Raw genomic sequence first — 57,671 nt, forward strand, 5'->3', positions numbered from 1 at the left:
TAAGCGCGAAACCCACCACAAGATGAGATTTCTTTTAAGGATCGTGGAAGATGACCACGTTGATAGGCTATAGATGTAAAGGCAGTAATGTCATAGTCGAGTAGTACTAATAATCCGTAAGCTTATGTACACCCTTTTCCCCACACTTCGGTGTGGGGAAGAAACTTTCTCCCTTCGACTCATGTCAAGGACTTTTTTATATTCTTTATCTCAGTATGTTAAGATATTGTTGCAATTATTTAATTATTAATATTAAATTTTTAATTAATTGTACGTTACCTCAAGTAACAACGACCTTAAGGTGGTTATTGCGGCGGGGCTCACCTCTTCCCATCCCGAACAGAGTAGTTAAGCCCGCCTGCGCAGATGGTACTGCAGTTATGTGGGAGAGTATGTCGTCGCCTTTCTTTTTAAAAACCCTATCCAAATCGGATGGGGTTTTTTGTTTTATAGACTTTTTGGTTGTTGGCTTTTTTAAACCATATAAGTGATGTAAGTCCAGATTAGACTTATCTTCGCGTTCTTTACGTAAACCCCTAACGAGCTTTGCGGTTAAAAAAAATCTACAGATAAGAATTTTAGAAGTTTTGAACCTAACTTTTGTTTAGTGAACCAAAGAGGTTTTAAAAATGAGATTTTTGCTTCAAAAAAAATCTGTTTTCCTAAATAGAACTGCAAAAATAATAGAATACCACGAACTTTTGATCCAAAATAAAGTAGAGGGAAGTTTCTTGTCAGAAAAATAAGTTAAATTTAAATTTGGGTGAAGATTTATTTTTAGTTTTGGGTACTCAAATCGGCCTATTTTAAATTAGGTTCCCAAAATTTAGATAACAAATACGTATGAGAATACTGGTAATCGCTTTTTTATTGCTTTCATCATATGGTTTTTCTCAGCAGAGAATAGTAGTAAAAGGGTTTGTTGTTGTAGATGGTGTTCCGTATGGTAATGTCAATGTTATAAATGAGTCTTCGTCGGATAAGTTTGATGTGAATTCAGGAGTTACAGACAAATTTGGGGCTTTTTTAATCAAAGTTAGAGAAGGGGATATCCTTTTATTCTCTTCAATTGATTTAGAGGTTTTGAGGCTTTCAGTTAAAGCTGAGGATATTTTAATGTCGGAAGTGAAGGTTCAAATGAACAAAAGAGCATATCAACTAAAAGAGGTTACAATAGATAAAAGCAGTGAAATCAATGCTGTTTCGTTAGGGATCATACCCAAAGCGATAAAAAGAAAAACTCAGGTTGAACGACAACTGTATACTGCCGGTGATTTTAAACCCATACACTTATTGGGGCTTTTGGCGGGGTCAATGGAAGTGGATCCTATACTTAATGCAATTAATGGTAGAACTAAGAAATTGAAAAATTTGATTTTGATTGAGAGTAAGGAAACAAACATTAAGTTTTTTAACGATAATCATCGAGAGTATATTTTAAGAAATTTAAAAATTCCGGAAGAGGAATTGTCTAAGTTTTGTTATTTCCTTGTGGATCAAAAAGAGGTTCAGGAAATTATAAACAGTAAGGATGATTTGAAAATCAAGTTTTTTTTATGCGATCAGCTTGTCAATTATAAGAGTGTCTATTCAAAAGAAATTAAATGATTGTAGTTTCAGGGCTTTTTGTTTAATGAATTTCTATTCTTATTTGTTCTAATGCCGCAAGAGATATAGTGGTTAATGGGATAGAAGCAACTTTTTGAAATAAGCAGACAGTTGCAGTAATCAGGATTGTGCCCAAAAACAGCTGGTGATGAATAATTTTTAGTCTTTTTTAAGTTAAAATTATTAAATAAAATAGTATATATTTGCCCACTTTTGTTACCTAAATAACTTTAATGGATTTACCTCCTTATTCGCCAGGATTGCATAAACTGGTTACTTTACATGTTGATGAAACTCATAAACTTACTGATAGTAATGGTTTTGTTGCTGTTACCCATTTGATTTTAGAAAAATATTCCTTGGAAAAAGTAGGCGTTGTTGTTCACAATTTCGAAAACGACAGTTTTACGATTTCATTTTGTTTAAAAGAATCTCATATTTGTATACATACCTGGCCGGAGTACAATCAGTTAACCCTTGATGTTTATTTGTGTAATTACCTGCAGGATAATTCACAAAAGGTAAAAGATGTTATGGCAGATTATGTTGCCTATTTTGAAGGAACAATTATAAAAGATTTTGAAATTAACCGTTAATATATGAAAGTTCCTTGTTACGATTGTAATACCGTTACCGAATTAGGGGTTGGTTTTGAAGTGGTTAATTTTGTCTGCCCGGCATGCTGTAGTTTGTATGTAAAACAGGATGACGGACAATTTAAACGAAAATCTAAGTATAAGCCTAACAAAGATGGTTTTGCTTTTGCTGTTGGAAATAAAGGATTTCTGAAAGGAAAAGAGTATACTGTTACAGGTATGATGGTCAAAGTAGTAGGCCGAGTACATTTATGGCGAGAATATATTCTAACCAGTGCAACAAACGAGTTTGTTTATCTTTCTGAAGTAAACGGTCATTGGATATTTTTAAAGGAAATTGAGGATAAATATGATGTAAAGAGCCATCCACGTTCGTTGGAATATAAAGAAGATAATTTTAATCTGTACGAATATTGCGATGTCGCAATTGAAACAGCTCAGGGTTTTTTCGATTTTTCATTGCGTAATACGTGGATTCATATGGTAGAGTATATCAGACCTCCATTTATGGTTTCTATTGAAAAAATGGATAACGTTGAAACCACTTATTTAGGGGAGTATATTAGTAAAGATGAGATTAGGAAAGCATTTCCTAGCAGTTTATTAAGATATCAGACCGGTGTAAATGTGGTGCAGCCTTTTTATTTTAACCTGAGTAATACAGCTATTATATTTTGTCTTTTTGCTTTATTGATTATTTCCTCAAACTGGTACATTTATAAAGATCAGGTAGAACAAAACGTATTTTCTAAAGAGATTACTTTTGATCGTTATAATAACAAAGAACTTCTAAGCGACTCGTTTGAGTTAAAAGGAGGTTCTGCTCCATTGACTATTTGGGTTTCGACTGAGGTTGATAATTCCTGGGCGAATGTTGACATTGCTCTGGTCGATGAAAAAACAAATGAAGAAACTCATGCCAATAAGGATATCGAATATTATTCCGGTTATGAAGACGGTTCAAGTTGGACAGAAGGTAAGCAATCCGAAGAATTTAATATCTGCGGGGTAAAAGGAGGGAAATACCACCTTTTGATTAAACCTCAGAAAGCACCCGAGGATGTTCGTAATAATGTGATGAAGTTTAAAGTAGTCTGGAACGAGCCTTCAAATCGAAATGTCTGGCTGGTTATTATCTTTATGATTGTTATTCTTGTTATTATCGGGTTTGCCAGATTTAATTTTGAAAAAAGAAGATGGGCAGACAGTAGTTATTCCCCTTATAGCGAATAAACAATATGAAAAATACATTTGATTTTATAAAAAATAATTTAGTAGCAATAGCTATAGGATTGCTTTGCTTTGGGGTCTATTTGCATTTTGCGTATTCGGGAAACCGAATCTGTGATTGCGAATCAACAGAAAGTTACAGTTCGTCAGGAAATAGAAGTTCAATAAACCGTTTTTATCATAAATAAGTCTTTAAACTATGGATTTAATACACTACCAACCCATTATCAATTCGATTCTTTTTTCTTTTTTAGGAATCATTATTTTGTTAGTTGCCTATTTTATAATCGAGAAAATTACTCCGGAAAATACCTGGAAAGAAGTCGTTGAAAAAAACAATGTTGCTGTTGCAATTGTGCTTGCATCATTTATCATTGGGATTTCAATGATTATTAGTGCCGCAATACATGGGTAAAAAGTTTATCAAGTTTGAATTTTTGCTTCTTTTTGCCGTTTTTATAATTGCAACCTGTGGACTTGTTTACGAACTTGTTGCAGGAACACTCGCAAGTTATTTATTAGGCGATTCTGTAAAGCAATTTTCATTTATCATTGGTGTATATCTGTTTTCGATGGGTATAGGCTCTTTTTTTTCTAAGTTTTTCAATAAAAACCTACTGAATACTTTCGTCGAAATCGAAATATTAGTGGGGTTAATTGGAGGATTGAGTTCGGTTGTCTTGTTTTTACTGTTTGAAAGTGTAGCTTCCTTTCAATTCATTTTATACCTGCTTGTTTTTGTAACCGGTTTTTTAGTCGGACTGGAAATTCCGTTACTGATGAACATACTAAAAGATAAAGTCGAGTTTAAAGATTTGGTTTCGAATGTTTTTACTTTTGATTATATTGGAGCTTTATTGGCCTCTATTCTTTTTCCTTTAATTTTAGTTCCGAAGTTAGGAATTATGGGGACTTCCTTGTTTTTTGGAATGATTAATGTCAGTATTGCAATCGCACTGTGTTTTGTTTTAGATTCGGAATTAAAAAAGAGCTATTTTTTAAAAGCAAAAGCTATTTTTTCATTCTTGGTATTACTGACTGTTTTTATATTCTCAGAGAATATCTTGTCGTACTCAGAAGGGAAATTGTACGGAGAAAATATCATTTATACCAATTCAACTCCTTATCAACGGATTGTCCTGACGCATAATAAGAGCGATTACAGGTTGTATCTTAATAATAACTTACAGTTTAGTTCTGCTGATGAATATCGTTACCACGAAGCACTTGTACATCCTGTAATGTCAATTGCCAAAAAGGCAGATCATGTTTTGGTATTAGGTGGGGGAGACGGCCTGGCAGTGCGCGAAATTCTGAAATACAAAAACGTAAAAACAATTACTTTGGTTGATTTAGATGAGGGAATGACCAAATTGTTTAAAACCAATAAAGTATTGACAGATCTGAATCAGAATTCGTTAAACAATCCTAAAGTTACCGTAATCAATACGGATGCTTATATTTGGGCAAAAAGTTCAAAAGTAAAATATGATGTTGCAATTATCGATTTTCCTGATCCGTCTAATTATAGTCTGGGGAAGTTATATTCATTAAACTTTTATCAGACCATTCAGAGTATTCTCCAACCAGATGCTGCGATAGTGGTACAAACAACTTCGCCTTATTTTGCACCAAAATCATTTTGGTGTATCAATAAAACAGTAATGGCAGTTTTCCCTCAGACAGATGCTTATCATGCGTATGTTCCGTCGTTTGGAGAATGGGGGTTTACCATTGCAATAAATGGTTTTAACACCACTTTTAATACGGTAAACAGAAAAGCATCGGGACTGAAGTTTTATAATTATCAGTTTGACCGATTTAACTACTTTACTAAAGATATGATCTCAAATGAAATTGAGATCAATCGTTTAGATAACCAAATTTTAGTGCGCTATTTTGATGAAGAATGGGGAAAATTATAGTAGTTCCAGACGAAGTTTTGTAAAAGGAATTACAGCTTCTCTGCTTCTTGTTCCGTTTTTGCAGTTTTGTACAGATAAAATTGCCGTTTTCATGATTCGTTTATCAGGAACCAAACATCTTTTGGGGCATCGATTGTGGATCAAAGATTTTCCTGAACCAACTTCTCAGATTCAAACACCTTATCTTATTGTTGGAGGTGGAATTTCTGGTTTAAGCGCAGCACGCCAATTGACAAAAAGAGGCATTTCTGATTTTATTCTTGTGGAATTGGAAGGGCACTTAGGCGGAAATTCTTCAAATGGCGAGAATCAACATTCTAAATTTCCACTTGGGGCACATTATCTGCCCTTGCCTAACTTTAAGGACAAAGAACTATTGAATTTTCTGGAAGAAGAAAAAATAATACAAGGTTACGATTCAAACGGACTTCCTGTTTTTGATGAGTTGCAACTTACTTTTGCACCAGATGAGAGATTGTTTTATAAAAATAATTGGCAGGAAGGTGTAGTTCCAAAAGAAGGAAATTCTCCGGCGGAAGACGCAGAATTGAAAGTTTTTTTTGAACAGATGGATACTTTTAGAACAAAAAAAGGAGCAGACGGGAAATACTTGTTTGATATTCCGCTTCACCTTTCTTCTGCAGATGAAAATACCAGAGCTTTAGATAAAATAACGATGAAAGAGTGGTTTGAAAAAAACAATTTCAAATCAGAACCTTTATTTAAGTATATCGATTATTGTTGTAAAGACGATTTTGGATTGGGAATAGAATACGTTTCGGCCTGGGCGGGAATTCATTATTTTGCCGGTAGAAAGCAGGATGCAACATCAGATAAAAGAGATAGTGTGTTAACCTGGCCCGAAGGGAATGCCAGATTAGCAAGTCATTTAAAGAAATATTCTAAAGATAAAGCACTTAAAAATCATTTGGTTTACGAACTTAAAATCGAGAATAATAAAGTTATCGTTAAAACATTTGATGACCATAAAAAAACTGCTGTTACTATTGTTGCTGATAAAGTGATAATGGCAACGCCTCAATTTGTGAATCAATATATTCTAAAAGACAGAAAGGAGTTTACAAAACATTTTCATTATACACCCTGGCTTCTCGCAACACTTGTAGTTTCTGACTTGGAGGATGATTTCAGCTTTCCGTTATCTTGGGATAATGTGATTTACGGATCAAAAGGATTGGGATATGTATACGATCAACATCAGTCTTTAAATCAGGTTCAGACTAAGAAAGTGATTACCTATTATTATAGTTTCTCAAGTGCGGATCTTAAAAAGACGAGAAAAGAAATTTATAAAAAGAAAACGGAACATTGGAAACAAATGGTGTTTGATGACCTGAAAATTGCACATCCCGATATTGAAAATGTTACAGAAGAAATGGAAGTTTTTGTATTGGGACACGGTATGATAAGTCCAGTTCCGGGTTTCATATTTGGAGAGGCCAAAAAACAAGCTAAAAAAAATATAGTTAATCGAGTATTTTTTGCCCATACCGATTTGTCTGGAATTTCTATTTTTGAAGAAGCTTTTCACTGCGGAATTAATACCGTAAATCAGATTTTAGATGAGACAACCCTGGATTCATAAAGCTAAAACAGATTTTCTTTTTATAATTGGCCCGTCCTTTTTTGTGTTGGCCATCATTTTTCTGTTTCAGGATTTTATCAGTAAGATCGAAGAGCAGTACTCATTTTATACTTGGCTTTTTTTAATTGTTTTTATTGATGTTGCACATGTTTATGCTACTTTATTTAAAACCTATTTTGTAAAAGACGAGTTCGAAAAAAGAAAAAAACTGCTGACGATTTTACCAGTAATTTGTTTTTCTATTGGATTTATTCTCTTTGCTTTTGGAGGAATTGTGTTTTGGTCTTTTCTGGCTTATGTGGCTGTTTATCATTTTATCAGACAGCAATATGGTTTTATGCGATTGTATGCGCGAAATGAAAATAAAGCAAAATTGTCGGTTTGGATAGACAATCTCACGATTTATTCCTCAACAGGATATCCGATGTTGTATTGGTTTTTGTCGTCTCCGCGAAAGTTCAACTGGTTCGTCGAAAACGAATTTTTTCGTTTCCATAACCAAACGATTCTAACAATTGCATTTTGGATTTACATTGCAATTTTAACCACATATCTGATTTATACGTTTTACGCTTCGGTAAAAAACAGATTTTTTAATATCCCTAAAAACAGCATTATTTTAGGGACAGCACTTTCTTGGTACTTCGGAATTGTTTATTTTAATGATGATTTGATTTTTACATTGCTGAATGTTATTTCTCATGGAATCCCTTATATGGCGCTGGTTTATTTTAGAGAAATCGATGGTAAAACAGATTCGGAGTTAGGGAAACTACGTTATTTGAAAAAGTACAAAGGCATTTTTATTTATGCAATAATCTTATTATGCATTGCTTTTGCAGAAGAATTTCTTTGGGAAGTTTTTGTCTGGAATGAAAATATTTCTTTTGAAGCAATAAATTTTTCAGGATGGGAGTTTTTGGCAGTGCCATTGCTGAGTGTACCACAATTTACACATTATATTCTCGATGGATTTATATGGAAATCTAAGAAAGGGTAAGGCCGTCGTAAATTTATCTTTATAAAGTTTCTTTGATTTTGAAAATCATAAAATAAAGCTCCTCAGAGAATTTATAAACAGAACAAACCCCCTTCGAAGTTATCGTAAGGGGCTTTCTATTCTTTTAAACCATTTTCTTAAAGTTTAATTTCAAACAAACTAAAAGATCCTTCTTTATAATGTTCCGGTAGTTCTGATGTCCATTCGATAGTACTGATACCTTTGTAATCAAAACCACAACTTGTGTAATACTTATTTATTCTTTCATTTCCGCTGTGAGTGTCAAGTCTGATATAGTTTTTATCATTTTGAACGGCATATATTTTTACCCATTCTATGATTTTTTTAACATAAGAACGACCTCGGAATTTTGGATTCGTAGCAATACGATGAATGTATACCGCAGGATCTGCAGCGGCTTCTTTCCATATGATTAAGTCATTAAAAGTAAGAACAAAAGTGCAGGCTATTTCATCATCTTCTTTTATTATAAAATGCCGGTCTTCTTTAATTTCAGTTTCTATTAGTGATTTTTCAAAGCCTCTCCAGCTTTTTATGTTGACCGTTTTTTGGTAAGAGGTTGCCTCATTATATATATCGAAAACGGCATCGATATCTTTGTTTGTAGTTTTAAGAAATTCCATTATTGTGTTTATGCTGTAAATTAATCTCTATCAAAGATAGATTTTTGAGAGGTGAAAGACTTTGAAATTTTTAGTTTTAACTTTTCTTATTTTCTGTAGTTAGCCATGCTACATTTTGTTCGGATTGATGGTCCTGGCCAATAATATCTCGATATAAATCAGGTCTTCGGGCTTTTAGGTAGCGATTCCCTCCTGCCTGAATGCATTTTTCAGGGGTAATGAGTGCAGTTGCAAAGGAGTCTTCAAAAGAACGGCATTCGGAGATGATATCCCCAAAAGGATCAATGATCATGGAACAACCATTCTTCAATTGATCATCATCCATACCAATTGGGTTGGAGAAAACTGCGTATATGGCATTGTCGTAGGCTCTTGCCGGCAGCCATTTCATTAACCAGTCACGGCCTTTCATTCCGTCAAATTCTATTCGTAAAGAAGTCGGGTCGGCTTCGCGATTTTTCCAGAGCTCGGGAGCGACAAAACCGGCGCCAGGTCGGGTAGAAGGGGTGCACATGGTGACATGAGGCATAAAAATAATCTGAGCTCCCAATAGCGTTGTTGCCCGTACATTTTCGATAATGTTATTGTCATAACAAATTAAGATGCCACATTTCCATCCCTTGATTTCAAAGATGCAATATTCGTTTCCGGGAGTGAGATAGGGGTTTATAAAAGGGTGAAGTTTGCGGTATTTGGCAACTAAACCATTTTTATCGACGCAGACATAAGCTTTAAATAAAGCGTCATTTTCGTCTTTTTCAAAAAGGCCTGCCAGTATAACAATGTTATATGTTTTGGCTATTTCGATAAGTTTTAAAATACTACCCCCGGTTGGAATTACTTCAGCAACTTCCAGCAATTGCTCTTTCGATAAATGTCTGGCGAAAGTATATCCGGTAATGGAACATTCGTGAAATGCAATCACATCGCAACCTTCTCCTGAAGCTTTTTTTGTAAGTTCTTCAATTACAGTTAAATTGTAGTTTTTGTCACCGCTTTTGTTTTCAAACTGAGCAGTAGCTATTTTTAGATTTTTCATTTGATGGACTATTTAAGAATAGTCCAAAAGTAAGAGTAGCGTGAATCGATAAATTGTATAAAACCGACATTTAAAGCGCATTCTTTGTAAAGGTCTCGATAAAATTGTTTGTCAGTTTCCCCGTATTAAGCAGATATTCACTGGGTGTCATGCCTGTATGCTTCTTAAATTCTTTTATGAGATGCGATTGATCAGAAAATCCTGTTTCATAAGAAATGGATGTAAGAGAGGTGTTTTCCGTTTTGTTTTTAAGAAGTTTCAGAAAATGATGCAGTTTTATAATATTGCCAAACTTTTTTGGATTTAATCCAACACCTTCCGTAAATTTTCTTTCTATATGTCTTTCCGTGTAACCGGTGTAAGCAACTAATTGTTTTAGAGAAAACTGTCCTTTATTTTTGATGATAAAAGCTAAGGAGGCATCCGCTATTAATTGGTTTGTCCGTGGTTTTTTCGCTTCAAGCGTTTTAAAAAAATGATTCAGGAGTTGTAAGCGATCCGGAATTGTTAGTAATGCGCCTAATTTTTCCTCGAGATCCCTGCCCATTTGACCAAATATAGCATCAACCGTGATAATGGAATCGCGAAATTCGCCGCTGTCAACTCCCAAAAGCTGATGTAAGCCGTTTGGTTGAAAAACTACAATTACAATCGACATTTCACTGCCGGAATAAACATCTTTAAAATTATTTAGCTGTCCATATAAAAAAGAAGTAGGCAGATAATTTTGTGTTTTGTAATTATCAAATCCCGATATAAGTTTGCTTTTCAACGAGAATACGATACCGGTATTACCATCAGAAAATAAGCGAAGTTTTTGAATGTCATTGCCTTTTCTTTCTAAAAAAAGATAATGTTTTATATAAGGTGATAATTCTTTTGGAGGTACAACTTGCATCGTTTATTGTTCTTTTAACCTGTGTTGTCGGTAGCAGAATGAAGTAAAATTAAATATATTTTTCGAGTTTTTTCTGATTTTGCAGTAGTTCTTGAAGAAAATATATTCTTTTGAGGGTTTCTCTTTATGAATTGATATTTGTCTTAATCTGGTATATTAATGGCCTTTATAGACTTTCTGTTTTTTGATTGCACTATAATTTTGTCAATTATAAGTTGTATTATGAAAGATGTGAATAAAATTGAAATTATACGCGACAATCGGGTTTCGAGATTGCTATGGTTTATGCTTGGTGCCATTTCTTCTTTTCTGATGAGTATGTTATGGCGATGATAAAGAGATAGTTATGCTAAAATATCAATCCTGAAGCGTTATTATTATTTTAGGCAGTATTCTTTCATTGAATAACTTATAAGCGCTCTCCGATGGATGTAGGCCGTCTGAGGCGACTAAGGAGGTATTCTTGAGTCCCTGTCTTGTAATATCTGTTATGGATACGAAGACAATATCGTTATTTTTGCAATAATTCTCTGCAAAACTATTGTATTGGTCTATTTCTGAGCTTATTATTTCACCCTGACCCCCCATTTGAATTTGCCCAAAACGAGTATAGGCATAATCGGGAATCGAAATTACAATAACATTCTTTTTATCACCTTTCGCCAGAGTGATTGCTTTGGTAACTAATTCGGGGAATTCTTTTTCATAGATCGAAAAACTTTTTCCTTGATATTGGTTGTTTACGCCAATTAGTAAAGTGACAAAATCATAATTTGGCTCTGGCTTCTCTACGTTTATTGCCGAAAGTAAATTTGAGGTTGTCCAGCCTGTTGTGGCAATTATTTTTAATGCGGTACTGCTTTGTGGATAAATGGCTCGCAAGGTTGCCTGAAGTTGCGTGGGAAAATTACAGGTTTCACATACACTCTGACCTATCGTATAGCTGTCTCCCAAAGCTAAATACTTTATTGCATTTGGAACAGGCTTTGCGGGAGGCACGATAGTATTCTCTGTAGCGCCTTCATCAGAACTGCAACTAATAAGGAAAATGGAAAGAAAAACAATAACTATTTGTTTGAACGCTGTTGTCATAATTTAGCTAAATTAAATTTAGGTCATTCTAAACAAATAGTTACGTTAAATAGGGAGCTTTGGTTTTTACACCATTTCTGCTTTCATGACAATTTCTTCTTCGATTGCATTCCAAAGACCGATTCTTTTTTCTAGTGCTAAAATAGAAACTTCTTCAACTTCTTTCCATTTTTGTGCATCATCACCGCATAAATCAGTAATCATTTGCATCGCCATTGGTCCATGTTCGTCAGCATCAAGTTCGATATGTCTTTCAAAATAATAAAGCAGTTTGCTTAAATTAATTTCAGGCAAGTTCTTTTGGAAATTTTTCAGAATTTCGGTAAACATACCCGGAATTAAATCTTCTCTTCCAAAGGTAAAGGCAGCAGCGATTTCGTGTGGTTTTCCTTGTTCGATTACCCTGAAAGTAAAATCCAAAAATGCTTTTACCTCAATAGGTAAAGAACTTTGTTTGATAGCAACAAAGATGTTATGAAGTGAATGTACTTCAGATAAAAAAGCATTAATTCCGGTTGTATCAGCGCCACAGTCTTCCATAGCTTCCAGATACATTTCGTAATGGCTTTGTCTTCTTCCGTCAAGAGTTAAATCAGTTTCTTCCGCCAGAACAATTTCGTTGATTAAATATCTTGTCTCAGGGTTTTTTGTTGCAAACCATGGTGTTGTAGTGCAGGTAAGTTTCGTTTGTAGTGCTTTTAGCAATGACATAAAATCCCAAACAGCAAAAACATGGTTTTCCAGAAAGCTATGAAGATCATCAATATTCTGGATTTTATTGTACAAAGAATGTTGTAAAAGCTTGTCTTTTTGAGGTTGAATGCTATTGTTTATAGTTTCAATATTCATTTCTGTAAATTTTGGTACAAAGATAAAAAGCTTCTTGGTAAGAAGAAGCTTTTAATATTGATTTTGTGTATATTTTAATAGTTATTTACGATTTAAACGCTGGAATTCCAGTTACATCCATTCCTGTAATCAGTAAATGAATATCATGCGTTCCTTCGTAAGTAATGACACTTTCCAGGTTCATCATATGGCGCATAATCGAATATTCGCCGGTGATTCCCATTCCGCCTAACATTTGTCTGGCTTCACGTGCAATATGAATGGCCATGTCTACATTGTTTCTTTTTGCCATCGAGATTTGAGAGGTTGTTGCCTTTCCTTCATTTCTCAAAACACCTAAACGCCAAGTTAACAATTGCGCTTTTGTGATTTCGGTAATCATTTCAGCTAATTTCTTTTGCTGTAATTGAGTTCCTGCAATTGGTTTTCCAAATTGAATTCTTTCTTTGGCATAACGTAAAGCCGTATCATAACAATCCATCGCAGCTCCGATAGCTCCCCAGGCAATTCCGTATCTGGCTGAATCTAAGCATCCTAGAGGTGCACCTAAACCTGATTTATTTGGTAGAAGGTTTTCTTTTGGGACTTTTACATTATCAAAGATTAATTCTCCGGTTGATGACGCACGAAGGGACCATTTATTATGGGTTTCAGGAGTAGAAAAACCTTCCATTCCACGCTCTACAATTAAACCGTGAATTCTTCCCTCTTCATTTTTAGCCCAAACTACAGCAATATCTGCAAAAGGGGCGTTTGAAATCCACATTTTGGCACCATTTAAAAGATAATGATCTCCCATATCCTTAAAATTGGTAATCATACTTCCCGGATCCGAACCATGATCAGGTTCTGTTAGACCAAAACAACCTATGAATTCACCGGTTGCTAATTTTGGAAGGTATTTCACTCTTTGCTCTTCATTACCATATTTCCAGATTGGGTACATTACCAAAGAGGACTGAACAGAAGAAGTCGATCGTACACCGGAGTCACCGCGTTCGATTTCTTGCATGATCAAACCATAAGAAATCTGGTCTAATCCTGCTCCGCCATATTCTACCGGAATGTAAGGACCAAAACCACCAATTTCTCCAAGACCTTTGATAATCTGTTTTGGAAATTCTGCTTTTTGAGCGTATTCTTCTATAATAGGAGAAACTTCTCTTTTTACCCATGCTCGTGCTGAGTCGCGAACCAATTTGTGTTCGTCTGTCAATAAATCGTCAAGATTGTAATAATCCGGGGCCTGAAATAAGTCTGGTTTCATTTTTTGTTAGTTTTACAAAACAAATTTACGTAATAAAAATATAACAAAATACAGTTAATTTGTTATATTTTTATATCGTTGAATAAAAAAAAATAAGAATAAGAGAAACTAATACTAGTTTATTGGTTATTTATAAACTAATTTTGAGTTTCAAATTCAATTTAAATGAGGCTGATCATCTCTTTTTTACTTCTTTTTGTTCTGAATATTACTTTTGCCCTGCAAAAGAAAGAATTAACGGAGCAGGAATATTTACTTTTACAGGATAAAATACGAATAAGCGGGAATACAGACAGAGACCTGGCTATTACGTACGCCTATGAGATGCTCAAATCTAATAATGACAAACATTTGGCTTTTGCAAATGGTGCATTGGCGTATTTGTTTCAATTAAAATCTGAGACGGTAAAATCAAAAGAAAAGTATGTACTAGCATTTAATTATTTGAATAAAATGCCGGATTCAAGAGATAAAACGCAACTTAAATCGTATCTCTATAATTATGGTGGACTAATCGAATGGAAAAGAGGTAATTTTGGCGAGGCTCTCGAAAACTATCAGACGGGAATAAAACTTTCGATACAATTAGGTGATATTATTCAGATAATAAAGTTTAAAAGTAATATTGCTATTATAAATGAAGAAGTTGGTAACTATCAGTTGGCCATAAAAAACTTAAGGTATCTTAATGACTTTATAGACAAAAATGAAAGTTATTATTCCAAAGAACAATACAATATTATAAAGAGTAATAACAATCTTCATTTAGCAGGATCTTATGAAGGCTGGTACATGAAAAATCGTACAAAGTTGTTTCTGCTGGATTCTGCCGCATACTTTTACAAAAAAACAGTATCTTTTTCTCATGACTTTCCAATTAATAATATTGGAGCTAAGATCAGTCTGGGGAATGTTTATTACATGAAGAATGATTTTAAGAATGCAGAAAAAGCTTATTATGATATTATATTTTTTGCGAAACAGAACAATTACAAATCAGAATTTAAAGTAGCCAACTATAATTTGGGTAATTTATATTATGAAGTAAAAAAGTACGACAAAGCCTTAGTTTTCTTTAAAAAAGTAGATTCAGTCTCCTTAATAGACAATTCAAAAGATGAAAGTTTTTTAAAGTCAAATTATTATCAGGCAAAAATCTATAATATATTTAAGGAACCCGAATTGGCTTTTAAATATTCAAAAAACTATTTGGATAATTATGAAAAAACGGAAGCCAAACTAAATAATGAAGCCCTGGAAGTTAATTATAAACTGGGAGTCGGAGATTTGAGTGAGGAGATGGTTACCATTCAGAAAAAATACGAATTTGAAGTTTTCTTTAATAAAGCATTAAAGGTGTTCTATGTTTTACTTGTCGTTGGAATTGTTTTCTTACTGATAAAAAACATAAGAGATAAAAATAAGGCCCATAAGAAAATGAATGCCCTGATTGAAGAATTTAAAGCCAATCTGGAGAAAAAAGAGAATTCCGAAACCGAGACCATACTAATCGACCAGGAAGAGGATCCGCTTATTAAGAAAGAAAACGTCAATCTGAGTATCGACGAGGATAAAGAGAATAAAATTGTCGAAAAACTGCTGGCTTTAGAAAATAAATTAGAGTATCTGAATGCCGATTTTACGTTGTCTTATGTTGCAAAAAAGATAAAAACAAATACCACTTATCTGTCCTATATCGTAAACAAGCGATTTGGTAAATCTTTTGGGGAATATTCTAACGAGTTAAAAATCAATTATGTAATCAATCAAATGATTACAAATCACATGTATCGGAAATATTCTACTCAGGCCATTGCTGAAAGCGTCGGATTTAAGAATGCAGTATCCTTTGCGAAATCATTTCGCAAAAGAACTGGAGTGTCTCCAGCTCAGTTTGCGAATAATATTTAATGAAGAATTTGTATTAAGTAATACATTTTTAGGGAGTTATCCGTTTCCGCCTGTGCTACCGGTGTGACCAGTACCTCTTATAGGATCTTTTCCATCGACCCACTCGTCTCCGCCTCGAACTGTTTTTAGTTGATTTTTAGGTAGTTTTTCTGTTCCAAAGTCTTCAAGGTTAAATGTTCTAATTTTCATGGTTTTCTAAATTATTGGTTTGTTTGAGTTAATTTTTTATAGTTAGTTATCCGTTTCCACCTGTATTTCCACCGCCTTTTATAGGATCTTTTACATCTATTGGACCATCCCCGCCACGGACCGCTTTTTGTTGTTTTTTAGATAATTTATCTGCTTTAAAATCTTCGAATTTTATCTTTTTAGTTTTCATGATGTTGTAAATTAATGATTTATATTTTTAGTGTCAATTTTTTTTGTAGTTTTTTATCCATTTCCTCCTGTATTACCACCACCTTTTATAGGATCTTTTCCATCTATCGGCGCATCTCCGCCATGAATCATTTTTTGTTGTTTTTTGGATAATTTTGCTGTTTCAAAATCTTCTAATTTTACTATTTTAGTTTTCATAACTTGAGTATTTAGAATTTGTATAATTTTATTTTTAAGAATTTTTAGCCGTTTCCGGCGTTACCTCCACCACCCCGAATTGGGTCTTTGTCTTCCTCCAGAGATGCTCCTCCAAGTACTTTTTTTTGATGATTTTCAGGTAATTTTTCTACTTGAAAATCTTTGATTGTTGCCTTTTTTTTTGTCATGTTTTATTGTGTTAGCGTTTAACTTTTTCAAAACTAGGCAAAAAGCAAAACCCTTAATCGAGAATAGCCTTTTTGAGGTTTTTAAGAGACTTGTTTTTGCGTAACTACTTGTTTGTCAGTGTATTGAATAGTGCATTCGTACTGGTATAATTTATAAATTGTATGTGCTATTATTAATAAAAAGTATACATAAAGGCGTTTTTTTAAAATAAAAACCACAATATTTGCATCGTAGTTATGATTTAAACGACACAAAAAGATGTTAAAACTGGTTCAGAAATTTCTTCTAATTAACAAGTACTCGGAAGTGAAAAATGAGTTCAAAGATTTGTTTCTTTCTCATCCAAATTATCCAAGCTTGTTTGCGATAACAGATTCGTTGGATTTGTTGTCAGTAGAGAATGCTGCCGTAAGAGTTTCGAAAGAGCAGATTGAAAATTTGCCTTCTAATTTTTTAGCTTATTTTAAAGAGGAGCTTATTTTGGTTGAAAGAGCAAAAGACTTTGTTCGCATCAACACAATTAAAAAAGGAAGTCAAAAAATATCGTACGATAGCTTTCTTTTAGATTGGAATGGAGTTATTGTAGCAATTGAGCCAAATAATGTTGTTGGAAGAGATAGTTTCAGAGATGAGTATAAAACTTTAAAGTATTATGTTCCCTTATTTCTTTTAGTTGGATTATCATTTTTTTACAACGCCTATAATTTATTCAGTAGCTTATTTTTAATTACATCGCTTTTAGGATTAATAGTTAGTGTTTTTATAGTACAGGAAAAATTAGGTTTGAAAAGCAGTATCATTTCAAAGTTTTGTAACCTGACTCCAAATACGTCTTGTAACTCTGTTCTTAATTTTGACGGTTCAGGTAGAAAATGGGTTAGTTTCTCAGATTTGCCTTTGATGTTTTTTGGTGCAAGCTTTTTAGCGATTTTGATAGAGCCTTCAGATTCGTCAATTTTTATCGGATTTTTAAGCTTATTGGCTATTCCGGTGGTGGTAACATCAGTTTGGATACAGAAATTTGAGATTCAAAAGTGGTGTGTAATGTGTCTGTCAGTTTCATTTCTGATTTTAGTGCAAAGTATTATTTGGTTTGCGTCAGATTTTTTTACTCTAAGTTTTAGTATTGATAGTGTTTTTCCTTTTGTGTTCTCATTGGGGTTCTTAGGAGCCTTTTGGTTGGCTTTAAAACCGATCATTAAAAACATGTTGAATGTTAATTCGGATTTAAAAGAGTTGAAGAAATTTAAGAGAAACTTTTCATTATTAAATTTCTTATCGCAAAAAGTACCTTACACTTCAGATTTTGAGGATTTAAGAGGATTGAATTTTGGAAATAGAAATGCAGCAATAAAATTAGCGATTATAATTAGTCCAAGTTGTGGACATTGCCATAAATCATTTCAGGATGCATTTGATCTGGTTTTAAGATTTCCGGAGAAAATATTTTTAAATGTATTATTTAATGTTAACCCTGATAATGTAGATAACCCGTATAAGATTGTTGTAGAAAGATTGCTGACTATAAACAGATCAACACCCGGGAAAACGGTTGAAGCCATTTCAGATTGGCATATTAAAAAAATGGGTCTCAAAAAGTGGTTGAAAAAATGGAATGCTGAGCCCGTAGGATTAATAATAAATCAGGAGATACAAAAACAGTACGATTGGTGTTCTAAAAATAATTTTAATTATACACCAGTTAAGATTGTCAATGAGAAAATATTTCCAAATGAGTATGAATTAAATGAACTAAAATACTTTTTAAATGATTTTGTGGAAGAGAAAGAGATTGAAGTTTTAGAAAAAATAGCCTAAGACAAAAATCATTTGAAGAAAGAGAGATACAAATTTCTAAATGAATTGAAACAATAACAAAAAAACCAAATAATCATGTTAAAAAACATTCTACAATTAGAAGGAGCTCAAGAGCTTACTAAAAACGAGAAAAAAGGTATTAAAGGAGGATTAGCTTGTGATCAGAACGGTAAGTGTCCAAAAGGATCTTATTGTGACTATGATTCGTCTCTTTGCAAACGTATCTAGTTGTTAAAAGAAAAATCTTTTAATAAATAACCACAAAGTAGTAACCCAATAAAACTTAATTATGTTAAAAGCAATTTTAAATCTTGAAGGTGCAGAAAAACTGCAAGTTAATGAGTTGAAAAATATTATGGGTGGACAACCGGTTCAACCGGCAAATTGCAAATGTTTTTGTTATGTTGGAGGACAACAGGTAAATGCCTATTGTTTTTCATATTGTCCAAACGGTTCAATTCCTGGAATATCGGAAGGAAGTACAGGAAACTGCAAGTTTCCACTTAATCCAAAACCGGAATTATAGAATACGATTGCCTCTTTAGTGATAAAGAAAATTTTAAAGTTATAAAGTTACTTGGAGAATTAGAATAGCAGACTAAAAACAAGCAGTGAGATACTCTTGATTGTTACGTTTATGTTGCAAGTTTTCTAAGTTTTTAAAAATATCGAATATAAAGCCTTATTTAAAATTTAGTCATGTTTTTTTTGAATTTGTAGGCGCCCGATCGTGGAACATTGGGCAAACATCCCCACATTGATGATTGGTGTTGGGATTCTCAGGAAAATTGGTCACTGAGTTGGTTTTATTTGGTTAGAGCTAACCGGTGCCATCTCCTAGAGAAATTGATGTTGATTCTAAATTGAAGTGTAAGCACTTTTTGCTATGGACAACATTATTTTAAAGATGGAAAAAATATAGGACCCAAAAGGTCTGAAAGAAGTTCAAATATTGAAAAAAGAAAGTAACAAACGATTCAAGTGCGGAGCTTTACTTTAATAGAAATATGGGACAAATATGTTACGAAATGACAATTGTAGAATAATCATTTATTGTAATATAAATATAACAGTTTTGAATAATTTTAACAGAGAGGAAATTTTTTCCTCTCTGTTTTTTTTAAATAATGTAGATTTGTATAAATCAAAAGTAAATTGAAAAAATTCACCAATTATAAACAAGCTGATTTTAAGGATTGTGGCCCCACATGTTTAAAGATTATCGCAAAGCACTACGGCAAGACTATCCATATTCAGGAGTTGAGGGAGCATAGTGAAACAACTCGTGAAGGAAGTAATTTGCTTTTTTTGAGCGATGCAGCAGAGAAAATTGGTTTCAGGACTTTAGGAGTTAAGTTAAGTCCGGAGCGCTTAGAAGAAGCTCCATTACCTTGTGTTTTGCACTGGAATCAGAATCATTATGTTGTGCTTTATAAAATTAAAAGAGGCACTTACTATATTTCAGATCCGGCTTTTGGTTTAATCGAATACACTAAAGAAGATTTTATTAAATTTTGGATCGGCAATAATGCCGATGAATCAACCCAGGAAGGAATTGCCTTGTTGATCGAAGCTACTCCAAAATTCTTTCAGACCGATTTTGATAAGGAAGATCATAAAGGTATCGGATTTGGATTGTTGTCCCAGTACGTTTTAAGATACAAAACCTTTCTAGTTCAATTAAGTATAGGGTTATTAGCCAGTAGTTTGTTGCAATTGATTTTTCCTTTTTTAACCCAGAGTATCGTTGATATCGGGATTCAAAACCAGAATATTAATTTTATATATCTGATACTGTTTGCGCAATTGTTTCTTTTTGCCGGAAGAACAGGTTTAGAACTCATTCGGAGTTGGATATTACTTCATCTTTCAACGCGGATAAACATTTCGCTCATCTCTGATTTCTTTATTAAATTAATGAATCTGCCTATTTCGTTTTTTGATGTGCGAATGACGGGAGATATCATGCAGCGTATAAACGATCATAGAAGAATTGAGCGTATCCTGACTACATCCTCCTTAAACGTTTTATTCTCCATAATCAATATGTTTGTGATGGGAGGTGTTTTGGCTTATTTTAATCTCAAAATATTTTTTGTGTTCTTCGCGGGAAGCGTTCTTTACTTTGTGTGGATCACGCTGTTTTTAAAACGAAGAGAAGTTTTAGATTATAAGCGTTTTGCAGAGGTTTCCCAAGAGCAAAGTAAAGTGATGGAGCTGATCAACGGTATGCAGGAGATTAAGCTTCACAATGCCGAAAAACAGAAGCGTTGGGGCTGGGAATATGTACAGGCAAGATTGTTTAGAGTTTCAATAAAAGGACTGGTCTTGGAGCAAACACAAACGATCGGTTCCTCAGTGATCAATGAATTAAAAAATATTTTTATCATCTTTTTGTCGGCCAAATTAGTTATTGATGGTTCCATTACACTCGGTATGATGTTGGCGATAAGCTCTATTGTAGGGAGTTTAAATGGCCCGATTACACAACTTATAGAGTTTGTTCGAGAGCTTCAGGATGCCAAGATTTCTTTGGCAAGACTATCTGAAATTCATGAGAAAGAAGACGAAACACAACAAGAAGTACACCAAACCAGTGAAGTTCCTTTTGACGCTGATATAGAGATAAAAAACCTATCCTATCGTTACTTAGGCTCTGATATCCCTGTTTTAGATGATTTAAGTCTGATAATTCCCGCAAATAAGGTTACAGCAATAGTGGGCGTTAGCGGAAGTGGGAAAACGACTCTGATGAAATTACTGCTTAAATTTTATGAGCCGGAAAAAGGGGAGATTCATATTGGTTCTGCACAGTTAAAAAATGTCTCGCAAAAAGCATGGAGGGCCAATATTGGTGCGGTTATGCAGGAAGGTTTTATTTTTAGTGATACCATCGCCAACAATATCGCCATTGGTGTTGACAAGGTAAATAAAGAACGATTGGTTTATGCCGCCGATGTTGCCAATATAAAAGAGTATGTTAGTGGCTTGCCGCTGGGTTTTAATACTAAAATTGGCTCTGAAGGTTTAGGTATGAGTACAGGTCAGAAACAACGATTGCTTATTGCCAGAGCAGTATACAAAAACCCGGAAATCTTGTTTTTTGATGAAGCCACTTCGGCTTTAGATGCTAATAATGAAAAGGAAATTATGCGAAAATTGGATATTTTCTTCAAAGATAAAACTGTAGTGGTAATTGCGCATCGTCTGAGTACGGTAATGAATGCAGATCAGATCGTGGTTTTAGACAAAGGACGCATTATTGAAATAGGAAGTCATTCGGCTTTAGTAGAACAAAAAGGGAATTATTTTGAATTGGTTAGAAATCAATTACAATTAGGAAACTAATCATGGCAGAAGATAATAGTACATTCGAATTAAGAAGTGAAGAAGTTCAGGACATACTCACCAAAGTGCCTCATTGGATGATACGTTGGGGAACAGTACTGATATTTACCATAATTGTGATGCTGTTTTTTGTGTCCTGGTTTATCAAATATCCGGATGTTGTCAATACCGAAATTGTGATCACAACGAATATTCCACCCGAAAAGATAGTCTCTAAAACTTCCGGACGAATAGAAGCGATATTGGTTAAAGATAAAGCCGTCATACAAAAAAACACCACTTTGGCAGTTATTGAAAATACCGCCAATTATGAAGATGTTTTTTTATTGAAGGATATTGTTGATCATTACAATATCAATGAATCCAAAAAAGATTTTCCTTTTGCATTGTTGAAAAATACCCAATTAGGAGAAATTGAAAGTGCTTATGCTGTTTTTCAAAAAGACTATCAGGCGCAGGAATTAAACAAAGATTTGCAACCTTTTGAAGTAGAAAGCAGAGCGCAAACATCAGAGAACATTCAAATAAAAGAACGATTGGATATTTTGCAGCAGCAAAAAGCAATCAATGAAAGCGAATTGCAACTCCAGAAGAACGAAGTGGCTCGTTTTGAAACTTTGTTTAATAAAGGAATAGTTTCGACTCAGGAAATGGAGGCTAAAAAGCTGAATTATCTTCAGGCACAAAAGAATTACAGGAGCTTATTATCGTCGATTTCGCAATTGAGGTCCTCACTTATTGATAATACAAAATCAAGTCAAAGTTCGCATATAAACAGCACTAAAGAAGAAGTTAACCTGGGACGCAATATGGCGCAATCTTTTTATCAGCTCAAAAAAGTGATAAAAGACTGGGAGCTTAATTATACATTGAAATCCTCTGTTAGTGGTGTTGTTACTTTTTTACAGGTTTGGACAGAAAATCAAACGATTAATGCCGGAGATAACGTTTTTTCGATAATTCCGGATGCAAGAAATGGTTTTGTCGGAAAAGTTAAAGCGCCCGCTTTAAATTCCGGGAAAATAAAAGTGGGACAAAGAGTGAATATAAGACTATCCAATTTTCCCGACAGAGAATTTGGAGTTTTATATGGTACAATTCAGAACATTTCGTTGGTTCCCGATAAAGATGGAAATTTATTACTGGATGTTGCCTTGCCAAACGGATTGGTAACGTCTTATAAAAAGAAAATCTTGTTTCAGCAAGAGATGAAAGGAAGTGCCGAAATCGTGACGGAAGATTTGCGATTGCTGGAAAGAATTTTATATCAGTTTAAAAGTATTTTTGAACAGGTTTAATTTTGAAGTAATCAAAAAGTTTCTTCGTATAAAGTAAAGAATGAAAAAAATCTGTTTTATTGTTTTTGTTGCGTGGTTTCAATGGGTAGGAGCTCAGGGGAAATCGGCTAAAAATTCAAATGTAGCGCTTACTTTTAGCATTTCAGGAGACATTAAAGACTCGAAAACAAAAGAGGTAATTCCAAATGCCGATTTGTATCTGCTTAATTGTAATAAAAGTAGTGTTGCGAATGAGGTAGGAATTTTTCAATTCAACATTCCAAAAAGTAGTTTTAATGATCAGTTGGTTATTTCGGCTGTGGGTTATTATTCCGATACTATTTTGATTTCTCAGCTTGAAAAACTAAAGCAAGAATCCTTTCATATCGCATTAAATAAAGAAACGGAAGCTGAAATCGTTTTGAATGATATGGTGGTTTTGTCTTCAAAAAATAAAGCAAAATCGGATTCTCCGGAAACAATTTTAAAAAAAGCAAGACAGCATATAAAGGATAATTATTATCAGGAGCCATTTAATCAGAAATTCTTTTTTAGAGCACAATGTAAAAAGGATGGTGTGTTTTCTGTTAATGAAGCAGCTTCTATTATGACTTATAGCCCAAATGGAATTAGGGTTTCAAAAGATGCTGCAGCGAATTATTTTGGGGAGATTCTTCAGTTTAAAGGTAAGACGGAAGAAACTTCAAAAGAAAATTGGGAAGGAATAGGGTATTTTGGAGTTGTTGTCTTTCGTAATATAGTGTTGAGTAGCCAAAATGTACTTTATGAAACCGCTTCATTTGAGTTGAAAAAAGAAAAAACAATTGAGTATGCCGGAAAGAAAGTGTACGTAATCAGTTTTCAGAATTTAGTGCCGGATGTGTATTCAACAGGTTTTGGTAATCCTTCACCTAAATCGGTAAGTGGGTTTATTTATATCGATACCGTTTCTTTTGCTGTGGTGAAGTTTGAGCAATATGTAATTTTAAATGCAGACCGGTCAAATGATAGTGATGATGTATGGATCCAATCATCCGTAAAAATGACGCAGACTTATAAATGCGTAAACGGTAAATATTTTGTAAATTATTGCAATGAAAAAAAAGAAAGCCGTTATTTTTCAACAGTAGAGAAAAAACAAATAGGAGAGGCAAATTCGAATTACGATTTAATGTCTGAAGATGTCAATACAGATAAAGTACTGCCAATAGTACGCCCTATAGATCGACTAAAGTTAGATGTAAAAGTAGCAGAAGATCCGGAATATTGGAATAATAACAATTTTATTCCGGAGATTAAAAACAATGATTTGTAAAGTTTCTCGCTACATCTTCAGATAGAAATCCTGTGTTAGCGCAATATATTCGGGAGTATAAACATGTCTTTCGATTTCGATTGTTAGTTCGTCGATTTCAATTTCGGTATTTTCGTTTCGGCTAAAAGCAATTAAACTGCGTTTAATACTTGAAGTTGGAGTTCCTTTTACACGAGTTATTTTGGTAGGGTATAGCTCTGATTCTTTTGCCAGAGCAATAAAACTATCTTCTTCTTTATAAGGAAGGATAACTGCAAATATTCCATTTTCAGAAAGCAATAAATCGGCAGCCTCAATTAATTCTTCAAAAGGCATAGCGTCCTGAAAACGGGCTAAATCGCGTTGTTCACTTTCAGTTTTATAATCTTCAGAATAAAAAGGAGGATTGGAAACAATTAAATCATATTCATCCTCAGGTTCTTCTATAAACTCATCCAAACCTGCGTGAAAGCAAAACAAACGATCTCCCCATGGAGAATTTTCAAAATTCTCTACAGCTTGTTCGTAAGCATCTTCGTCAATCTCCAAAGCGTCTATTTGCTCTGCAGCTGTACGTTGCGCAAGCATAAGAGCAATAACTCCCGTTCCCGCACCAACGTCTAAAACGCTAAATGGATTATGATTTATGGGAGCCCAAGCGCCTAATAAGACACCATCTGTTCCGACTTTCATAGCGGTTTTGTCCTGTTGAATAGAGAATTGTTTGAATGTAAACATAGGGTTGTAAATTCCAAATTTTTTAAAATTCCAAATTCCAAATTCCAATTGATACGGATGGTCTGGATGGATTGAAATTTTATGATTTAATTTTGTGGTGCAAAAGTAAGGTTAAAATCTTAATTTATTGGGGAGTGGTTTTGGTAATTATTACAGATAAAATTTTTCGCAATTCTTCTACTTCAAGCAAAAGAAATTCGGAGTATGTACTTTGGTCGGTGTTTAGATCGTGGAGTAAGCGCAGCCAATATTTAGATTCTTTAGCTTCTTTTCTAGCTATTTTAAGTCTGAAAGCTAAATCTTTATCGCTTATTTTTTCGTTAGCTTCAATGTAATTAGCGCCAACCGAACCAGACGATCGTATCAATTGTTTCCCATCTTCAATATTAGATGCAGTTTTGGGTAAAGTTTTAATATAAAGTCGACATTCCCGAGCGAACAGATATGTGCGTTCCTCCAAATCATAAGGTTTGTTCATAACAACAAATTATTACAAACTAAATATAACAATTTTACGTCAGTAAAATAAGTTTTTTCTGTCAAAATAAAAAGCAACCGCAAGGTTGCAAGGTTTGGAATTTGGAATTTTAAAAATTTTGGAATTTAATTTAAAGGTACATTTCAACCAGTCCTTCCGGCAGGTTCATGATGACTTTTTTGTTTTCACGATCTACTTTGACTAAGAAATGGTCGATCATCGGAATCAGCATTTCGACTTCGCCATTTAAAACTTCAAAAAGAGGTTGTGCAGTAGTATCGTTTACGGCAACTATTTTTCCGAAAACGCCTAAACGTTGATCTTCAATTTCGAAACCAATAACTTCGTGAAAATAAAATTTGTTACCGCTAAGTTTTGGTAACATATTTAAAGGAAGATAAATTGCATTACCCATGATGGCATCTGCATCTTCTTCGGTATTCATGTCTTCAAAACGAATTCTAAGAAAATCGTTTTTGTGCAAAGAGCTTTTTTCAATAAAAAAAGGAACCAAGTGTTTGTTGCATTCAACAAACACTGATTCCAAGTTTTCGTATAACTCGGGTTCATCTGTGTCTAAATAAGCCAAGACTTCCCCCTTGAAACTAAATTTTTTAGCGATCTTACCTAAATAAAAACATTCTTCTTTACGCATTCTCGCTAACTAATATTTATGCTTCAGTTGTTTCGTTATTTTCTTCAGCAGCAGGAGCTTCTTCAGTTGATACTTCAACTTCAGTAACTTCTTCAGCTGCAGGAGTTGCAGCAGCAATAGCATCAGCTTCAGCCTGAGCTGCAGCAGCTAAACGCTTAGCGTTAACTTCTTGTTCTGCTTTGAAAGCTTTAGCTTTAACATCAGCTTGTGCTTTTGTTAAACCGTCTTTTTTAGCGTCAACTTTTCCAGATTTAGCATCTAACCAAGCAGCTAATTTTACGTCAGCTTGCTCTTGAGTTAAAGCACCTTTACGAATACCTCCATCAAGGTGGTGTTTCAATAAAGCACCTTTATAAGAAAGGATAGCTCTAGCAGTATCAGTTGGTTGTGCACCATTGTGTAACCATTTAACTGCACTATCAAGGTTTAAGTCGATAGTTGCTGGGTTTGTGTTTGGATTGTAAGTACCGATTTTCTCTAAGTATTTACCATCTCTTTTTGAGCGTGCATCTGCAGCTACAACCCAGTAAAAAGGTTTTCCTTTTTTACCGTGTCTTTGTAATCTAATTTTTACTGACATAATCGTTTGATTAAATTTTGAGGTACTCGACCCCTATTAATTAAGGGCGCAAAGATATAATTTTTTTCTGAATTGTGCGTTCAAAACTATATTAAATGTCTTTAAGGTGTATTATTCTTAAAATTTTGTTGTTTTTGAGCTTGCTTTTTAGCTATTTCTTTTAAATCAAATACTTTTGCATTAAATTATTCTGTATGAAAAAATATTTTTATTTTCTTTCATTACTTCTTGTACTCACCTCTTGTACAGAAGAGATAAAGTTCAATAACCCTGCATTTCAAGCTTTAAAAGATAATGATTTTTGGAGAGCCCAGAGTTATAGCGCACACATTGGAACAGATGGGAGAGTAGTCATTGAAGGAACATTGGGTTTTGAAAAAGTGAGTCTGCAAACGGCTTCTTCAGGTGAAAAAACCTATGTTCTTGGTGTTGATGCAATTTCAAAAGCATCCTATTTAAATACGCTTCCGGCTGAAGTAGAAGGATTCTCTACTGGAACCAATATTGGGGACGGGCTGATTGTGATTACAGAATATAATACGGAAACCAACACGATTTCAGGAACTTTTAAATTTAGTGCGGTGAATCCGGAAGAAAATAATACCGAAAAATCAGAAGTCCATTTTACAGAGGGAGTGTTTTACAAAGTGCCACTAGAACCTGTCCAATAAGACATTGCTTGTAATTTGATTTCTCATTGCTTGATTCTGGTTGATTTTTACTTTTTTAAATCAAAATAAAAGCATAAATAAACTAATATATAGTGGATTAGAGAAAAATAAGATTACATTTGCTACATTATTATAAATAAGTACATATGAACATTTTTGTTGGAAGCCTTCCATTCAGTATTGAGGAAGCAGATTTAAGAGAGTCTTTCGAGGCTTACGGAGCAGTTGATTCAGTTAAAATCATTACTGATAAATTCACTGGAAGAAGCAAAGGATTTGGTTTCGTTGAGATGCCAAACGATAGCGAAGCTCAAAAAGCAATTGATGAATTGAACGGAGCTACTGTTCAAGGACGTGCAATTGTTGTTAATAAATCTGAACCGAAACCTGAAGGTGAAAGAAGAAGCTTCAATAACAACCGTGGAGGTGATTCTCGCGGAGGTTACGGAAACAACCGTGGTGGTGGAAATGACCGTGGTGGTAACAGAGGAGGATATTAATATTTTTTTCTAAATATACAAAAGGCGTCAATTTTTATTGACGCCTTTTTTTTGTGCCGTATTGTGCCTTCCGTAGAGACGCACTGCTGTGCGTCTCTACTGTGCATCTCTACGGTTATTTTTAAGACAAATTCGCAACCAACCAATCTCCAACTTCGCTGGTTTTATATGTTTTTGCACCTTTTGGGGCTAAATCTTCTGTAACAAATCCTTGTTCCAACGATTTATTGACAACGGCTCTAATAGCTTCCGCTTCTTCTTTTAGTCCAAAAGCATCTTCGAACATCATAGCAGCAGATAAAATCGTTGCCAGAGGGTTCGCAATATTTAAACCAGTTGCTTGTGGATAAGATCCGTGGATGGGTTCGTAAAGTGAAGTGTGTGTACCAACAGAAGCTGAAGGCATTAATCCCATCGATCCGGAAATTACAGAAGCCTCGTCTGTTAAGATATCTCCAAATAAATTTTCGGTGATTAAAACATCATAAGAATTTGGCCATTGTACTAAACGCATGGCAACCGCATCAACAAACTCGTAAGAAACGGTTACTTCCGGATAGTCTTTTTCCATTGCTTGTACGGTTTCTCTCCATAAGCGAGAAGTTTCTAATACGTTTGCTTTGTCCACGCAACATAATTTTTTGCTGCGGGTCATGGCTAGTTCGAAACCTTTTTTGGCCAGACGTTGTACTTCAACTCTGGTGTAGACGCAATTGTCAAAAGCAGTTTCTCCACCATCTTTTCTTCCTTTTTCGCCAAAGTAAATTCCTCCGGTAAGTTCTCTTAAGAAAACTAAATCTGTTCCTTCGATTCTTTCTCTTTTTAAAGGAGAATTGTCAATTAGAGAAGGGAAAGTAAAGGTTGGACGAACATTGGCGAACAAACCTAGTTTTTTACGCATCAATAATAAACCTTGTTCCGGACGAACGGGTGCGCTTGGATCGTTATCGTATTTCGGATGTCCGATTGCTCCAAATAAAACGGCATCTGCTTTCATACAGATTTCGTGTGTTTCATCAGGATAAGGAACACCAACGGCATCAATGGCACAAGCGCCTGTAAGTGCAGGTGTCCAGGTTATTTCGTGATTGAATTTTTTTGCAATAGCATCAGATACTTTTACGGCTTCATTAATTACCTCAGGACCAATTCCGTCTCCTGCTAATAGGGCTATGTTAAATTTCATTATTTTATTGTTTGTTTTTTAGTTTCTAAGTTTCTGAGTGACTGAGTTTCTAAGTTTTAAGGTTTTAAGGTTTTGAGGAACTTAGCATCTAAATTCAAAGATTTTAAAACTTAGAATCTTAGAGCCTTAGAACCTTAGCAACTTAGGTAACCACATTCAGCATTTTCTGAGTGGCAATAATAGCGGCAACGGTTTGATCAGAATCCAGACCTCTGGTTTTGAATTCTTTTCCGTTGTTTACCCAGGTGATGATGGTTTCGCATAAAGCGTCAGAGCTACTTCCCGGGGGAATTCTGACCGCATAGTCGATTAATTTTGGCAGCGTTAATTTCTTTTGCTTGTAAATTTTAGACAAAGCATTCATAAAGGCATCAAACTGACCGTCTCCTTGTGCGTTTTCTTCAATTATTTCTCCGTCAAATATCAGGCATAAAGTGGTTGATGGACGCATTCCTTTTGAGTGTACTAATATGTAGGACTCGATTTTTATTTTTTCTTCGTAAGTATGACTGTCTAAAACATCAGAAATAATATAAGGAAGGTCTTCCTTGGTAACGGTTTCTTTTTTGTCTCCTAATTCGATGATTCTTTGGGTTACCAATTTTAAATCTTCCTGGTTTAATTTTAAACCTAATTCCTGCAGATTTTTTTCAATATTGGCTTTTCCTGAAGTTTTTCCGAGTGCGTATTTTCTTTTTCGTCCAAAGCGCTCCGGAAGCAAATCATTAAAATATAAGTTGTTTTTGTTGTCACCATCGGCATGAATACCGGCGGTTTGTGTAAAAACATTATCGCCGACAATTGGTTTGTTGGCAGGAATTCGGTAACCGGTAAAAGTCTCCACCAATTTGCTTACAGTATAAAGAGAGGTCTCTTTTATACTAATGCTAACTTCGGGCATATAATCGTTTATTACTGCAACGGTACTTTCCAGAGGGGCGTTTCCTGCTCGTTCTCCCATTCCGTTTACGGTAACATGGAGACCATGAATGCCTCCTTTTATAGCTTCCATTACATTGGCTACGCTTAAATCGTAATCGTTATGAGCGTGAAAATCAAAATGGATATTGGGATATCGGGCTGTGATTTTTGAAATAAATTCAAAAGCTTGTGATGGAATTAATACGCCAAGAGTGTCCGGGAGTAAAATTCTTTTTACAGGCTGTTGTGTTAAAAAATCCAAGTATTGAAATACATATTCGGGAGAATTACGCATACCGTTACTCCAATCTTCCAGATAAACGTTAGTGTCTATGTTGTTTTCTTGAGCAAGTGTAATGGTTTGGGCAATTTCAGAAAAATGCTGTTCCGGTGTTTTTTTTAATTGATGGGTCAGATGATTCAGAGAGCCTTTGGTTAGTAGATTCTGCACTTTGGCTCCTGTTTTTTTCATCCATTCAATCGAAAGACCACCGTCAACAAAAGTCAAAACTTCTATTCGTTTGGTATAACCTCGTTCTTCGGCCCAGGACATGATGCCTTTTACGCCTTGAAATTCGCCTTCGCTTACACGGGCAGAAGCAATTTCGATTCGGTCAATATTTAGTTCTTCCAACAACAATTGTGCAATGGTTAGTTTTTCTGCAGCAGAAAAAGAAACTCCTGAGGTTTGTTCGCCATCACGGAGTGTCGTATCCATTATTTCAATTTTTCTTTTTTTCATAGCCAGTTTCGGAATTCCTTTTTTAAAAGTAAAATTTAGTTGTGTTGTTTTGATTGGTCTAACTTATAAAGACCCGACTGATTTCAAAAAACCAGTCGGGCCCAATAGCGTGAGTTGGATTTTTTTAGTATGGAAGTTTATCGGCAAAAGCCACAATATCTTCACTAATGTTTTGCAGGTAATCAATGTCGTCAAAGCCATTGATCATGTTGTTCTTTTTGTATCCGTTAATGGCAAAAGATTCTTTTTGACCTGTTGCTAATAAAGTAATCGTTTGTTCCGGTAAATTGATTTCTAATGCTGTTTTAGGATCGGCTTCGATGGCGTTGAAAATAATTTCAGCAAATTCCGGGCTTACTTGTACCGGTAAAACACCAATATTAAGACAGTTTCCTTTGAAGATATCAGCGAAGAAACTGGAAACTACAGCACGGAATCCATAGTCATAAACCGCCCAGGCAGCATGTTCTCTGGAAGATCCTGAACCGAAGTTTTTTCCTCCAACCAAAATTTGCCCCGAGTAGGTAGCATTGTTTAAAACGAAATCAGCTTTCGGAGTATCGTCTCCATTGTATCTCCAATCTCTAAAAAGGTTGTCTCCAAAACCTTCTCGTTTTGTAGCTTTTAAGAAACGGGCCGGTATGATTTGATCGGTGTCTACGTTTTCAATTGGCAGCGGCACAGCACTGCTGGTAAGGATATTAAATTTATCGTATGCCATTTTGATTTTAGATTTTAGGATTTTAGATTTTAGATTTTCCTTAAGTAGGACGAAATCGTAAACGCTAAAATGATTTTCTGTTAAATAATGTAAGTGAATTTTTTTTTGAAGGTTTTAGATTTTAAAGCAGCAATGCCATTCGCAAAGTGAAATCTAAAATCTTCAATCTAAAATAACTCTCTAGGATCTGTTAGTTTTCCGGTAACGGCAGCAGCGGCAGCCATAATTGGACTTGCTAAAAGTGTTCTTGAACCCGGACCTTGACGACCTTCGAAATTTCTATTTGAAGTACTCACTGCGTATTTTCCGGCCGGAACTTTGTCATCATTCATAGCCAGACAAGCAGAACATCCCGGTTGACGTAATACAAAACCGGCTTCTGTCAAAATATCCAATATACCTTCTTCTTTAATTTGAGCTTCTACAACGTGAGAACCTGGAACTAACCAAGCAGTTACGTTTTCTGCTTTTTTTCTTCCTTTTACAATTTCAGCAAAAGCTCTGAAATCTTCAATACGTCCATTGGTGCAACTTCCTAAGAAAACATAGTCAATTGGTTTTCCAATCATAACATCGTCTTCCTGAAAGCCCATATAGGCAAGAGATTTTTTATAGGTTTCCTCACCGCCTTCCACTTGTTTGGCGTTCGGAATATGTTTAGAGATACCAATTCCCATTCCCGGGTTAGTACCATAAGTAATCATAGGTTCAATGTCAGAAGCTTTGATGTTTAATTCAGCATCAAAAACAGCATCAGCATCTGTTTTCAGGGTTTTCCAGTAAGCAACTGCATTGTCCCAGGTTTCGCCTTTTGGAGCGTATAGTTTACCTTCAAGGAAATCAAATGTTTTTTGATCGGGAGCAATCATACCACCACGAGCACCCATTTCGATACTTAGGTTACAAACGGTCATACGACCTTCCATGGTCATGTTTTCAAAAACATCACCGGCATATTCAACAAAATATCCGGTACCACCTGAAGTAGTTAATTGTGCAATAATATAAAGAGCAACATCTTTTGGACCAACACCTTTGCTTAATTCGCCATTTACGTTGATACGCATTTTCTTTGGCTTAGGCTGCATAATGCATTGTGTAGAAAGCACCATTTCAACCTCAGAAGTTCCGATACCGAAAGCAATCGCTCCAAAAGCACCATGAGTAGAGGTGTGCGAATCTCCGCAAACGATAGTGGCACCGGGCAAAGTAATTCCGTTTTCAGGACCTACTACGTGTACAATTCCATTTTTTTTATGTCCTAATCCCCAGTGCGAAATACCGTATTCTGCGGCATTATCTTCAAGCGCTTTAAGCTGATTGGCAGATAAAGCGTCTTCAACCGGTAAATGTTGGTTTATAGTTGGTGTATTGTGATCGGCAGTTGCAAAAGTACGTTCCGGATATAAAACTTTAACGCCTCTGGCTTTTAATCCTAAAAAAGCAACAGGACTCGTAACTTCGTGAATGAAATGACGGTCAATAAAAAACACATCCGGTCCATCTTCAATTTTACGTACTACATGTGAATCCCATACTTTGTCAAATAATGTCTTACTCATTTTTTATTTTTTTTATTTGTAATTTTATAACTACCGCAATTCTTTGGTAATTATAATAGGAAAACAAAATTAAATAAAGATATAAAGTAGTCAATTTCAATATTGCATTATATACGATACCCAAACTAAAATACAAATTAAGATTCGCTTTTATTCCGTAAAACTGAATTCCAAAATTGAAGTGGAAATTGATTTTGTATTTCTTTTAAAGAGGGTTAGTTTTACAGTTGGTGCAGTTTTTTGTAATTAGCAATTTTATATTAAATTCAATGCAAAATGACTGATTTTATAGGTTTTAATGCCGTAAAATAGTGATTATTGATAGTTTTGATTTTGTTTTTGAATTTCTGAAACCGTGGATAAAAGCTCTTTTTTGAGGTACAAAACGAAGATTTTTGAAAGACTTTATTTGTTTTTTTTTGATTCCAATACTACGACATCCAAGAAAGTGAATTTTTGTTTTTTAGAATGGAAATAAAAGATATTAAGGTTGTTTAGGACGAATTTAGGTGTAATGACAACTATCTGACATTTGCCTCGCGAAAAGGCTCTTAATTTTGATATTTCTAATAAAAATAAATAAAATCATGAATTTAAATCAGATTGCTTACAGAATTGGTGTTTTTGGAACTGTTATTATTTTGCTTTGGGTTGGGCTTTTTAAGTTTACTGCCGTAGAAGCAGGAGCTATAAAAGGTTTAGTCGAAAATCATTTTGCAATGGGCTGGATGTACAAAGTAATGTCAGTGCAACAGGTTTCGAATGTAATAGGAATATTTGAAGTGGTTACGGGAATAGGGTTGGCATTGTCTTTTTTTAATAAAAAAGTAGCGATGTATTCCGGTTTGGCATCGGCGGTTATTTTTGTAACTACATTGAGTTTTCTTTTTACAACACCGGGTGTTTTTAAAATGGTTGAGAATTTTCCTGTTACGGACTTTTTTATTCTTAAAGATATTCCTTATTTGGCTATTTCGTTGATGGTTTATGCGAAAAGCAAAGAATAAAAAATGGTTTCTCATTTGGGTTAAAATCGGTATTTTACTGTTGCAAGTAAATACCGGGGAACTAAATCTATAGTAGCTTTATAAGAGGTGTAATTATCTAATGTAACCAATGTAAATTCGTTCTCGTTGGTTACATTATTGAACAGGAGTCGATAAGAAAAGCGACTGTTTTCAGGAGTGTAGTTGGCAATAATGTTTACAAAACTGTAATTTTGAGTATTAATTTTATAATAGGTCGTATTGACTTCGGCTAACCATACTTTTGAAATTTTATAGTTACAGTTAATGAAAGCATCTTTGGTTGTATTGGTAGTAAGTGTATTATTGAAATTTGTCTGATAGTAGTTGTAATTGAAACCAAAATCAAAGTTTACGACTAAGCTATAATAACTTGTTGCTGAAAAGGAATACTGGCTATTGTAACTTTTTAGGTTTGTAAAATCTTGGTTGTTTACTTTTGTCGGAGTATTACTCCAGGTTTGTTGTGTGGCTATCTTGGTGGCCCATTTTAGTTTTTTTAGGTAATTAATGAAGCTAAAAGAGGCGTTATAATTTTCTCCTCCGTTTGTAACGATATAGTTTTTGAAGTTGAAATTCTGAGTAATCAGGTTATCGATATTAAGCGTTTTCTTCAATTTTGTATAGACTAAATTGGTCTTAACAGAAAATCCCTTTTCATCTTTGTACAAGGTGTGTAAAAAAGAAATGGTTTTGTTTTTTAAAAGTGCAACATCAGAAACTCCCTTTTCGAAAGTTCGGTAGTCTGCCAGTAAATAGTTTGTTTTTAGATAATTGATTTCAGGCAGAGAACTGTTTTCGGAATAGTTTAACCGGAATGTCCCTAAGCGTGTTTTTTTTAGATTAAATGAAAATACAGGATTAAAAAAATGAAAATGTTGCTGAGAAATATTGCGTGCAAAATTATTTTGAACATATTTCAGATTAGCTGTAAAATCTGTTTCAGAAGTAAAATTGTACCGGATTCCCGCATCGAAAGAAAATATGGTTTGATTTGTGTTTGTGTCTACCAGGTAGTCTGTCTTTTGTTTTTCTTCGATAAGAAAATCTGAAACGATTGATTCCTTGCTTTTTTCGTATTGAAAAGCAAGAACAGATTCTAGTTTTTTGTACTTCGAAATCAGTTTACTTTTGATTCCAAAATACTGGTTTTTAGTATCCCCCTTTTGGTCAATCTGAGCTTCCGGATCTATTTTAAAAAATTCATTTAAAAAGGGAGATTTTAATCTGTTTTTCTCATTCAAATAATCGCTTCCCAAATAAAAATAATTGTTTAATATTGTTTGATTCGATAAGCTGTAACTGTGGTTAAGATGATTGTAAAAAGTATAATTGCTGTTTTTAGAATTCTGATTGATTTGCTCACTATTAAATAAGAGATTTGAATTTATGATATCAGGATTGTTCTTGTAAATAAATAAGTTGGTGAGATAATTGTCTTCATTCCCTGAATATTTAAGTTCAATTTCTCCTGATGAAAGTGTTTTTTTGCCGGAATAGTGATTGGCTTCGGAGTTGATTATAGGTTGTGGGTCTATGTTGTAAATTGTTTCTGAAAAAGAATGCTGAATTTGATGGTCATTAGTAAAATAGCCAACCCCACGAAGGGTTAAGGAAGGTTTAAGTTTTGTGGTAAAACTTAAAGAATTAAAAAGTGCTTTGTTAAAGACGCTTTGAGATTTACTGAAAGAATTGTTTTCATTACTGTTGATAACGTACTGTTTTCTTGCCTTTTTTTCGATTCGGTCTGTCCCAAAAAAATCAAGATTTATACTGGATTCTTTTATAAGTGAAGTTGCTTTTTCGCCTGAATTGTTGTAGTCCGCCAAGTAAAAGATTTTGATTTTCTTTTTTAATAGTCCGAGATTAATACCTTCTTTCCATCGGTTTTCAGAAATTATGCCTGCTCCGGCCGTTATGTTGCCGAACCAGATATTTTGTTTGTCTTTTTTTAACTTCAGATTCAACGCAACTTTATCCGAATTATTCATTTTTTTGAAAATGGGATTATCTTCAAATGCTTCTATTATTTGCACTTCATCAAGTGTTTTTGCATCCAGATTTTTGGACAGTAAGGTGTAGTTCTTATCAAACAAATCTTCTCCTTCAACAAGTAATTTATCAATAGGTTTTCCATGGGCTTTTATAGAGCCGTCTTTCTGAACTTCGATACCGGGTAATTTTTTTAAAATGTCCTCTATTGTTTGCTCTGTTTGGTTAGAAAAAGCGCTCGCCTTTATAGTGGTCGTATCCTGATTGATTCTTACTTTTTTGTGCGATTCTATTACGACTTCCTTCAAACTTTCTTGTTGGGATTCCAGAGAAACAGAGTGATTTATTTCAGTCTTTGTGCTAAGATCAATTACGTTTGTGTTTTTAGCAAAGCCTAAGCAAGAAATTTCTATACTTACAATTCCGCTGGCTGGTTTTTTTAATTGAAGAGTATAGTTTCCATCTTCATTAGCAAAAGTATAGAATAGAATATTTCCAGAGTTGTCTAAAATAATAACAGAAGCCCTTTCGACGCTTCTGTTCTGTTTGTCTTTTATAGTTCCCGATATTTTAATATTTTGGGAAAATGCAATAAAAGGGATGAAAAAAATAAAAGAGAATAGTTTTAGCATTTAATTTCAGAATATTTCGGTGCTAATATCATTCATTCCAGCTGCTTTTATCGTAACACCATGTTCTTTCCCTAATAAAATAGCCTTGTTTTTGTTTTTTTCTATCAACTTTTCTAAAATCATTTTATACTCGTCAATTGAGACCCAATTGGTAGGAGTGCCTTGATTGATGGGCTTAATTTTCGGAACAGATACATTTTTCGACGGGTATTCTAGTGATTTGAAATAGATGTATAATTCCTTCTTGGTGTCATAAGCTTCGAGTATTAATCCGGGTAATCCCTGCAGTTTCCAAGGCCCAAACGGAACAGGAATCTCTTTGGTAAACCAGACGGTGTAATCCCTTCCTCTAAAATGCCCGGTTGCTTTATTGCAAAGAAGATTTCCAATTTTTTTCGTTTCAGGGTCAATTTTCCATTCTATTGCTACACGCTTTTCTTTTCCGTAAATCTCATTAGAATATTTTTTATTCCACCACAAACTATCTTTGGCTCTGTCGTAATATACCTGTTTTCCTTGTTCTAAGGTATGTTTCCCGAGGTAAATCTGTTTGATTTCCCCTTCTGCCTTTTTTTTCTTTTGACTTTCAATATTAGATTCATTTTCCAGAGAATCTTTGGCGCTAACATAATAGGACTGGTTTTGGTCAAAAATAAGGTAAGAGTTAAAATCTAAGCCATTAGGACCTCCCTTGCCCGGACTTTCGATGTGCCCATAGTACACAATTCCTTTGTTTTGAGCATAAGAGTAGGTGTAAATTGTAAATACTGTGAGGAGTAGTAGTTTTTTCATAAGTATCATTTTATAATGCTTTATGCTGTTGTTTTTAGATTTTAGCTACAAAGTTCTAAAGCTAAATCTACTATTTGTCCAATGGAACATCCGTCACAAGTAAATGCCCAGCCGGTTCCGTCACCACAATCAACAGTTACATCGTATACTTGGATTAATGGGTTTGATTCTAAAACGGGTTCAACAATTTTATTTTCGATTACAAAGGATTTGTTGATTTCCTTATTTACTTCTGGATTTATGTTTTTTGAGCTGCTATTTGCGAAAACTCCAACAGACATAAGAACTGTAATGGCTAATGTGAATATTGTTTTCATAATTTTTAGGTTTTTGGTTAAATTAATAAAATTTTAACAGCATAAAGCAGGCTAATTTATAGAATAAAACCATATAAAAATTAAAAATTTAACAGGTTTTTTTTTAATCACGTATAATTACGGAGGAATAGTAGTACAATTAACAAAAAACTTATGTGGCTTTATCGGCAAGCCTCCTTAAGTATTTCTGCTATTGTTTCAGGGGAATAATAATGACAATGTATGTAATAAAGGTTGCCATCTCTGCAATCAATAGCGATTAAAGTTGCTTCATCTGCCATTATGGAATTTGATTCTAAAATTGTTTCTAGTGCATTATTTTTTGATTGCGAAAGGTTTAATAATGTTTTTTGAGTCGTTGTTTGCGAAAGCGCCAAGAGACGTAAGAACTGTGAGGACTAATGTGAATATTGTTTTCATCGTTTTTTGTTCTTTTCAGTTTAATTAATAGGGGATAACAGCACAAAACGCGGCTGATTCGCAGAAAAGGATTGAGATTAATGAAAAATTAACAGGTTTTATTTTGGAAAAAAATAGCAATCCCGATAGGATTTTGCTCAAAAAAGAGAATGTCGGGAAAAATCCTGATGTTGATAAAATGTATTTCGTCAATAGCCTAAAAAAGACTAAATTTGAACTTCCTCCATTTTTTAATTTGAACTTCTTTATGATTCATGAAATCAGTGTTTTATGAATGATGAAGTTTTGAATTTGGAGGTTTAATTTTTGTCTTTTAAACCTATGTATTTAATATTCGATACTGAAACTACTGGATTACCAAAACGTTGGGATGCTCCAATAACCGATTCTGATAACTGGCCTCGCTGTATACAAATTGCCTGGCAGTTGCATGACGATATGGGGAAACTGATAGAACATCAGGACTATCTGGTAAAACCTGACGGATTTAATATCCCGTATGACGCAGAACGTATTCACGGAATTTCTACAGAATTAGCAGAAGCCGATGGAATTACACTTGCCGAAGTTTTGGAGAAATTCAATATCGCTTTAAGTAAAACCAAATATATTGTAGGTCAGAATCTGGGTTTTGACGTTAATATTATGGGTGCTGAATTTCATAGAATGGGCGTGGACTCTCCGATGAGTTCTATGCCTGTTTTAGATACCTGTACCGAAGTTACGGCCTCCTTATTACAACTTCCGGGAGGTAGAGGTGGAAAATTCAAATTACCAACTCTTACAGAATTACACAGTTATCTTTTCGATAAGCCTTTCGCGGAAGCGCACAACGCAACTGCCGATGTTGAGGCAACTACGCGTTGTTTCCTGGAGTTAATCAGAAGAGAGGTTTTTACCAAAGAAGAATTAGATGTACCGAAGGATTATTTTGGAGAATTTCAAAATAAAAACCCGCAGCCGATCAAACTTATTGGTCTAAAACACATCAATTTAAAAGCGGCTTCTGATAAAATCAGAGAGCAGTTGCGAGCCTTAGAATCCGATGGAAAAGAAACGGTTGTTTCGGAGTCTGATCAACAAGATTTTATAGCAGCGAAATATTCGCATTTACACAATCATACACAGTTTTCGGTTTTACAATCTACTATAGGTATTGGTAATATTGTTGCGGCTACGGCCAAAAATGGTATGCCGGCGGTTGCCATGACAGATACCGGAAACATGATGGGAGCCTTCCACTTTGTAAGTGCGGTGATGAATCATAATAAAGCGGCTTCCGGTAAAAATAAAGCTTTGGTTGATGCTGGTGAAGAGCCAACAGAAATGGAAATTAAGCCAATTGTCGGATGTGAATTTAATGTCTGCGACAATCATTTAGATAAAAGTAAAAAAGACAACGGTAATCAGATTGTATTATTGGCCAAAAACAAAAAGGGCTATCACAATCTGGCTAAAATGTCTTCGATTGCGTTTACCGATGGATTCTATTATGTTCCCAGAGTCGATCGAAAAATTATCGAGTACTATAAGGAAGACATTATGGTGCTGTCCGGAAATTTATACGGAGAGATTCAGAGTAAAATTCTAAACGTTGGTGAAAATCAGGCCGAAGAAGCCTTAATTTGGTGGAAAGAGCAATTTGGAGATGATTTTTATCTTGAAGTTATGCGCCACAATCAGGAAGATGAAAATCGTGTGAACAAAACCCTGATTGAATTTTCACAGAAACACAATGTCAAGTTAATTGCGACAAACAATACCTACTATTTAAATAAGGAAGATGCCAATGCACACGATATTTTGTTGTGTGTAAAAGACGGTGAAAAACAAGCAACACCAATTGGTCGTGGCCGAGGTTACCGTTACGGATTACCGAATCAGGAATACTATTACAAGTCGCAAGAAGAGATGAAAAAGCTCTTTTCTGATTTGCCTGATGCGATTATCAACATTCAGGAAATTGTCGACAAGGTGGAGATTTACTCACTTTATCGCGATGTATTGCTTCCGAAATTTGATATTCCCGAGGAATTTTTAGTGGTAGAAGACGAGGCTGACGGTGGTGTTCGCGGTGAAAATAAATATTTGCGACATCTTACCATGACGGGGGCAAAAAGGCGATATGGTGAAATTACCGAATCGATTCAGGAACGTCTGGACTTTGAGTTGTTGACGATTTCGAATTCCGGATATCCGGGTTACTTTTTGATTTGTCAGGATTTTATCGCCGAAGCCAGAAACATGGATGTTTCGGTAGGTCCCGGTCGTGGATCTGCGGCGGGTTCTGCAGTAGCTTATTGTTTAGGAATTACCAACATTGACCCGATTAAGTACGATTTGCTTTTTGAGCGTTTCCTGAATCCGGATCGTGTATCCATGCCCGATATTGATATTGATTTTGATGATGAGGGTCGTGGTCGTGTTATGGATTATGTAATCAATAAATATGGTAAGAATCAGGTAGCGCAAATTATTACCTATGGTAAAATGGCGACTAAATCTGCGATTCGTGATACGGCTCGTGTACTGGATTTACCGTTATTTGAAGCCGATAGAATTGCAAAATTGATTCCGGGAATGATGCCGTCAAAATGGAATTTGGCGCGTTTTATTTCTGAAAGCGAAGACGATATTAAAAAAGCACTTCGTTCGGATGAATTTGATAATGTAAAGGAATTAATCGCTATTGCCAATGAAGATGATTTGGCAGGTGAAACCATTCAGCAGGCGAAAATTCTGGAAGGATCGATGCGAAATACAGGTATCCATGCTTGTGGTGTAATCATTACGCCATCGGATATTACCAATTTCGTTCCGGTTACAACCGCAAAAGATTCGGATTTATATGTAACTCAGTTTGACAACTCGGTGGCAGAAAGTGCCGGATTGCTTAAAATGGACTTCTTGGGTCTGAAGACCCTTACCCTGATAAAAGATACCGTTAAACTGGTAAAATACAGAAACGGAATCGATCTGAATCCCGATGAATTTCCTATTGATGATGCTCCGACTTATGAGCTTTTCCAGAGAGGAGAAACCGTTGGAATCTTCCAATACGAGTCGCCCGGGATGCAGAAATACATGAAAGAACTGAAACCGACGGTGTTTGGAGATTTAATTGCCATGAATGCTTTATATCGTCCGGGACCATTAGAATATATTCCTTCTTTCGTTCGAAGAAAAAACGGGGAAGAAGAAATTAAATACGATTTAGATGCCTGTGAAGAATATTTAGGAGAGACTTACGGAATTACAGTTTACCAGGAGCAGGTAATGCTTTTGTCGCAATCATTGGCTGATTTTACAAAAGGTGAGGCCGACGTTTTGCGTAAAGCGATGGGTAAGAAACAAAAGGACGTACTGGATAAAATGAAGCCTAAATTTGTAGAACAAGCTGCAAAAAAAGGACATGATGCAAAGGTTTTGGAGAAAATCTGGAAAGACTGGGAGGCTTTTGCGAGTTACGCCTTTAACAAATCCCACTCGACTTGTTATGCCTGGATTGCTTATCAAACGGCGTACTTAAAAGCGCATTATCCGGCAGAATATATGGCGGCGGTTCTTTCGAATAATATGAATGATATCAAACAGGTATCCTTTTTTATGGAAGAATGTAAACGTATGGGATTGGCAGTATTAGGTCCAGACGTGAATGAGTCGTACTATAAATTTACAGTAAATGATGATTACGCTGTTCGTTTTGGAATGGGTGCGATCAAAGGAGTAGGTTCCGGAGCAGTAGAAACGATTGTTGAAACCAGAAAAGACGGGAAGTACAAGTCCATTTTTGATTTGGCTAAACGAATTGATTTGCGTGCAGCCAATAAAAAAGCGATCGAAAATCTGGCTCTTGCCGGTGGTTTTGATTCGTTTGAAGGGACTACAAGAGCGCAGTATTTTCATGATGACGGAGATGGAATTACGTTTTATGAAAAAGCGATACGCTACGGATCGAAGTTTCAGGAAAACGAAAATTCATCGCAAGTGAGTTTGTTTGGAGAAACGAGTGAAGTGCAAATCGCAGAGCCTATTGTACCTCCTTGTGAAGACTGGAGTACAATGGAGAAACTTTCAAGAGAAAAAGAAGTCGTTGGAATTTATATTTCGGGTCATCCACTGGATGATTTTAGATTCGAAATGAAATACTTCTGTAATGCCCGATTAGAAGCTTTAAAAAGCATGGAACTTTATGTAGGTAAGAGTCTAAACTTTGCCGGTATTGTTAGTAATTTTCAAAGGAGAACGGCTAAAAATGGTAAGGATTGGGCGATTTTCACCTTAGAGGGATATGATGAGAGTTTTGAGTTTAAAATTTTTGGAGAGGAATACCTAAAATTCTACCATTTCTTATACAACAACCAATTCGTTTATTTGAAAATCTTAATTAAAGACGGTTGGGTAAACAGAGATACCGGTAAAAAAACGGATCCAAGGATGCAGTTTGTTGAGGTGAGACAGCTACAGGATATTTTGGAGACATTTGCCAAAAAATTGATTTTGTTATTAAATATTAAAGACTTGCAAACCGAGTTCATCCATAAATTAAGCCATTTATTTAATGAAAATAAAGGCGATAACTCGGTGACTTTTGAAATCATGGAATTAGAAAAGGTGAAGCGATTGGTTGAGGTAGAAACACCAACAGATTTTGAAGAAACAGAAGACGCTGTTTTTGAAGAGGAGAACGATGGTGAGGAAAATGCAATTGAAGCAACCAAAATTCAGGAAGTAAATGAGGTCGAAGAAATAAAAGTGGTGACCAAATTAACAATGCCAAGCCGTAGACTAAAAGTTAAGATTTCGACAGAACTATTAGAAGAATTAGAAAAAATGCAGATTAATTTTAAGCTGAACTAAATTTTAACAGTTAAAATTTAAAAGAATGCATTTTTTTTTAGTTAAAATTATGCATGCATAATAGTTTTTTAGTAATATTGCCCAAAATTACAACGATTTCGTTCCAAGTCTAACCATGCAAACTCGTGAATTATGTTAAAATAATTTAAGTTTGTATAAATTAATTAAAACAAAATTATGAAAAAGAACCTATTTCTATTAGGATTATTAGTTTGCTCTATGGCCACAATGGCGCAGACAGAAAAAGCAGAGAAACCGGAAAGCTGGTATTTTAAATTAGGAGGGTCATACTTTAATCAAACAGCTTCGACAGAATTTCCAACAGTAGGAGGAAATGATGCGTTAAATAGAACTTATGCAGGAGGGAAATTAGTGTCTGAAGAAAGTATTACAGGTTCTTTTGGACAAGGATTTAGAACAGGAATTACAGCAGGATATCGTTTTTCAGTACGTTTGGGAGTTGAGTTAGGGGTTAATTATTACTCAAGTACTGATAAAAAGATGGCACAAACGACGACTGATGCTATTTTCGTATCAGGAGGAAAACCAATTTATAATTTTAAATCGGTAGGTCAAATTACTGCTTTTGATGTTGCTCCAGCACTTGTTATGTTTTTAGGAGAATCTCATGGTTTTGAACCGTATACTAAAGTTGGGGTTTTGGTACCAATTCACGGAGATTTAGAAATCACTACTGATGCGGTTGTTCCAACTGGTGTTGCTAATCCAGCGACAGTTGCTGTTCATAGTGTTGATAAGGTAAAACCAAATCCAACAATAGGATTTACTGCTGCTTTAGGGACTTCTTACAAATTAGGAAAACATATTTCTGCTTTTGCAGAACTAGAATACCGTAACTTTACTGTTCACGGAAAAACAAAAGAAACTACTAAGTTTACTCAAAATGGACAGGATGCTTTAGCAACTAGAACAACAGCTCAAATTCATACGAATTATCAAGATCGTTTAGATGTTAATTCTAATAATGCTTTAACTAATCCAAATGGTGTTAATAAAGATAAACCGATGGATGAATTAAGCTCTTATGTTGGAATTAGTGGTTTAGGTTTGACTTTAGGTCTTAAATACAGCCTATAATTTTATAGCAATTTTAGTTTTTAGAAAAAAGAGGATATTCAATTTTGAGTATCCTCTTTTTGTTTGTTAGGGGTGAAATTTCAATTTTTGGCGCTTTTTTGTCCTTTCGACGAAGGAGAAATCACACTCGTAACTCGACAAAGATTGGCGATTTTCTATGTGGAATTTCTGATGTGATTTCTCCTTCGTCGAAATGACAATGTGATACTAAAGTTGAGGTGTTTGCTTTTATAGTTGAACCAAGATAAGCTGTGTTTCTACTTCAAGTTTCTAAATTCCTTCAAAACTTCATCAATCACCCAAGTGGTTCTTGATGCGGAGATTCCATTAGAGGGCGATGCCTTTTCGTCTCCCAGAAGTTCAGCAACTATGGTTTCTATAAGAGGTTGTTGTATGTGAAGCGGGTTTTCGATGGTAATGCTTTCTTTCTCACCATTTACAAGTTGAATGTGAATGGGGTCATTGCCAAAAGTAGAGAAAGAGATTTTTCCTTTATCCCCCACAATTTCGGTATTGTCATAACGTTCAAAACTGGCAAAGTTCCATAAACCGGAACCGTGAATCCCATTTTCAAACAAAAAGGACATCGAAACCGTATCCTCTGCCGGATAAGCCAAAAGTTGGGAACTCGCATGACCACGAACGGATTGGATTGGTCCAAATAAGTAATCCAGAAAATCGAGCGTATGACAAGCTAGATCCACAAAAATTCCTCCACCCGAGAGATGCGGTAAAACCGTCCAGGGTAAATTAATTTCATCATCGTAACGTTGCTCGAAAGGGTGGTATAAAACACAATTTACATGTCTTACAGTTCCTATCTTTCCTTGGTCAATTAGTTCTTTTATTTTAAGAAATCGGGGTAAACGTCTTCTGTAGTAAGCCACAAACAAGGGTACATTGTGGGCTTTACAGGTGTTTATCATTTCGTTGCATTCTTCAAATGTGAGCGCCATAGGTTTTTCTACATAAACCGGTTTTCCCGCTTTAGCACACAAAATAGTGTATTCTTTGTGAGAAGAAGGAGGCGTCGCAATATAAACCGCATCGACTTCGGGATCGTTGATTAAGTCAACGGCAGTGGAATACCATTTTGGGACATTATGACGTTTTGCATAATCTTCCGCAAGTACAGGATCTCTGCGCATCACGGCAACTAAAGCAGAGTTTGGTGTTTTTTGAAAAGCAGGTCCGCTTTTAACTTCGGTTACATTTCCGCAACCAATGATTCCCCATTTTACAATTTTCATTTTTTTAGTTTTTTTAGGTATTTCAAATTTAGGAGAAAAGGATTGTTTAAAAAAAGGGTTGCCACGAATTACACGAATTTGCTCGAATTTTTTTTTTTGAAAAGCTTGGTCTAAGAAAAATTTTGCCAAAGATTGGAAAGATTTTTACAGATTTTTTTTAATCATTTTAATCCTTTTAATCTGTGGCAAAAAAGACAAAAAGAATAGCCACGAACTTCAAAAACTATCCCCAAAAGTAATTTGGGAAAATTCGTGAAATTCGTGGCTAAAAAAAAAGCGTTAAAGTCTACTTTTTGAGGTTCTTGTGATTAAGTAAAAAATTATAAGTTGAAGTTAATCCCTAAAACTATATTTCTTCCAATATTAGGAATCCCGTCCGTTTTTAATCTGGAAAGGTGTGCAATGTATTTTTGGTCAAATAAATTGTTTCCGTTCAAGTTTACATCAAAAGCGGTTTTACCTAATTTTACAGTTCCTCCAAAACCTAAATTTACTAAAGTGTATCCTTTAGAAGCCGTTTCAAAACCGCTTACATTATCCTGACTGAATGTCGATGAAACGTTAAAAGAAGCAAATCCTTCTTTTAACCAGTTTTTAATATTAAATTCAGTTCTAAGCGTGTTGTTCCAATTGTTAGCCGGAATTAAAGGTAAATAATCCTTGTTGTCTTTTTTACCTGTTACCGTTTCAAAACTGGTTTCAAAATGCAACCAATCCAGTGGATGCGGGTGAAAGTGGAAGCCAACTTCACCACCATATAATTTTGCATTGTCCTGTACATAAGCAAAAACATCATTTTCGTCTAAGATTTCTCCTGTTGGGGAAGTGTAGATGTAGTTATTTATATGGTTGTAAAATCCATTAATAAAAAACTCAAAATGGGTATTCTTGTATTCTAAATTCAGGTCAGTCTGAACGTTTTGCTCTGTTTTTAAATTAGCATTTCCAATCTCGTATCGGTTGGTTCCTTCGTGAACTCCGTTTGAAGTTAATTCGGCTAAGTTTGGTGCTCTGAATCCGGTAGCTACATTTAAACGTAGCGTCAAAGGTTCTGCTAATTTGGTTTTGTAACCTAATGAAGCATTAAAGCTGTCAAAAGAGCGGTCTAAGGCTTGGAAATAACCTTCTTCATCTGCAACTCCGTGTGCTTGCGAAGTGATGTTTCGATTGTCAAAACGCAGTCCGGCCTGGATGACACTATTGTCCCATTCGTAATTCGCTGTTCCAAAAACACCAAAATCATTGGTAGTGGCATCCGGAATTAAGAATTCTTCTCCCGAATTTTTATTGGTCTGATGCATTCCCTGTACACCAAGTATCGCTTCGATTTTACCAAATTTTGGAAAATGGTATTTTGCATTGTAATTGAAGGTGTTCAATTTCATTCGTAAAGCAGCATTGTTACTGTCCTCAAATTCGCTTCTGTCGTTAGAAATATAGCCTAAATCAACATCTAATTTAGAGTCCTGAAAAAAGATAACGTTGTTCAAGCTGAACAAATGATTAAAAATCCCTTGTCTTGGGTACTGGGTGTCTTTGCTTGAAGATTGCCCTGCGATTCCTTCTTCCGGAATTCCGATGTCTAATTTGTTGTAATTGTATCTTAAAACACTCGAGAAACTAGAGTTGCTGTATCCGATTCCGGTTTTAAAATCGGTTTCGTTGTAACGGGTATTGGTTACGCGATCTCCGTCAGGAGTTTTATAATCAGAATGGGTGTTGAAGCTTCCACGGGCTAAAAATTTCCAGTTGTCTGTAGACGTTTTTAATCCAATAGAGGAATTACTTCCTTCTGTATTGGTGAAATATTTTTGACTAAAATTGGCTTTGAATGTATTCGCATCAGCAAATTTCTCTGGATTAAAGTACAAAACACCACCCAAAGCATCCGATCCGTATAATAAAGATGCAGGACCTTTGATTACTTCAACGCTTTCAATTCCGGCATCATTTAAACCTAAACCATGTTCGTCGCCAAACTGTTGATTTTCGATACGAACTCCTTGCGAGTATACCAAAACACGGTTACCGCTAAGTCCTCTGATTACAGGTTTTCCGATTGAAGTTCCCGTTGAAATTTGAGAAACTCCCGGAATTGTGGCTAAGCCTTCAATTAAAGTCGAAGTTCCTTTTTGCTGTAATGTTTTGATGCTTTCATGCTCAATTTTCATTACGTTCTGTGATTGCAATTTATTAAAAGGAGTAGAGACAATCACTTCATCCATTTCAAAAATGGATTCCTGAAGTGTAACATCTAAGGTGTTTTCTTTTACAAGTTTGGCAATTGTTTTGTTCTCGGCAGTAAAACCGACAAAAGTAAAGGAAAGTCGTAAGCTTCCGTTTGGCAGATTAGTGAATTCGTATTTTCCGTTTGCATCAGTAGTGGTACCTTTGTGCAATTCCGGTGCATAAACTGAAACGCCCGGTATGGGTTGATTTTGAAGGTTGGATACGATTCCGGAAACAGAGTTTTGAGCTGAAAGCAGCCCTGAAAATCCTAAAATAAGGATTACGATTATTTTTTTCATTGGAAAATGATGCTATAGTTAAATGGATTTTTCTTCTTTAAATAAAAAAGGAGAACAACAATAACGTCTGCCTATTCTAATTCAGTCAGAACGGGGAGATGCGCTATTATTTTTTTAAATTTAAGTAAGAAAGTTATAATTTATGTTTCGAGTGTTTCGAAACTCAGGCAACTATACCAACAGGTGGTCCACGTAACAAATAGGCGCTTTCAGGAAAGGAGAATATCTTTTCTGAATGGGTAAAGAAATAAGGAATTCCTTCGGTTGCGGTATGAAATTGAAATGAAAATTGTTCCGGAAGTATTGAACTTTCAAAAGAAAAATGGCATACAAAACAAACGTCATAATTATGATGTTGGTGTGTAATTTCGCCGCTTGGATCATTGTAGTCGTGGTGACATTGTTTTTCCGAGAGTTGTTTTACAATATGCTCATAACTGTGTATCGACTGAAACAATATTGAGAACAATACTGTTAGAGCGAAAGAGACACTTAATATGAGCTGCTTTTTCTTCATGCCGTACAAAGGTATAAAAGAACAATCAAAAATGAATTTATTTTTTACTTCTGTTTTGAATTTCTTAATAATAGCACTGTAAAACGTTTTATTTTTAAGGGAAAAGAGAATAATTGCGTTCTAATTGTCACCTAAGCTGTCATTATATTATATTTGTAAGTGAAATAAATCAACTTCAAAAAACGTTTGCTTGAAAAACTCTTTAAAACCAAAATACGATATGCGATTACTTTTCAGTTGTTTGTTTTTAGTGTCTTTTTTTTCTGTTTTTTCGCAGGAAGAAACGACGCCTAAAATAGAACCGGTTGTTAAAATCGATTCGTTATATCGGGAAGATCAGTTTTATTTTTCGGTTACCTATAATCTTTTTACGAATGCTCCTACTGGTCTTAAGCAGGATAAATTCTCTGTGGGGCTTTCCGGTGGTTTTTTGCGTGACATGCCAATCAATAAAAAAAGGACTATTGCAATTGCAACCGGGATAGGGTTAAGCTATCAGAATTTCTATCAGAATCTGACTATTTCCAAAGATGCTTCGGGAGCGCTAGTGCATGGGGTAACAGATTACAATGAATTTGTTACCAATAGATTCAGACAATATTTAGTGGATGTTCCGCTGGAGTTTCGCTGGAGAAATTCAACGTATGAAAGTTATAAATTTTGGAGGATTTACGGAGGGGTTAAATTTAGTTATATGTTCTCTAATAAATCGGTTTTGGATAACGGAGAGACTACCTATAAAATCACAAACAATCCGTACATCGCTAAATTTCAATATGGAGTCTACCTTGCCACGGGATATAATACCTGGAACATTTACGTGTATTATGGATTGAATCCTTTGTTTCAGGCAGTCAAGACGAACGAAGGTGAAACGGTTGGTGTCAAAACGATTAATGCCGGTTTGATTTTCTATATTTTATAACCACAAATACAAGAATAACAACTGCGGAAGTGTTCCGATTGCAAGACCAATAATTAATTCTTTGTTGGTATGTGCCTGCATTTCCAAACGTGATGAGGCTACTATTCCCGTCAATAAAACTAATAAAGCAGTCCAATACGGGTTTTGCATCTGAAAATGAATGTTTAATCCAAGTATAAAAATGGTGAGTCCGCTGATGGCCATCATGTGTAAGCTCGCTTTTGTTTTAAAAAGAATAAGCACCAGCGCTAAAATGGTACTGAACAAAGCCCCGAGAAAAAAGAAATGAAGTTCCGGATAACGGGTGATAACAATACTTCTCTTTACTAATAGGATATATAAAAAACATTGTAAAATTAAGGGGATTTTACGCTGAGAAGCTTCGTGAACCATAACCGATTTTACGTGTCCGGTAGAGCGAAGCAACATAAAAAACAACACCGGAACCAAAATGGTAATAATCAGAATTTGAAATAAAACATAGTATTTTTCCCTGTCCGTAAAAATATCTTCTTTGCAATACAGATAAAACAAAGTGGCATACATCGAGATGAAAATAGGATGAAGGATATAGGAGAATAATGGAAGTATTTTTTTCAAAGCGCATTATTTAAAAGGTGTTCAACAAATATAAATGAATTAATGTTTTTTGCCACGAATTGCGCTAATTTTCACGGATTATTTATTCGCTAATTTCAAAGAGTATATTTCTTCTAATAAATTTAAGAATAGTGACAATTTGTGATAATTAGTGCAATTCATGGCGAACTCTATTCCGATTTTTAAAACCAATAATTACCGTTAAGTACTCCTTTATTTTAAGAAAATCACAACTCTTTTCTGTTTGTAATGTTTTAAATTTGACAAAAAGAATTTTAAATGAGCATAAACCTAAGAAACCTTATTCCGGTTCTTGAAGCCGAATGGATTGGTTTACATACAGCTATTTTTGTGGATCATGTTTCGATCGACAGCCGTTCGTTGCAAAACGGATCTCAAACCTTGTTTTTTGCCTTATCAGGTGTTAATAATGATGCTCATTTGTATATTTCTGAGCTAATAGACAAAGGTGTTCAAAGTTTTGTGGTGCAATATGTACCTGATAACTGTAAAGGGAGAGCTAATTTTTTAATCGTAAAAGACACTTTAAAAGCCTTGCAGGAATTTGCAGCTTATTATCGTAATCTTTTTGATTTTCCTGTAATCGGATTGACGGGAAGTAACGGAAAAACTATTGTAAAAGAATGGCTTAATTTTTTACTGAGCCCCGATTTTAATGTGATAAGAAGTCCTAAAAGTTATAATTCTCAAGTAGGTGTTCCGCTTTCAGTTATTGCGATAAACGAAAAGCATAATTTAGGCATTTTTGAGGCTGGAATTTCTACGGTTAATGAAATGATTAATCTGGAGAAAATCATTAAACCTACTATTGGTGTTCTAACAAATATTGGATCGGCACATGACGAAGGATTTCTGAATTTAGAACAAAAAATCAACGAGAAGTTGCAACTTTTTAAAGACTCGAAAGTTGTTGTTTACCAGAAGAATGAAATTGTTGATTTGTGCCTGGCAGCTTTTGTAAAAGAAAACCAATTAAAAGAGCAAGTTCTTTTTTCGTGGAGTTTTACAGATAAAACGGCAACGGTTTTTATCTTGAAAAAAGAAAGTAAAAATGATAAAACGCAAATTGAATATCAGTATAAAAATGAAATTTTCAATTTAGAAATCCCTTTTCAGGACTCGGCTTCCATAGAAAATGCGATTTCCTGTTTGCTGGTTTTACTTTATTTTAAATATGATTTTGCAACGATCCAAAATCGAATGCAAATGTTGTACCCTGTAGAAATGCGTCTTGAAGTAAAAAACGGAATTAATAATTGCAGTATTATTGACGATAGTTACAGTTCCGATTTTCAATCGCTCAAAATCGCTTTGGACTTTCTGGAGAGTCAGAAAAAAAATGCTTCTAAAACAGTGATCTTATCGGATATTTTTCAAAGCGGATTTTCAAACGAAGAGTTGTATTCTAAAGTAGCCCAACTAATTGCCGATAACAAAATAAATCGTGTCATTGGAATTGGAAATACAATTTCCTCTTTCTCGGATAAATTTTCAAACGCGGTAGTTTTTGCCAGTACGGCTGATTTTATCGCCAATTTTGAAAGCCTGAATTTTGCCAATGAAACCATTCTGATAAAAGGAGCAAGATCTTTTCAGTTTGAAGAAATTGTTACGCTGCTGGAGGAGAAAACCCACGAAACGATACTGGAGATTAATCTGAATTCAATCAGTCATAATCTGAATTTCTTTAAATCTAAGTTGGCCGGTAATGTAAAAATGATGGTGATGGTGAAAGCCTTTGGATATGGAAACGGAGGTTTGGAAATTGCAAAGTTGCTGGAACATCATAAAGTTGATTATTTAGGTGTGGCTTTCGCTGATGAAGGAATTTCGCTTAAAAGTGGCGGAATCAAATTGCCTATTATGGTTTTGAATCCGGAGTCTACCAGTTTTCCGTCGATTATTCAATACCAGTTAGAGCCTGAGATTTACAGCATAAAAGGATTGAATGCTTTTTTGAAAATTGCCCGAGAAAAGAATCTTAAGGACTTTCCAGTTCACATTAAATTAGATACCGGAATGCATCGTTTGGGTTTTGAAGAAAACACGATCGATGAATTGATTGCAACTTTAAAAGGAAATTCGACAATTCGGATACAAAGTATTTTATCCCATTTGGCAACCAGTGATGATAAGGATCATTTTGAATTTGTACGTTCTCAAATTCGTTTATTCGAAAAATTGTCGGCAAAATTAATGACTGAATTGGGGGTGAATCCTATTCGTCATATTTTGAATACATCGGGGATTAGTAATTTTCCGGATGCGCAGTTTAATATGGTGCGTTTGGGAATTGGTCTTTATGGCGTTTCAAATGATGCTGTTGAGCAAAAGTTTTTAGAGAATGTAGGTACGTTGAAATCAATTATTTCGCAAGTTCGTACAATTCCATCTGGTGATAGCGTTGGTTATGGTCGACGATTCATGGCGACTAAGGAAACTAAAATTGCAACTATTCCGATTGGTTATGCGGATGGGATTTCAAGATTATGGGGAAATGGAGTCGGTTATGTGATCGTTAAAAATCAAAAAGCAGCAATAGTAGGAAGTGTTTGTATGGATATGTTAATGATTGATGTCAGCGAAATTGATTGTAAAGAAGGAGATTCTGTGATCATTTTTGGAGAAAATCCAACGGTAACTGAAATCGCAAATGCTTTAAAAACAATACCATATGAAATTCTAACGAGTATCTCACAACGTGTAAAAAGAGTATTTTTCAGGTAATTTTGATGAACTTTGGAGAAAATTACGTATTTTCGAGATTCAATTAAGTATAAATTAAAACAAATCAATTATGGGATTTTTTTCTGAATTTAAGGAATTTGCAATGAAAGGCAACGTGGTTGATCTGGCTGTCGGTGTAATCATTGGAGCTGCTTTTAGTAAAATCATCAGCTCATTTATTGACGATGTAATTACGCCATTGCTATTGAAGCCGGCTTTAGAAGCTGCACATTTGTCTAAAATCGAAGAATTGACGGCTTTTGGAGGTGTTAAGTATGGTTTGTTTCTGTCGGCATTGATCAATTTTATCATTGTTGCTTTTGTATTATTTCTGATTATAAAAGGAATTAATGCTTCAAAAAAGAAAGAAGTTGCTGCTGCTGCTCCGCCTGCAGGACCAACTCAAGAAGAGTTACTTACGCAAATTAGAGATTTGTTAAAAAAATAAATACCGCTACACTAAGTCTAATTTAACCGCTTCTTAACTGAGGCGGTTTTTTTATGTTTGTTTTATTTGTAACATTTTGTTATTTTTTGTGAACCTCTTGTTTTGTTTTTTATTATACCTACTTTTGTGTAAAGATTTACATTAATTCATACTAAAAATATAAAAATGAGAATAGCGATTGTAGGCGCCACTGGTATGGTTGGCGAAGTAATGCTTAAAGTTTTAGCGGAAAGAAATTTCCCTGTTACCGAATTAATTCCTGTTGCTTCTGAGCGATCGATAGGGAAAGAAATTGAATTTAAAGGAAAAAAATATAAAGTTGTAGGCATGCAAACGGCTGTCGATATGAAAGCGGATATTGCTGTTTTTTCTGCCGGAGGAGATACTTCGTTAGAATGGGCGCCAAAATTTGCTGCTGCCGGGACTACTGTTATTGATAATTCTTCGGCATGGAGAATGGACCCTACAAAAAAATTAGTGGTTCCTGAGATCAATGCATCGACATTAACAAAAGAAGATAAAATTATTGCAAATCCAAACTGCTCTACTATACAAATGGTACTGGTATTGGCTCCTTTGCATAAAAAATACAATATTAAAAGAATTATTGTTTCTACGTACCAATCTATTACGGGAACAGGTGTAAAAGCGGTTAGACAGCTTGAAAACGAGTATGCAGGAACGCAGGGAGAAATGGCTTACAAATACCCAATTCACAGAAATGCAATCCCACATTGCGATAGTTTTGAAGAGAACGGGTATACTAAAGAAGAAATGAAGTTAGTTCGCGAGACTCAAAAAATCATTGGAGATAAAACGATTCGTGTTACGGCTACTGCAGTTCGTGTACCGGTTGTTGGAGGTCACAGTGAGGCTGTAAATGTCGAGTTTACAAATGATTTTGATGTAAATGAAGTACGTGAAATTTTACACCACACAGACGGAGTAACGGTTCAGGATAATATAGACACCTTTACCTATCCAATGCCTTTATATGCTGAAGGTAAAAATGATGTTTTTGTTGGAAGAATCCGTCGTGATGAAAGCCAGGAGAACACCTTAAACATGTGGATTGTTGCCGATAACTTGAGAAAAGGGGCAGCTACAAATACCATTCAGATTGCCGAGTACTTAATCGCAGCTGGTTTGGTTTAGGGATCAGAGGTTAAAGAAGAATGTTATAAAAAAGAAACCGTAATTACAGCTATGTGATTGCGGTTTTTTTATGAGATTCAACTTGGTTTTGTGGAAAAAAACTATATTTAACGATTAGAAATACAAATTGTATGAACTTAGAAGCGTATAAAATAATCCCGAACTATAAGACGAATAAAACGGATCTGTTTCTTGCTGTGCATGAAGAAATTCTGGCTTGCGAAAAAACTTTAGACTTTGTTTTTGATGAGAGCTATAAGGAGTATGTCTTAAAATACGGCAGTGGAATCCTTGGAGGGACCTATGTGCGAATTTTTCTTCCCGAAACAATAATAGTAACCATTGCAGCTTGGAGAGATCGTATAACAGAATATTGGTTTTGGGATGAAGGGAAAAATGTTTTGACAAAAGAAGAAGTTGTAAGCTCAATCAGAGTTGGAGATACCTTTGATGGAGATGAAATCATCTTATTTAAAAAGGAATACTATATTTTGCCACGACATCAAGAAATGATTTATAAAGCCGGGGATACGCTTGAAGAGGCAATAAATTGGTTATGTTCATCCGGAATTTTGACAGAGGCATTTTCTGAAAGAGAATTTGAGCCTTTTAATCCGGAAGATTTGAATAATAGTTAATTGGTAAAAATAAGGGATCAAGTTCAAAAATTGTGGGATAATTTTTATAAATTTCCTTTTGTTAGAAGTAGTAGATCTTATGCTTTTTTTAAGTACCTATTTCCCAACTTCTCGCTTTGACAATCTCGCAAAGACGCAAAGACGCAAAGTTTTTTTATTTTTAAGTTCCGCCTTTCTGTTTTCTTCTTTCTTACTTTGGGTTTTTTAAAATGTCATGGAGTCTCAAAGTTTTTCTGCTTTTTCATTAAAACTTTGCGATTTTGCGACTCTGCGATATTTTTACTTCCCATAATTTTCGAACTTGATCCAAAATAAGGTGTACTTTTATTTGACATAAAAAAAAGCGGGAATTCTTATTAGATTCCCGCTTTTTTATACTTTAATATTCTGGTGCTAATTCCAGTTCTAATCCTTCAAGATCTGTAGTGATTGGTATCTGACAGCCTAAACGACTATTTGACTTAACATAAAATGCTTCCGAAAGCATGGCTTCTTCTTCATCTCCCATTTCCGGTAATGCAACATCATTCAGAACATAACACTGGCAGGAAGCACACATTGCCATTCCCCCACAGGTTCCTTCAACAGGAAGTTCGTATGCTTTGCATAACTCCATTATATTCATTGCCATATCAGTTGGAGCCTGTAATTCGTGTATAACTCCTTCTCGATCTTTAATCTTTATTAATACATCCATTTTAATTGTTGGAATTTTTCTTACTTCGGATTTGAAAACGTGAACAGATCCTGATGTTTACTATTAACTGTTAGGTTTTAAACTAAAAGCATATTCTCTTGCGTTGTTGTCTTTTAAATGCATTTTTACTCCCAGCATATTTCCTTCTTTCTCCAATAGAGTAACTACAGCAATTACGGAATAATAATCTTTATCAGCTTGAAAGATTAAAGTTCCTTCATAAGTTGAATTTACAACTCCTTGTTTGTCTGTCGTTACAGAAACTTTTCTTGGATGAGCAAATTCTGCTGCGCTATATGTTGCTTTGTTGGCAAATTTAGCTTTTCCTTCGCAGATATCATATAAAAAATCATAATTGCCAATTCTTAATGTTCCTTCTTCGTTGCTTGCATTGGTTGAGAATACAATTTGCCCCGCATATTTAAAATCCGACCATTCTTCAGAGTCATTTACCCAGGCTTTGTCAACTACTAAGGTTTTTTGGCTTTGTTGTGCATGGCTTACTGAAACAAAAAATAACAATAAAATTAGAGCGTAATAATTTCTCATAAGATTTGTGATTTAAGGGTTATGTCACAAATTTAAGTTAATTATGTAACAATAACGCAATGAAATCTCTTAAATCTTTGTGTTGTTTTTTGATAAAACCGCAAAAACAAGCGTTTTTCTGAATGTTTTTTTGATTTATTCAAATAAAAACAGCTTAAGGCCTATTATTCTTGTTAATTTGTTGAAACTGAAAAACTTGCAAAAACAATGTTTTGATTACATGATGTTTACTACAGTTTCAATCTGTGGTGCGTATTTTTTTATTGTCGTTTCAACGCCAGCTTTTAAAGTCATCTGATTCACGCTACAGCTAATGCATGCTCCTTCAAGACGAACTTTGACATGTTTGTCATCGTCAATAGAGATAAGTGTAATGTCTCCTCCATCAGAATTTAAAAATGGTCTGATCTCGTCAAGAGCCAATAATACGTTGCTTGTTAATTCTTCTGTTGTCATAATTTAATGTGTCAATTAGAAAATGTGTCAATTAGAGAATGTGTTAATTAGAAGAGGTGTCAATTAGAAAATGTGCCTATTAGAAAATGTGTGAATTAGTGATGATACCAATTATTTCATTATCGAATTATCTCATTGCCGAATTGTCTCATTATCGAATTATTTCATTGTCCAATAATAGCATAGTCTAAATTATCTAATTTTTCTTTACTGCTGAACAACCTGCCATAGTTGTAATTTTAATGGCTTCTGTAGCAGGTAAACTATCGTTTCTGTTTACTGTTTCTTGTACAACATTTCGAGTAATCTCTTCAAAAACAGTCTCTATTACTGAAGCTGTTTGCAAAGCTGCCGGACGACCATAGTCACCTGCTTCACGAATAGATTGTACAATTGGCACTTCACCTAAGAAAGGAACATTTAGATCTTCAGCCAGGTTTTTAGCCCCTTCTTGTCCAAAGATATAATATTTATTGTCAGGTAATTCTTCTGGTGTAAAGTACGCCATATTTTCTATAATTCCCAAAACAGGGACATTTATATTATCCTGCATAAACATCGCTACTCCTTTTTTAGCATCAGCAAGAGCTACAGCTTGTGGTGTACTTACCACTACAGCTCCTGTAATTGGTAACGATTGCATGATCGAAAGGTGAATGTCACCTGTTCCCGGAGGTAAGTCGATTAACATAAAATCTAATTCTCCCCAGTCTGCATCAAATATCATTTGATTTAATGCTTTTGAAGCCATTGGACCTCTCCAGATTACCGCCTGACTTGGAGCGGTGAAAAAGCCAATAGAAAGTATTTTGATCTCATAGCTTTCAACCGGTTTCATTTTCGATTTCCCGTCAACAGTAGTCGAAACTGGTTTCTCATTCTCTACATCAAACATAATTGGCATCGATGGTCCATAAATATCGGCATCCAAAATACCAACTGCAAAGCCCATTTTTGCTAATGTTACAGCTAAATTTGCAGTAACAGTAGATTTTCCAACACCACCTTTACCGGATGCAACGGCGATTATATTTTTAATTCCCGGAATGGCACGACCTTTAATTTCGTTTTTCTCAGGAGTTTCTACTTTAATATTTACTTTA

At 34.8% G+C, this 57,671-nt stretch carries 52 protein-coding genes and 2 rRNA genes (1 of these 54 running past the window's edge); 25 read left to right on the top strand and 29 right to left on the bottom strand.

Features of this window, described 5'->3' with window-relative positions:
- From AB674_RS14050 to AB674_RS14090, 9 genes are all read left to right on the top strand, one after another.
- Positions 1-130: ribosomal RNA gene (locus AB674_RS14050) — 23S ribosomal RNA — on the top strand; the annotation flags it as partial.
- Between the two features lie 167 nt (positions 131-297).
- Positions 298-407, top strand: a 5S ribosomal RNA gene (rrf, locus tag AB674_RS14055).
- 436 nt (positions 408-843) lie between these two features.
- The gene (locus AB674_RS21925; protein ID WP_053004279.1) at positions 844-1,608 is read left to right on the top strand and encodes a hypothetical protein; all 765 of its coding nucleotides are present in this window, start codon (positions 844-846) and stop codon (positions 1,606-1,608) included.
- Positions 1,609-1,841: 233 nt separating this feature from the next.
- Positions 1,842-2,204, top strand: coding sequence for an S-adenosylmethionine decarboxylase (gene speD / locus AB674_RS14065; RefSeq protein WP_047777610.1), 363 nt, complete (start codon positions 1,842-1,844; stop codon positions 2,202-2,204).
- Positions 2,205-2,207: 3 nt separating this feature from the next.
- Entirely contained in the window at positions 2,208-3,437 is a 1,230-nt protein-coding gene (locus tag AB674_RS14070) for a DUF4178 domain-containing protein (protein ID WP_053004280.1), read from the top strand.
- A gap of 196 nt (positions 3,438-3,633) precedes the next feature.
- A complete protein-coding gene (locus tag AB674_RS14075; RefSeq protein ID WP_047777612.1) occupies positions 3,634-3,849 on the top strand; it encodes a DUF350 domain-containing protein in 216 nt (71 codons plus the stop codon).
- Positions 3,842-5,359: a polyamine aminopropyltransferase gene (locus AB674_RS14080; protein ID WP_047777614.1), complete on the top strand. Its 1,518-nt coding sequence runs from the start codon at positions 3,842-3,844 to the stop codon at positions 5,357-5,359. The genes AB674_RS14075 and AB674_RS14080 overlap by 8 nt, the downstream gene beginning before the upstream one ends.
- Complete coding sequence (locus AB674_RS14085) at positions 5,337-6,965, top strand: FAD-dependent oxidoreductase (RefSeq protein WP_082210644.1); 1,629 nt, start codon at positions 5,337-5,339, stop codon at positions 6,963-6,965. The genes AB674_RS14080 and AB674_RS14085 overlap by 23 nt, the downstream gene beginning before the upstream one ends.
- A complete protein-coding gene (locus tag AB674_RS14090) occupies positions 6,943-7,965 on the top strand; it encodes a hypothetical protein (RefSeq protein WP_047777615.1) in 1,023 nt (340 codons plus the stop codon). The genes AB674_RS14085 and AB674_RS14090 overlap by 23 nt, the downstream gene beginning before the upstream one ends.
- Positions 7,966-8,102: 137 nt before the next feature.
- On the opposite strand, the gene AB674_RS14095 is transcribed toward AB674_RS14090, so the two are convergent.
- From AB674_RS14095 to AB674_RS14120, 6 genes are all read right to left on the bottom strand, one after another.
- Positions 8,103-8,609, bottom strand: coding sequence for a GNAT family N-acetyltransferase (locus AB674_RS14095; RefSeq protein ID WP_047777617.1), 507 nt, complete (start codon positions 8,607-8,609; stop codon positions 8,103-8,105).
- A 76-nt stretch (positions 8,610-8,685) separates the two neighbouring features.
- On the bottom strand, positions 8,686-9,648 hold the full coding sequence (locus tag AB674_RS14100) for a nitrilase family protein (RefSeq protein WP_047777618.1): 963 nt from the start codon (positions 9,646-9,648) through the stop codon (positions 8,686-8,688).
- A 70-nt stretch (positions 9,649-9,718) separates the two neighbouring features.
- Entirely contained in the window at positions 9,719-10,546 is an 828-nt protein-coding gene (locus AB674_RS14105) for a helix-turn-helix domain-containing protein (RefSeq protein WP_047777620.1), read from the bottom strand.
- A 357-nt stretch (positions 10,547-10,903) separates the two neighbouring features.
- Positions 10,904-11,638 carry an SGNH/GDSL hydrolase family protein gene (locus AB674_RS14110; RefSeq protein WP_047777621.1) on the bottom strand — a complete coding sequence of 245 codons (735 nt, stop codon included), beginning with the start codon at positions 11,636-11,638 and terminating at the stop codon, positions 10,904-10,906.
- A 66-nt stretch (positions 11,639-11,704) separates the two neighbouring features.
- Entirely contained in the window at positions 11,705-12,487 is a 783-nt protein-coding gene (locus AB674_RS14115) for a DUF3050 domain-containing protein (protein WP_047777622.1), read from the bottom strand.
- A gap of 85 nt (positions 12,488-12,572) precedes the next feature.
- Entirely contained in the window at positions 12,573-13,754 is a 1,182-nt protein-coding gene (locus tag AB674_RS14120; protein ID WP_047777624.1) for an acyl-CoA dehydrogenase family protein, read from the bottom strand.
- Between the two features lie 165 nt (positions 13,755-13,919).
- Here AB674_RS14120 and AB674_RS14125 point away from each other — a divergent pair, with 165 nt between their 5' ends.
- On the top strand, positions 13,920-15,665 hold the full coding sequence (locus tag AB674_RS14125; protein WP_047777625.1) for a helix-turn-helix domain-containing protein: 1,746 nt from the start codon (positions 13,920-13,922) through the stop codon (positions 15,663-15,665).
- Positions 15,666-15,701: 36 nt separating this feature from the next.
- On the opposite strand, the gene AB674_RS22595 is transcribed toward AB674_RS14125, so the two are convergent.
- From AB674_RS22595 to AB674_RS22845, 4 genes are read right to left on the bottom strand one after another with little or no spacing between them, the layout of a single operon-like run.
- Positions 15,702-15,854 (bottom strand): rSAM-modified peptide, encoded by a 153-nt coding sequence (locus tag AB674_RS22595; protein ID WP_117610338.1) that lies wholly within the window; start codon positions 15,852-15,854, stop codon positions 15,702-15,704.
- Positions 15,855-15,900: 46 nt separating this feature from the next.
- A complete protein-coding gene (locus AB674_RS22600) occupies positions 15,901-16,044 on the bottom strand; it encodes an rSAM-modified peptide (RefSeq protein WP_117610340.1) in 144 nt (47 codons plus the stop codon).
- 53 nt (positions 16,045-16,097) lie between these two features.
- On the bottom strand, positions 16,098-16,241 hold the full coding sequence (locus tag AB674_RS22605; protein ID WP_117610342.1) for an rSAM-modified peptide: 144 nt from the start codon (positions 16,239-16,241) through the stop codon (positions 16,098-16,100).
- A 44-nt stretch (positions 16,242-16,285) separates the two neighbouring features.
- Entirely contained in the window at positions 16,286-16,429 is a 144-nt protein-coding gene (locus tag AB674_RS22845) for a hypothetical protein (protein ID WP_165579380.1), read from the bottom strand.
- Positions 16,430-16,688: 259 nt separating this feature from the next.
- Here AB674_RS22845 and AB674_RS14130 point away from each other — a divergent pair, with 259 nt between their 5' ends.
- The 5 genes from AB674_RS14130 to AB674_RS14150 all read left to right on the top strand — a co-directional run bounded on the left by AB674_RS14130 (position 16,689) and on the right by AB674_RS14150 (position 24,188).
- A complete protein-coding gene (locus AB674_RS14130; protein ID WP_047777627.1) occupies positions 16,689-18,248 on the top strand; it encodes a vitamin K epoxide reductase family protein in 1,560 nt (519 codons plus the stop codon).
- A 289-nt stretch (positions 18,249-18,537) separates the two neighbouring features.
- On the top strand, positions 18,538-18,774 hold the full coding sequence (locus tag AB674_RS14135; protein WP_047777629.1) for a hypothetical protein: 237 nt from the start codon (positions 18,538-18,540) through the stop codon (positions 18,772-18,774).
- Between the two features lie 629 nt (positions 18,775-19,403).
- Positions 19,404-21,596: a peptidase domain-containing ABC transporter gene (locus tag AB674_RS14140; protein ID WP_047777631.1), complete on the top strand. Its 2,193-nt coding sequence runs from the start codon at positions 19,404-19,406 to the stop codon at positions 21,594-21,596.
- A 2-nt stretch (positions 21,597-21,598) separates the two neighbouring features.
- The gene (locus tag AB674_RS14145; RefSeq protein WP_047777634.1) at positions 21,599-22,894 is read left to right on the top strand and encodes an HlyD family secretion protein; all 1,296 of its coding nucleotides are present in this window, start codon (positions 21,599-21,601) and stop codon (positions 22,892-22,894) included.
- A gap of 40 nt (positions 22,895-22,934) precedes the next feature.
- On the top strand, positions 22,935-24,188 hold the full coding sequence (locus AB674_RS14150; RefSeq protein ID WP_047777636.1) for a carboxypeptidase-like regulatory domain-containing protein: 1,254 nt from the start codon (positions 22,935-22,937) through the stop codon (positions 24,186-24,188).
- A 9-nt stretch (positions 24,189-24,197) separates the two neighbouring features.
- Here AB674_RS14150 and AB674_RS14155 read toward each other — a convergent pair whose 3' ends face one another.
- The 4 genes from AB674_RS14155 to AB674_RS14170 all read right to left on the bottom strand — a co-directional run bounded on the left by AB674_RS14155 (position 24,198) and on the right by AB674_RS14170 (position 26,618).
- Positions 24,198-24,905, bottom strand: coding sequence for a tRNA1(Val) (adenine(37)-N6)-methyltransferase (locus AB674_RS14155; RefSeq protein ID WP_047777819.1), 708 nt, complete (start codon positions 24,903-24,905; stop codon positions 24,198-24,200).
- A gap of 124 nt (positions 24,906-25,029) precedes the next feature.
- Entirely contained in the window at positions 25,030-25,383 is a 354-nt protein-coding gene (locus AB674_RS14160) for a four helix bundle protein (RefSeq protein ID WP_047777637.1), read from the bottom strand.
- Between the two features lie 130 nt (positions 25,384-25,513).
- Entirely contained in the window at positions 25,514-26,038 is a 525-nt protein-coding gene (rimM, locus tag AB674_RS14165) for a ribosome maturation factor RimM (protein ID WP_047777639.1), read from the bottom strand.
- A gap of 16 nt (positions 26,039-26,054) precedes the next feature.
- Positions 26,055-26,618, bottom strand: a complete 564-nt coding sequence (locus AB674_RS14170; RefSeq protein ID WP_047777640.1) for a 30S ribosomal protein S16 — start codon at positions 26,616-26,618, stop codon at positions 26,055-26,057.
- Positions 26,619-26,812: 194 nt separating this feature from the next.
- On the opposite strand from AB674_RS14170, the gene AB674_RS14175 reads away from it, so the two are divergent.
- Complete coding sequence (locus AB674_RS14175) at positions 26,813-27,289, top strand: DUF6252 family protein (protein WP_047777642.1); 477 nt, start codon at positions 26,813-26,815, stop codon at positions 27,287-27,289.
- A 146-nt stretch (positions 27,290-27,435) separates the two neighbouring features.
- On the top strand, positions 27,436-27,789 hold the full coding sequence (locus AB674_RS14180) for an RNA recognition motif domain-containing protein (RefSeq protein ID WP_047777643.1): 354 nt from the start codon (positions 27,436-27,438) through the stop codon (positions 27,787-27,789).
- Between the two features lie 121 nt (positions 27,790-27,910).
- On the opposite strand, the gene leuB is transcribed toward AB674_RS14180, so the two are convergent.
- From leuB to leuC, 4 genes are all read right to left on the bottom strand, one after another.
- Entirely contained in the window at positions 27,911-28,975 is a 1,065-nt protein-coding gene (gene leuB, locus AB674_RS14185) for a 3-isopropylmalate dehydrogenase (protein WP_047777645.1), read from the bottom strand.
- 142 nt (positions 28,976-29,117) lie between these two features.
- Positions 29,118-30,638 (bottom strand): alpha-isopropylmalate synthase regulatory domain-containing protein, encoded by a 1,521-nt coding sequence (locus tag AB674_RS14190; RefSeq protein WP_047777647.1) that lies wholly within the window; start codon positions 30,636-30,638, stop codon positions 29,118-29,120.
- A 124-nt stretch (positions 30,639-30,762) separates the two neighbouring features.
- Positions 30,763-31,359 (bottom strand): 3-isopropylmalate dehydratase small subunit, encoded by a 597-nt coding sequence (gene leuD, locus AB674_RS14195; RefSeq protein ID WP_047777649.1) that lies wholly within the window; start codon positions 31,357-31,359, stop codon positions 30,763-30,765.
- Positions 31,360-31,526: 167 nt separating this feature from the next.
- Complete coding sequence (leuC, locus tag AB674_RS14200; RefSeq protein ID WP_047777650.1) at positions 31,527-32,921, bottom strand: 3-isopropylmalate dehydratase large subunit; 1,395 nt, start codon at positions 32,919-32,921, stop codon at positions 31,527-31,529.
- A 587-nt stretch (positions 32,922-33,508) separates the two neighbouring features.
- Here leuC and AB674_RS14205 point away from each other — a divergent pair.
- On the top strand, positions 33,509-33,928 hold the full coding sequence (locus AB674_RS14205) for a DUF417 family protein (protein ID WP_047777652.1): 420 nt from the start codon (positions 33,509-33,511) through the stop codon (positions 33,926-33,928).
- Between the two features lie 20 nt (positions 33,929-33,948).
- Here the strand turns inward: AB674_RS14205 and AB674_RS14210 are convergent, their stop codons facing one another.
- The 3 genes from AB674_RS14210 to AB674_RS14220 are packed head-to-tail and all read right to left on the bottom strand — an operon-like array spanning position 33,949 to position 37,679.
- On the bottom strand, positions 33,949-36,570 hold the full coding sequence (locus AB674_RS14210; protein ID WP_047777653.1) for a carboxypeptidase-like regulatory domain-containing protein: 2,622 nt from the start codon (positions 36,568-36,570) through the stop codon (positions 33,949-33,951).
- 6 nt (positions 36,571-36,576) lie between these two features.
- The gene (locus AB674_RS14215; protein WP_047777655.1) at positions 36,577-37,362 is read right to left on the bottom strand and encodes a GLPGLI family protein; all 786 of its coding nucleotides are present in this window, start codon (positions 37,360-37,362) and stop codon (positions 36,577-36,579) included.
- A gap of 41 nt (positions 37,363-37,403) precedes the next feature.
- A complete protein-coding gene (locus AB674_RS14220; RefSeq protein ID WP_047777656.1) occupies positions 37,404-37,679 on the bottom strand; it encodes a hypothetical protein in 276 nt (91 codons plus the stop codon).
- A gap of 741 nt (positions 37,680-38,420) precedes the next feature.
- Here AB674_RS14220 and dnaE point away from each other — a divergent pair.
- Positions 38,421-42,959, top strand: a complete 4,539-nt coding sequence (gene dnaE / locus AB674_RS14225; RefSeq protein ID WP_047777658.1) for a DNA polymerase III subunit alpha — start codon at positions 38,421-38,423, stop codon at positions 42,957-42,959.
- Positions 42,960-43,136: 177 nt separating this feature from the next.
- Positions 43,137-44,057 (top strand): outer membrane beta-barrel protein, encoded by a 921-nt coding sequence (locus AB674_RS14230; protein WP_047777659.1) that lies wholly within the window; start codon positions 43,137-43,139, stop codon positions 44,055-44,057.
- 257 nt (positions 44,058-44,314) lie between these two features.
- Here the strand turns inward: AB674_RS14230 and AB674_RS14235 are convergent, their stop codons facing one another.
- From AB674_RS14235 to AB674_RS14245, 3 genes are all read right to left on the bottom strand, one after another.
- Positions 44,315-45,307, bottom strand: coding sequence for a Gfo/Idh/MocA family protein (locus AB674_RS14235; protein ID WP_047777824.1), 993 nt, complete (start codon positions 45,305-45,307; stop codon positions 44,315-44,317).
- A 320-nt stretch (positions 45,308-45,627) separates the two neighbouring features.
- Positions 45,628-47,835, bottom strand: coding sequence for a TonB-dependent receptor (locus tag AB674_RS14240; RefSeq protein WP_047777661.1), 2,208 nt, complete (start codon positions 47,833-47,835; stop codon positions 45,628-45,630).
- 163 nt (positions 47,836-47,998) lie between these two features.
- Positions 47,999-48,352, bottom strand: coding sequence for a hypothetical protein (locus AB674_RS14245; protein WP_047777662.1), 354 nt, complete (start codon positions 48,350-48,352; stop codon positions 47,999-48,001).
- Between the two features lie 190 nt (positions 48,353-48,542).
- On the opposite strand from AB674_RS14245, the gene AB674_RS14250 reads away from it, so the two are divergent.
- Complete coding sequence (locus tag AB674_RS14250; RefSeq protein ID WP_230004309.1) at positions 48,543-49,277, top strand: porin family protein; 735 nt, start codon at positions 48,543-48,545, stop codon at positions 49,275-49,277.
- Here AB674_RS14250 and AB674_RS14255 read toward each other — a convergent pair.
- Positions 49,272-49,877 (bottom strand): hypothetical protein, encoded by a 606-nt coding sequence (locus AB674_RS14255; protein WP_047777664.1) that lies wholly within the window; start codon positions 49,875-49,877, stop codon positions 49,272-49,274. The two genes, AB674_RS14250 and AB674_RS14255, sit on opposite strands and share 6 nt — an antisense overlap.
- 279 nt (positions 49,878-50,156) lie before the next feature.
- On the opposite strand from AB674_RS14255, the gene AB674_RS14260 reads away from it, so the two are divergent.
- The 4 genes from AB674_RS14260 to AB674_RS14275 all read left to right on the top strand — a co-directional run bounded on the left by AB674_RS14260 (position 50,157) and on the right by AB674_RS14275 (position 54,866).
- Complete coding sequence (locus tag AB674_RS14260; protein WP_047777665.1) at positions 50,157-52,625, top strand: bifunctional UDP-N-acetylmuramoyl-tripeptide:D-alanyl-D-alanine ligase/alanine racemase; 2,469 nt, start codon at positions 50,157-50,159, stop codon at positions 52,623-52,625.
- Between the two features lie 70 nt (positions 52,626-52,695).
- On the top strand, positions 52,696-53,073 hold the full coding sequence (gene mscL, locus AB674_RS14265) for a large conductance mechanosensitive channel protein MscL (RefSeq protein WP_047777667.1): 378 nt from the start codon (positions 52,696-52,698) through the stop codon (positions 53,071-53,073).
- Positions 53,074-53,238: 165 nt separating this feature from the next.
- Positions 53,239-54,228 (top strand): aspartate-semialdehyde dehydrogenase, encoded by a 990-nt coding sequence (locus tag AB674_RS14270; RefSeq protein ID WP_047777668.1) that lies wholly within the window; start codon positions 53,239-53,241, stop codon positions 54,226-54,228.
- 131 nt (positions 54,229-54,359) lie between these two features.
- Positions 54,360-54,866, top strand: coding sequence for an SMI1/KNR4 family protein (locus AB674_RS14275; protein ID WP_047777670.1), 507 nt, complete (start codon positions 54,360-54,362; stop codon positions 54,864-54,866).
- 379 nt (positions 54,867-55,245) lie between these two features.
- Here AB674_RS14275 and AB674_RS14280 read toward each other — a convergent pair whose 3' ends face one another.
- From AB674_RS14280 to AB674_RS14295, 4 genes are all read right to left on the bottom strand, one after another.
- Positions 55,246-55,563 carry a 2Fe-2S iron-sulfur cluster-binding protein gene (locus AB674_RS14280; RefSeq protein ID WP_047777672.1) on the bottom strand — a complete coding sequence of 106 codons (318 nt, stop codon included), beginning with the start codon at positions 55,561-55,563 and terminating at the stop codon, positions 55,246-55,248.
- 63 nt (positions 55,564-55,626) lie between these two features.
- On the bottom strand, positions 55,627-56,112 hold the full coding sequence (locus AB674_RS14285) for a hypothetical protein (protein ID WP_047777673.1): 486 nt from the start codon (positions 56,110-56,112) through the stop codon (positions 55,627-55,629).
- Positions 56,113-56,328: 216 nt separating this feature from the next.
- A complete protein-coding gene (locus tag AB674_RS14290; protein ID WP_026982674.1) occupies positions 56,329-56,568 on the bottom strand; it encodes a NifU family protein in 240 nt (79 codons plus the stop codon).
- Positions 56,569-56,764: 196 nt separating this feature from the next.
- Positions 56,765-57,671, bottom strand: the 3' portion of a protein-coding gene (locus AB674_RS14295; protein WP_047777675.1) for an Mrp/NBP35 family ATP-binding protein. Its footprint extends 224 nt past the window's final position; only the last 907 of its 1,131 coding nucleotides appear in the window; its start codon lies off the right edge, out of view; the stop codon is at positions 56,765-56,767.

The organism is Flavobacterium sp. ABG, assembly GCF_001027725.1.
GTDB lineage: Bacteria > Bacteroidota > Bacteroidia > Flavobacteriales > Flavobacteriaceae > Flavobacterium > Flavobacterium cupriresistens.

What these genes read in the sequence shown, in the direction of transcription:
- AB674_RS21925 (WP_053004279.1), top strand. Translation starts at nt 844, where the DNA reads ATGAGAATACTGGTAATCGCTTTTTTATTGCTTTCATCATATGGTTTT.
- speD (WP_047777610.1), top strand. Translation starts at nt 1,842, where the DNA reads ATGGATTTACCTCCTTATTCGCCAGGATTGCATAAACTGGTTACTTTA.
- AB674_RS14070 (WP_053004280.1), top strand. Translation starts at nt 2,208, where the DNA reads ATGAAAGTTCCTTGTTACGATTGTAATACCGTTACCGAATTAGGGGTT.
- AB674_RS14075 (WP_047777612.1), top strand. Translation starts at nt 3,634, where the DNA reads ATGGATTTAATACACTACCAACCCATTATCAATTCGATTCTTTTTTCT.
- AB674_RS14080 (WP_047777614.1), top strand. Translation starts at nt 3,842, where the DNA reads ATGGGTAAAAAGTTTATCAAGTTTGAATTTTTGCTTCTTTTTGCCGTT.
- AB674_RS14085 (WP_082210644.1), top strand. Translation starts at nt 5,337, where the DNA reads ATGAAGAATGGGGAAAATTATAGTAGTTCCAGACGAAGTTTTGTAAAA.
- AB674_RS14090 (WP_047777615.1), top strand. Translation starts at nt 6,943, where the DNA reads ATGAGACAACCCTGGATTCATAAAGCTAAAACAGATTTTCTTTTTATA.
- AB674_RS14095 (WP_047777617.1), bottom strand. Translation starts at nt 8,609, where the DNA reads ATGGAATTTCTTAAAACTACAAACAAAGATATCGATGCCGTTTTCGAT.
- AB674_RS14100 (WP_047777618.1), bottom strand. Translation starts at nt 9,648, where the DNA reads ATGAAAAATCTAAAAATAGCTACTGCTCAGTTTGAAAACAAAAGCGGT.
- AB674_RS14105 (WP_047777620.1), bottom strand. Translation starts at nt 10,546, where the DNA reads ATGCAAGTTGTACCTCCAAAAGAATTATCACCTTATATAAAACATTAT.
- AB674_RS14110 (WP_047777621.1), bottom strand. Translation starts at nt 11,638, where the DNA reads ATGACAACAGCGTTCAAACAAATAGTTATTGTTTTTCTTTCCATTTTC.
- AB674_RS14115 (WP_047777622.1), bottom strand. Translation starts at nt 12,487, where the DNA reads ATGAATATTGAAACTATAAACAATAGCATTCAACCTCAAAAAGACAAG.
- AB674_RS14120 (WP_047777624.1), bottom strand. Translation starts at nt 13,754, where the DNA reads ATGAAACCAGACTTATTTCAGGCCCCGGATTATTACAATCTTGACGAT.
- AB674_RS14125 (WP_047777625.1), top strand. Translation starts at nt 13,920, where the DNA reads ATGAGGCTGATCATCTCTTTTTTACTTCTTTTTGTTCTGAATATTACT.
- AB674_RS22595 (WP_117610338.1), bottom strand. Translation starts at nt 15,854, where the DNA reads ATGAAAATTAGAACATTTAACCTTGAAGACTTTGGAACAGAAAAACTA.
- AB674_RS22600 (WP_117610340.1), bottom strand. Translation starts at nt 16,044, where the DNA reads ATGAAAACTAAAAAGATAAAATTCGAAGATTTTAAAGCAGATAAATTA.
- AB674_RS22605 (WP_117610342.1), bottom strand. Translation starts at nt 16,241, where the DNA reads ATGAAAACTAAAATAGTAAAATTAGAAGATTTTGAAACAGCAAAATTA.
- AB674_RS22845 (WP_165579380.1), bottom strand. Translation starts at nt 16,429, where the DNA reads ATGACAAAAAAAAAGGCAACAATCAAAGATTTTCAAGTAGAAAAATTA.
- AB674_RS14130 (WP_047777627.1), top strand. Translation starts at nt 16,689, where the DNA reads ATGTTAAAACTGGTTCAGAAATTTCTTCTAATTAACAAGTACTCGGAA.
- AB674_RS14135 (WP_047777629.1), top strand. Translation starts at nt 18,538, where the DNA reads ATGTTAAAAGCAATTTTAAATCTTGAAGGTGCAGAAAAACTGCAAGTT.
- AB674_RS14145 (WP_047777634.1), top strand. Translation starts at nt 21,599, where the DNA reads ATGGCAGAAGATAATAGTACATTCGAATTAAGAAGTGAAGAAGTTCAG.
- AB674_RS14150 (WP_047777636.1), top strand. Translation starts at nt 22,935, where the DNA reads ATGAAAAAAATCTGTTTTATTGTTTTTGTTGCGTGGTTTCAATGGGTA.
- AB674_RS14155 (WP_047777819.1), bottom strand. Translation starts at nt 24,905, where the DNA reads ATGTTTACATTCAAACAATTCTCTATTCAACAGGACAAAACCGCTATG.
- AB674_RS14160 (WP_047777637.1), bottom strand. Translation starts at nt 25,383, where the DNA reads ATGAACAAACCTTATGATTTGGAGGAACGCACATATCTGTTCGCTCGG.
- rimM (WP_047777639.1), bottom strand. Translation starts at nt 26,038, where the DNA reads ATGCGTAAAGAAGAATGTTTTTATTTAGGTAAGATCGCTAAAAAATTT.
- AB674_RS14170 (WP_047777640.1), bottom strand. Translation starts at nt 26,618, where the DNA reads ATGTCAGTAAAAATTAGATTACAAAGACACGGTAAAAAAGGAAAACCT.
- AB674_RS14175 (WP_047777642.1), top strand. Translation starts at nt 26,813, where the DNA reads ATGAAAAAATATTTTTATTTTCTTTCATTACTTCTTGTACTCACCTCT.
- AB674_RS14180 (WP_047777643.1), top strand. Translation starts at nt 27,436, where the DNA reads ATGAACATTTTTGTTGGAAGCCTTCCATTCAGTATTGAGGAAGCAGAT.
- leuB (WP_047777645.1), bottom strand. Translation starts at nt 28,975, where the DNA reads ATGAAATTTAACATAGCCCTATTAGCAGGAGACGGAATTGGTCCTGAG.
- AB674_RS14190 (WP_047777647.1), bottom strand. Translation starts at nt 30,638, where the DNA reads ATGAAAAAAAGAAAAATTGAAATAATGGATACGACACTCCGTGATGGC.
- leuD (WP_047777649.1), bottom strand. Translation starts at nt 31,359, where the DNA reads ATGGCATACGATAAATTTAATATCCTTACCAGCAGTGCTGTGCCGCTG.
- leuC (WP_047777650.1), bottom strand. Translation starts at nt 32,921, where the DNA reads ATGAGTAAGACATTATTTGACAAAGTATGGGATTCACATGTAGTACGT.
- AB674_RS14205 (WP_047777652.1), top strand. Translation starts at nt 33,509, where the DNA reads ATGAATTTAAATCAGATTGCTTACAGAATTGGTGTTTTTGGAACTGTT.
- AB674_RS14210 (WP_047777653.1), bottom strand. Translation starts at nt 36,570, where the DNA reads ATGCTAAAACTATTCTCTTTTATTTTTTTCATCCCTTTTATTGCATTT.
- AB674_RS14215 (WP_047777655.1), bottom strand. Translation starts at nt 37,362, where the DNA reads ATGAAAAAACTACTACTCCTCACAGTATTTACAATTTACACCTACTCT.
- AB674_RS14220 (WP_047777656.1), bottom strand. Translation starts at nt 37,679, where the DNA reads ATGAAAACAATATTCACATTAGCCATTACAGTTCTTATGTCTGTTGGA.
- dnaE (WP_047777658.1), top strand. Translation starts at nt 38,421, where the DNA reads ATGTATTTAATATTCGATACTGAAACTACTGGATTACCAAAACGTTGG.
- AB674_RS14230 (WP_047777659.1), top strand. Translation starts at nt 43,137, where the DNA reads ATGAAAAAGAACCTATTTCTATTAGGATTATTAGTTTGCTCTATGGCC.
- AB674_RS14235 (WP_047777824.1), bottom strand. Translation starts at nt 45,307, where the DNA reads ATGAAAATTGTAAAATGGGGAATCATTGGTTGCGGAAATGTAACCGAA.
- AB674_RS14240 (WP_047777661.1), bottom strand. Translation starts at nt 47,835, where the DNA reads ATGAAAAAAATAATCGTAATCCTTATTTTAGGATTTTCAGGGCTGCTT.
- AB674_RS14245 (WP_047777662.1), bottom strand. Translation starts at nt 48,352, where the DNA reads ATGAAGAAAAAGCAGCTCATATTAAGTGTCTCTTTCGCTCTAACAGTA.
- AB674_RS14260 (WP_047777665.1), top strand. Translation starts at nt 50,157, where the DNA reads ATGAGCATAAACCTAAGAAACCTTATTCCGGTTCTTGAAGCCGAATGG.
- mscL (WP_047777667.1), top strand. Translation starts at nt 52,696, where the DNA reads ATGGGATTTTTTTCTGAATTTAAGGAATTTGCAATGAAAGGCAACGTG.
- AB674_RS14270 (WP_047777668.1), top strand. Translation starts at nt 53,239, where the DNA reads ATGAGAATAGCGATTGTAGGCGCCACTGGTATGGTTGGCGAAGTAATG.
- AB674_RS14275 (WP_047777670.1), top strand. Translation starts at nt 54,360, where the DNA reads ATGAACTTAGAAGCGTATAAAATAATCCCGAACTATAAGACGAATAAA.
- AB674_RS14280 (WP_047777672.1), bottom strand. Translation starts at nt 55,563, where the DNA reads ATGGATGTATTAATAAAGATTAAAGATCGAGAAGGAGTTATACACGAA.
- AB674_RS14285 (WP_047777673.1), bottom strand. Translation starts at nt 56,112, where the DNA reads ATGAGAAATTATTACGCTCTAATTTTATTGTTATTTTTTGTTTCAGTA.
- AB674_RS14290 (WP_026982674.1), bottom strand. Translation starts at nt 56,568, where the DNA reads ATGACAACAGAAGAATTAACAAGCAACGTATTATTGGCTCTTGACGAG.